The following is a 49,096-nucleotide window of genomic DNA, read 5'->3' on the forward strand; positions in this document are numbered from 1 at the left end:
GGCTGCATGCCGACCATCCCCGGGGCGGTCGGCGCCTTCCGCCGTGCGGCGCTGCGCGACGTCGGGGGCATGAGCGACGACACGCTCGCCGAGGATGTGCAGTTCCAGGACCACCAGCTCGTTGGTGCCGGGACGCAGGACCGGGCCGGGCACGTAGAGGCGCTTCTGCGGGCCGCGGGACCAGTAGCGGCCCAGCGCGAAGCCGTTGACCCAGGCGTTGCCCTTGGTCCAGCCGGTCAGGTCCAGGAAGGTGTCGGCGGGGCCCTCCACCTCGAAGACGCCGCGGTGGAAAGTGGGCCCCACGGGCTGCGGGGCGCCGGTGGCGAAGGCGAGCCCGGACAGGTCGTCCAGGGGCAGCGGCCTGCTGCGCCAGCCGGTCAGCTCGGTGCCGTTGGCGCTGACCGGGCCGATCAGGCCCTTGCGGTCGTGGATGCCCTGGCCGTAGTTGACCCGGCCCTGGTTCTCGACCAGCACCGCCAGGGTCGCGCCCCCCGCGGGGACGGTGAGCGCCAGCGCGCTCTCGTGCTGCTCGCGCTCCAGGACGCCGGCGGGGGCCCCGTCGAGGAAGACCTGGGCCCGGTCCTTGACCTGGGCGAAGTGCAGCAGGGTCGGACCCGGCTCGGTGAGCTCGGTCTCGTACAGGACAAAGCCGAAGTCCTGCCCCAGTTCCTCCATGGTCAGCGGACGGGGACCGGCCACCGCCTCGCCCAGCCGGTCCGCGGAGCCGAGCAGCGACGCGGTCCCGGTGAGGGCGACGCCGAGGAGGTTGAGCTTCTTCGACGGCTCGGGCAGGGGGCCGTCGGGCACGGTGGTGTGCCGGGCGAGGACGTCGCGGAACGCGAGGTACTTCGGGGTGATGTCCCCGGCCTCGTCCAGCGGCGCGTCGTAGTCGTAGGAGGTGATGGTCGGCCGGTACGTGTGCTTGTCGTTGGCGCCGTTGGTGAAGCCGAAGTTGGTGCCGCCGTGGAACATGTACAGGTTCACGCTGGCACCCGCCGACAGCAGCTCGTCGAGGTCGGCGGCGGCGCTGGCGGCGTCGCGCACCACGTGCACCCCGCCCCACCGGTCGAACCAGCCGTTCCAGAACTCGGTGCACATCAGCGGGCCTTCGGGCTGGTGCTCGCGCAGCGCCGCCAGGTTCTGCGCGGGCCGGCTGCCGAAGTTGACCGTGCTCAGGACGCCCGGGATGCTGCCGCGGGCGAGGTCGGTGGGCTGGTCGCAGGTGAACAGCGGCACGTCGACACCGCCCTGGCGCAGCTTGGTCTCCAGGTGCGTGAGGTAGGCCGGGTCCTCGCCGTAGGCGCCGTACTCGTTCTCGACCTGCACGGCCAGGACGGGGCCGCCGTTGGTGGCCAGGTACGGCGTGACGAGCGGCAGCAGCCGGTCGAGGAACGCGTCGACGGCCTCCAGGTAGCGCGGGTCGGCGGTGCGCAGCGCGATGTCGGGCGCGGCGAGCAGCCAGGACGGCAGGCCGCCGCCCTCCCACTCAGCGCAGATGTACGGCCCGGGGCGCAGCAGCACGTGCAGTCCCTCGGCCTGGGCGAGCGCCAGGAACGCGGGCAGGTCCAGCCCGCCGTCCGCGTGGAACTCGTCCGGCCGCGGCTGGTGGAGGTTCCACGGCACGTAGGTGTCGATGGTGTTCAGCCCGAGCAGGCGCGCCTTGCGCAGCCGGTCCTGCCACTGGTCGGGGTGGACGCGGAAGTAGTGCAGGCCACCGGAGATGATGCGGAACGGCTCGCCGTCGAGGCGGAATTCGTTCCCTTCTGTCCGCAGTACGGGCATGGCGGGGGCTCCTCCAGTGGAGTCGGGATCACGTGCGTGCGGTGCTGTCACGGGGTTTCGCGGACGGGCCGGCGAGGGGTGCCCGGGACGGGATGTTTGCGTTGCCATCGCGGGGTGCGACGACGGGGGGCGGGGTGGTGGAGGGGGTCAGCGGTTCACGGGCGGCGGTCTTCCGGGGGAGGCGCGGTACTGCCGCGGACCACGAGCCTGGTGGGCACCAGCGTGGTGCCCTGCTCCGCGACGTCGTCCCTGATCTGCCGCAGCACGCCGTCGACGCAGCGCCTGCCGACCTCGGCGAAGTCCTGGTGGATCGTCGTCAGGGGCGGCATGAAGGAGGCGGCCTCCGGGATGTCGTCGAACCCGACCACGCTCACGTCCTCCGGCACCCGCCGGCCGTGCTCGCTCAGCGCGCGCAGCACACCGAGGGCCATCTGGTCGTTGGCGACGAAGACCGCGGTGCAGTCCGGGTCCGCCGCGATGCGCTGCCCGGCCTCGTAGCCGGACTCCGCCGACCAGTCGCCGCGCAGCAGCTCCGGGACCTCGCGGCCCGCGGACTCCAGGGCCTCCCGCCAGGCGCCGACCCGGCGTTCGGAGGCGAAGGACTCCTTGGGGCCCGCGATGTGCCGGACCGTGGTGTGACCGAGGCCCAGCAGGTGCTCGACGGCCGCCCGGGCGCCGCTGGCCTGGTCGGTGTCGACCACGCAGTACTGGTCACCGGCGTCGGAGTCGACGACGACCAGGGGGGCCGCCGGGGGCAGCGCCACCGTCATGGCGTCCAGCAGATGGACTTCCATGATCATGACGATGCCGTCCACCGCGAGTTCGCCGAGCCGCGAGAAGGCGCCGCGCACCCCGTCCCGCGTGGGCGCGGTGACCGGCAGCAGGGTCGTCGCGTAGCCCTCGCGCGCCGCGGAGGACGAGACCGCCTCCAGGGTGCGCATGTTGCCGGTGCTGGACAGGCTGAAGAGGATGACGCCTATCGTGCGGAACTCACCGCTCTTCAGCGCGCGCGCCGCGCTGTTGGGGCGGTAGCCGAGCTGCTTCATCGCGGCGAGGACCTGCTGCCGGGTGTCGTCGAGCACGCCGGGGAAGCCGTTGGAGACCCGGGAGACGGTCTGCGCCGAGACGCCCGCCAGCTTGGCGACGTCGGCCATCGACGCGCCGCGCCGCCGTCGCTGCGCGGCGGCCACCGAGTTCTGTCCGGTCCCGTCCACGTCCGCCGTACCCTTCGTCACGCACATCAGCCGCTGAATGTCAGAAGTCTATGGGGGGCCGAACGCCGCGGATCAGCGGTCCGCGAGGCCCCGGGTGGCCGGCGCCGGCGGTTCCCCGCCGGGGAAGCGCCGGGCCGGCCACGGGTGGTGCCGGTACGTCAGTTGACCGTGAAGCCCTGGTCCTTGCCGTACTTCACCGAGGCGTCCTGCCAGTTGGAGAGTGCGTCGGGCAGCGGGGTGGAGGAGACGTAGGCCTTGCCGACGGTGTCGTTGAAGATCGAGTTCGCGTACACCTGGTACGGCAGGTAGGACCAGCCGGGCACCACGTTCTTCGCCGAGTCGGCGAAGATCTGGTTCGCCTTCTGACCGCCGAAGTAGGGGAACTCGGTGTTCAGGAACGCGTCGGAGTTCAGGTCCGCGGTCGTCGCCGGGAAGGCGCCGCCCTTGATGCGCGCCTGCACACCGGCGTCCTTGTCCGCGTACTTCACGAACGCGTAGGCGAGGGCCTTGTCCTTGCTGGCCTCCATCACCGCCAGCGAGCTGCCGCCGTTCTCCGCGCTGGCGGTCTTGCCCGCCTCCCACTGCGGCAGCGCGGCGGCGCGCCAGTCACCCGAGGCCGAGGGGACGCCGGAGACGAAGTTGGCGGGCATCCACGCGCCGGTGTTGAGCGTGGCGATGGTGCCGTCGGCCAGTCCCTTGTACCACTGGTCGCTCCACGAGCTGATCGGGGCGAGCAGCTTCTCGGAGATGAGCTTCTGCCAGACGGCGGTGAACTCCTTGGTGCCGGGGTCGGAGAAGTCGACCTTCACCTTGGTGCCGTCCACCGTGTACGGGTGGCCGCCGGCCTGCCAGATCAAGCTGGTGACGAAGCCGGCGTCGCCGGTGTCGTTGGTGATGTACGCCTTGGGGTTCGCCTTGTGCAGGGCGCGGGCCGCGTCGAGGTACTCGTCCCAGGTGGTGGGCACCTTGATCTTGTACTGGTCGAGGACCTTCTTGTTGTAGAACATCGCCATCGGACCGGAGTCCATGGGCAGCGCGTACACGCCGTTGTTGAGGGAGACGGCGTTCCACGGGCCGGGCGAGTAGGCCTTGGACAGGTCCTTGGCGCCGTACGGGCTGAGGTCGGTCACGGACTTGCCCAGCGCGAACTGGCTGAGCGCGTAGTACTCGATCTGCGCCACGTCGGGGGCGCCCGAGCCGGCCTGGACCGCGTTCTGCAGTGCGGTGTACTGGTCGTTGCCCGTACCGGCGTTGACCAGCTTCACCTTGACCTTCGGGTACTTGGCCTCGAAGTCGGTGACCACCTGCTTCAGGGTCGGCTCCCACGCCCACACCGTCAGGTTGCCGCCCTTGTTCAGCGCCGCCTCGACGCTGCCCGCGTCCGCGGCCTTGGCCCCGGAGCCGGAGTCGTCCGAGGAACCGCAGGCGGTCAGGGCCAGGGCCCCCGCGCAGAGCACCGCGAACGCCTGCGCCGAACGGCGAAGTGGCTTGTTCGTCATCGCATCTCACTTCGTTGTGGTGATGAACTGCGGCGCCGCCCGACGGCCACCGCATGGGTGTGCCGGGGAGGGGCCTGCAGGGGTGGACACGGCGCCCGCCGGGCGCCGGTGATCATTCCTTGACGCTGCCGGCGCTGAGTCCGGTCTGCCAGAAACGCTGGAGGAAGAGGAAGGCCGCGATCAGCGGGACGATGGTCAGCAGCGACCCGGTGATCACGAGGTTGAAGACGGGCTGCCCGCCGGCTGTGGCGGCCTGGGCGTTCCAGGCGTTGAGCCCCAGCGTGAGGGGATACCAGTCGGGATCCTTGATCATGATCAGCGGCAGGAAGTAGTTGTTCCAGGTCGCGACCACGGTGAAGAGCAGGACGGTGACGATGCCCGGCCCCAGCAGCGGCAGGCTGATCCGGAAGAAGGTGCGGATCTCGCCCGAACCGTCCACCCGGGCCGCTTCCAGCAGCTCGTCCGGGATCGCCTCGGAGGCGAAGACCCACATCAGGTAGAGGCCGAAGGGCGAGATGAGCGAGGGGACGATGACCGCCCACGGCGTGTTCGTCAGGCCCATCTTGCTGAACATCAGGAACGTGGGCACGGCCAGCGCGGCACCCGGCACGGCGACCGCGCCGATCACCACCGCGAACACTCCCCGCTTGCCCGGGAAGTTGAACTTCGCCAGGCCGTAGCCGCCCAGGACGGCGAGGAAGGTCGCGCCGCCCGCGCCGACCGCCACGTACAGCAGGGTGTTCAGCAGCCACCGCACGAAGATGTGGTCGTTGTAGGTGAGGGTCTGCTGGATGTTGTCCCACAGCGCGAAGTCGCCGCTGAACCAGAGCCCGAAGGAGTCGAGCAGGTTCTTCTGCGTCTTGGTGGCGCTGATCAGCAGCCACGCCAGCGGGATCAGGGCGTACACCGCGACGAGCGCGGTCAGCACGGTGAGCAGGATGTTGCGCCTGGGCCGGTCGGAGGAGCGGCGCCGGCTCGCGGACCGCCCGGACAACGCGGAGCCGGAGCGCTGGCGCTTGGGCGCGAGGGTGCTGGTGCTGGACTGGGCCATCGTCACGCCTCCTTCCGCATGCCGCGCAGCTGCACGACGTAGGCGACGATCATCGTGACCACTCCCATGACGATCGCGACCGTCGCGGCGTAGTTGTGCTGCTGGCCGGAGAAGGACAGCGAGTAGGTGTAGAGGTTCGGCGTGAAGTACGTCGTGATGGCGTTGGGCGCCAGCGGCTTGAGGATGCTCGGCTCGTTGAACAGCTGGAAGCTGCCGATGACCGAGAAGATCGTCGCGATCACCAGCGCCCCGCGGATCGCGGGGATCTTGATGGACCTGACGATCCGCAGCTGGCTCGCCCCGTCGATCTCGGCCGCCTCGTAGAGGGAGTGCGGGATCACATGCAGCGCCGAGTAGAAGATCAGCATGTTGTAGCCGACGAACTCCCAGGTCACGATGTTGCCGATGCTCGCCAGCACGAGGCTGGGGGAGAGCGGGTTCGGCAGTGACGTCCCGAAGGTGTCGTTGAGGTTGGCGACCAGGCCGAAGCGGTCGCCGTACATGAAGCCCCACATCAAGGTCGCCACGACGGCCGGGACCGCGTACGGCAGGAAGATCGTGATGCGGAAGAAGTTCCGGCCGTGGAGGCGTCCGCTGTCCAGCGCGAGGGCGATGAACAGGGCGATGCCCAGCATGATCGGCACCTGGACGGCGAGGAACAGCGCGACGCGGCCGAGTCCGGACCAGAACTGGCTGTCCTGGAAGGCCTGGGTGTAGTTGTCCAGGCCGACGAACGAGGTGCCGCCGATGAGCTGGTCGCGGAAGAGGCTCAGGTAGATCGAGTAGCCGATCGGCGCCAGGAAGACCAGCGCGAAGAAGATCATGAATGGCGCCACGAAGCCCCATCCCAACCAGCGCCGGCCCCTGCGTCCGGGCGGTGGTGCCGCCCTGCCGGTACTGGACGGCGGCGATATGGCTGCCATGATCCCATCCCTCACGTCGTCGTGCGGGGCCCCGTCGATGGGACGGAGCCCCGGATGGTTGCGTAAACATCGGCGACCGTCCGATCGCACGTTTGCGCAAACATTTTGGATGACGTGATGTTGGCACCGCTGTTCGGGAAGCGTCAAGGGGCGTTCAGGGTTTCTTCGCCGGCGGGCGGTGCGGATGGTGTCGGCGCGGGCCGGGGCGCCCCGGCCGCGCGGGCGCCGGTGGCGGGGCGGGTGCGTGTGCGTCTTTCCGGCGACGGACGGGCGCCGGGTGCCGCCGGGCCCGGGGGAGCGGTCACCGGCGGGTGGTTGCCGGGCGGGGGGCTCCTCGCCTCGGGCGGGGTGATGCGCTCCCCGGCGGGTCGCCCGTCGTGGTGGCGCGGATCACACCTTCGCGGGCGGGATCCGGCTCGTCCACCCCGGCAACGACCCCGTCGAGGCGCGGTTGTTATGGGAGGTTATGTCCGCAATGCCTAAAAGGTCCGCCACTCGTGCGGCGGTACGACCCCTCGGTGCGCCCGCTCAGTACCAGTGGTTGGTCTGCCAGAAGGACCAGGCACCGCAGGGGCTGCCGTAGCGGCTGTCCATGTAGTTGAGGCCCCACTTGATCTGCGTGCGCGGGTTGGTGCGCCAGTCCGCGCCCGCCGAGGCCATCTTGGAGCCGGGCAGGGCCTGCACCAGCCCGTACGCGCCGGAGGAGGCATTGGTCGCGGTGAAGTTCCAGCCGCTCTCGCGGCTGACGATGTTGGAGAAGCACTGGAACTGGGTGGAGTCGCCGATGATCGCCCGTGCCATGTCCTGGACCACGCCGGTCGAGGAAGCGGCATTCGCTATCAGCGCGTCGGCCTTGCGCTTCTCCTCGGCCTGCCGCTGGGCCTCCTTGCGGGCGGAGGCGTCCCGGGCGGCCTGCTTGCGGGCGGACTCCTCGGCGGTCTTGCGCGCGGTGGCGTCGGCGGCGTCCGTCTGCGCCAGGACCTGCTGCGTCAGCGACGCCTGCTGCACCTGCTGACCGGCGGGAATGTCCGGGAGGACGGTGATCGCGTCGGTGGCGGCGACGGGCTGCAGGCCCGGCTGCTCGCTGCCGGAGGCGACACCGACGACAGCGCCCACGGTGGTGACCGCAGTGGCCGAGGCCACCGCGAATCCCCGGACCGAGATCCGGCTCACACGGTTTCCTTCCCGCGTCGCCCGCTTGGTGACCTCGCGGACGTGAATGTGCCCTTTGGCGCCGGCCTGATCGTGCACGGGTCCCGGAAACCACGGAACAGCGCGTCAATTCCGTGCTCCCGTAAGCCTGATGAGCACGGACAAGCCATGGGCAGGGCCTTACAGAACCGACAGCCTGCCCTAGTCGAACACGGCAGCGCAACGGATTCGCGCCTTTCCGTGTCACGCCGTTGGGCCGGACGTCATGCCCGGCGGTTCGTAGTGGCTGTCGACGAGGGACACGGAGCCGGGGGCATCGGCCGGGACCATGCGTGCGTGCCCGGCCGGGTGAGTCCGGCCGACCCGCAAGTCACCTGGGACATAAGGCGATTGAATCAACCGGAAGGCTATGTGCCGGCGCTGAGAGGGCCCCCGTGCGGGCTTCGAGCGGTGCGGCCGGGGCGGGACGGCGGTCCCGCCCCGGCCTTGTGTCTGTCCGGCCTCTCAGCGCAGCGTGTACGCCGAGGGGAGGGTCTGCCGGACGGTGTTGCCCTGGCTGTCGGTCGCGCTGATTCTCAGTCCGACGCCGTGGGCGGCCTGGTCCCGCCGGGGGTTCCTGACCGTCGTGGTGAAGGTGTTCTTCCCGGTGGCCCGGGTGGTCGCCGGGCGCCAGGTCCTGCCCCCGTCGAAGGTGGTCTCCGCCTTCAGGGAGGTCACCTTGGGGAGCGCGGTGAGGCGTTCCTGGTAGTAGCCGACGACGGTGATGTCGTGGCTCTCCCCGGCCTTGACGGTGTTGTCCAGCGCCAGACCGAAGTCGTAGCGCAGGAAGATCAGCGGCTCCGGACGGCACGCCGCCGTGTCGCCGCCGACCACCTCGCCCATGCACGGGCTCAGCTGAGGGGCGTCGTCCTTGGCCGGCTCGGCGGAGGTGTACTGCCACACCGTGCTGACGTCGTCGGTCTTCGCCTCGAACGTGTACCGGCCCGACTTCGCCGGCAGGTCGTACGAGACGAGGTCACCTCCGTCGCAGCCGGTCAGCGCCAGCATCACCGCGGCCGCGAGCACCATGAGGGCCCCTCTGCGGCGTCGTGCCGACGGCACCGTGTTCTTCATCGCGTTGGTCTCCTTCGCGGTCTCTCGTGCCGTCACTGGGTCAGGTAGTCGACGTCGGGGAGCGGCTGTGTGCGCCGCGCGATCTCGTCACCGGACGCGTTCCGCAGCGTGAAGTCGCAGGTGAAGTCGAGGTTCGGCAACGTGGTCGACGGGGTCGGCCCGCACGCGGGGACCTCGGTGAAGTCGTGCGTGATCAGCTCGTCGTTGACGATGCCCATCAGCGCCTGGCGGCCGCCGCCGCTGCCCGTCACGAAGACACTCGGGTAGAACGTGTCGCCCTGCCGGCACCCCGAGCACGGTCCGGCCGAGACGGTGAAGCCGGACGCGGTCCGCGCCTGCGACGCGGCTCCGGGCACGGAGGGGCCGGCGTTCCAGTGGATCGCGTTCCTGCCGGTCAGGACCAGGTCGTTCACTTCGGTCCGGTTGTGCGTCATGAAGGAGTCCGCCCCGTCCTCGGCCCAGGAGGCGGTGAACCGGCTGATCGCGTCGGGCTGCCGCGCGACGAAAACGGTCATCGCCTTCTGCGTGGCCGGGTGCGGCAGGGACACCTGCGACGTGACGGGCGTGGCCCGCAGGTGCTGCATCCAGCTCAGCTGGTGGACCCAACCGGGCCGTGCCCCGTGGAAGGACAGGTCGACCCGGTCCAGATCGCCCTTGCCGACCCGGTAGGCGCCCGTCCCGATCTGCCCCTCGTCGTGGTACCTGGCGACGTACGCCGCCGGCACGGCACTGCCGCCGAGAGTGATCCGGACGTGCGACCGGTCGGCCTTGATGCGCTTGATCAGGCCTTCGGCCTGCGCGTAGGGCACGGTCACGACGGGCAGCGCGGTGTACGCCTGGAGCGCCGGGCAGCTCTGCGGCCCGAACCCGCACTGGTCGAGCGTGCCGGGGCTTCCCAGCGAGGTCAGGTCCGGTGCCGCGACCAGCACACCGACGGCGCCCGCTGCCGCGGCGGCGGCCACCCGCTCGTCCCGCAGCCTGGCGAAGTCGCACGTGCCCTGGCAGATGTCGGCCGGGGTCAGGAGGACGAGCTTGCCCCGGACGCCGGCGGCCGCGATGTCGGCGGCGGTTCCGTTGCCCGCGTGGACCACCGGCAGGTGCCCCTCGACCGGCAAACGGGGAACGGGGATCGCGGCTTCGCGGAAGCCCGGGTCGCCGTCGTCGTTCAGCCACATCTGCGTCTCGCTCACCGTGGCGTCCGGCGTCGCGTAGCGGGCGGACAGGCCCGCGGGGGCGCCGCCGCCGGAGGCGCGCAGGGTGACGGCGGGGGTCACCCGCGAGCTGTAGAAGTCATGGGTGAAGGTGCCCATGCGCACCTTGCCGGTGGTGGGCAGCACCCACCAGTGCGGTTCGACGGCCTTGTAGTCGGCCGAGAACACCGTGCCCGTCGTCCACGCCCCGGTCGCCGAGACCCGGTTGACGGTGTCGGAGGCCGAGTAGGTCTCGGTGGACTCCGGGTACCGCACGCTCAGCGGCTTGGCCTTGCGCAGGTCGAACGTGACGGTGGTGGCCTTGGTGAGGCCCACCTCCGGGGCGATCGGCTGGGCCTGCTGCCACTCGCCGGACGCGTCCCGCCAGCTGACCGGCATCTGCACCGCCCAGGTGCCGCGGAAGAGCTCCTCGGTCATCGTGGCCCGGTCGATGTCGAGCACCGGGCCCGTGTGCAGGTGGATCTGGTCGTCGACCGGCAGGAAGGTGGCGGTGCCGTAGCTGACGTCGGTCGCGCCCGCCGGGGGGACGACGTTCAGGGTCAGCGGGAACTTCTCGGCCTCGAGGAAGGTGTGGATGCCCGAACTCAGCTTCACCGAGCCGGAGTCGTCGCGGGCGGTCAGCAGCCCGTTGTAGCCGCCGAAGGGCCCGTTGTCGCCGAGCACCCTGCCGTCGACGGTCACCGATACCTCGGCGGAGCCGCCGGCGGGCACGACGACTGTGTCCGTGCTCAGGGTGAACAGGCCCGCCTTGGTGGGCTTGCCGTCGGCGAACGAGACCGGCATCGCCAGGTGCAACGTGGTCGCGTCGTCACCGCGGTTGGTGTACGTGATCGTCTTGGTCACCGGCGCGTGCGGGAAGGCCAGGCGGCCGAAGTTCAGGGTCCCCTTCGGGACGATCCGCGGATTGGTCGCGGTCGCCAGGTCCACCCGGCCCCTGCCCTGGGCGTACATGTCGTGACCGAGGTCGGTGGCGGTGTCCATCAGCAGCGCCTTGATCTGCTGCCCCGTCAGTTCCGGGTGCTGCTCGGCGACGATGGCCGCGGCGCCCGCCACGTGCGGGGTCGCCATCGAGGTGCCGTCGGCCGCGGTGTAGTACTGGTCCACCGGCGTGCCCATGGACGTGCCGGCGGCGCGTGCGGCGACGATGCCGACGCCGGGAGCCGCGATGTCGGGCTTGGCCGCGCCGTCCCCGATCCGCGGACCGCGGTTGGAGAAACTGGCCATCTCGTCGTTCTTGTCGACGGCCGCCACGGTGAGGGCGTCGTCGGCGGAGCCCGGGGAGACGACCTTCTGCGGGACGAAACCGGAGTTGCCGGCCGCGACCACGAACAGCGTGCCGGTGGACCGGCTGAGCTCGTTGAGCGCCTGGCTCATCGGGTCGGTGCCGTCGGTGGGGTCGCCGCCCAGGCTCATGTTGACGACCTTGGCCCCCGAGTGGGCGGCCCAGTCCATCGCCGCGATGATGCCGTCGTCGGGGCACTGGCCGCTGTCGTCGCAGACCTTGCCGACCAGCAGCTTGGCGCCGGGCGCGACGCCCTTGCGCAGCCCCTTGGAGGCGGCCCCGCTGCCCAGCACCGTGGACGCCACATGGGTGCCGTGCCCGTGGCCGTCCTTGGTGCCGGTGGGGCTGCCGGTGAAGTCGACCTGACCGACGATGCTGCCGGCGACGTCCGGGTGGGTGGCGTCGATACCGGTGTCGAGCACCGCCACCGTCACCCCGGTGCCGTCGTAACCGCGCTCCCAGGCGACGGGTGCGCCGATCTGCGGCACCGACTGCTCGAGGTCGACATGGGCCATGCCGTTGAGCCAGACCTTCTTGACCCCGGCCAGGGAACCGGCGGACCGGGCGGCGGCGGACGTGGCGTCCGTCTTGCCCCGCACCTGCTGCCACCAGCGGCCGTCCTCGGCGACGTTCATCGAACGGCCGTTGATGCTCGGCAGGGCCCTGCCGCCGGAGGCGCCGGCCACCTTGCGCGTCATGTCGGCCTTGGCGGTGCCGGTGTAGGTGACGAGCACCGGCACCGTGCCGCCCTTGCCCGCCGCGGTCAGCGCCACCAGCCGGCTCAGGTCGAACAGCCCCCAGTCCAGCAGCCCCTTGGCGACCAGCGCGAGGGCGTCGTCCGGAACGACGTACGTCCTGCCCTCACGGGTGATGGTGTGGAACACCACCGGGGGAGCGTCGGGCCGCGCCGCGCTCTCGATGTCGCGGACGACCGGCTTGCCGGAGGCGTCGACGCCGACGTGCAGCCTGTCACCGGTGATCAGCGTCACCGGCACCGAACCGCCGGACGCGGCGACGACCCGCGCCAGGTCGGTGTCGGCGATCGCCGTGGGGCTGCCGGTCCGTACGGCACCGGGTCGCGGCGTCTGCCGCGCCGGCTCGGCGGCGTGGGTCGCCGTGGTCGACACGACCATCCCGAGGACCGTCAGACCGACGGTCGCCGCGCCCAGGCGTCTGCCGAGCCGCTTCCTTGTGCTTCGCCTCATCTATGGGTCTCCTGTGGGATGAAGGACGGGACATACCGGGGGACATGCGGCGCGACGGCGCGCGGGACTCCGCACCGTGGGCGATCCCGGTGCGGCGGCGGCCCTGGGCCCTCGCGCTAGAGCGGTTCGTACTCGTCGGCGCCGCCTGCGCCGTTGGTGCCCCGGGGGGCCGGAGTGCCTGACGGGCCGTCCGGTGTCGCTGCCGGCGCGGGTTCGTCCTCGGCACGGGGCGCCGGCTCGAACGGGGTGTCCGCCGGCTCCGTCGCCGGCGGTTCTGCGGTTGACATGAGCACGAGTGTGCAACCGGGCCCGGACCGGGCTCGATTGGTCAGATGCGGGATTTAACTCGTCGTTCGCGCGTGCGTCTTTTTTTCGTCCGGGACGGCGGCGCCGAATTCACTCGTCGTGCGGCAGGGTGTGCCCCTGCTCGCCGATGAGCCCCAACTCCACGACCCTCAGCGCGAGTCCGGTTCGCGACGTCGCCCGCAGCTTGCGCATCGCCGACTTCACCTGGCTGGCCACCGTCTGCGTGGACACCACCAGCCGGTCGGCGATCTGGCGGTTGGTCAGGCCGTCGAGCAGCAGGCGGGCGACCTCCAGCTCGCGCGGGGAGAGCTGGTCGCCGTAACCGGGCCGTCCCCGGCCGCGTCCCTCCCGGGTGCCCGCGCCCTGTTCGTTCAGCGAACGTGTCACCCGGTCGGCGTCGTTGCGGGCGCCCAGTCCGGACATCGCCCGGCGGACGTCCGACAGCACCGGCACAGCGGCCTCGTGACGGCCCGCGGCGATCAGGCAGCGGGCATGGTGCTCCCGGGCGAGCAGGGCGTCGTACGGCCTCGGCAGCGCCTGCCAGGCATCGGCCGCCCGGGCGAACAGCGCCGCCGCGTCGTCCGGCCGGCCGTCCGCCTCGGCCAGCATCGCCCGGCACAGCACCAGGGACGCCTGCGGCGCCGGGGCGTCCTTGCCGCCCAGGGCCCGCTCGAAAGCGCCCACCAGGTCGGCGGCGTCGCCCGGCCGGCCCGCGGCGACCAGCGCCGCGACCCGCACCGGCGCGAACTCGGCGGCCCTGGTCCAGATCCCGCTGCCGACGGCGGTCTCCGCCACCTCGTCGGTCAGCCGCAGCGCCTCGCCCGCGTCGCCGTCGCGCAGATACAGCCGCGCCAGCGCGGTCGTCGCCTCGATCCGCTGCTGGTCGTCACGGCCGGCGAAGCGCAGCCGCTCCTCGGCCGCCGCGCGGTCCCCGGCGGCGATCTGGATCAGGCCCGCCACGAGGGAGGCCTCGCACCGGTCCTTCAACCGCACGCCGTCGTCGTCGTCCACCAGCCGGGCCGCCCTGTCGGCGAGTCCCTCCCAGGCACCGGTGAACCAGTCGAGGTGGGCGCGGGACGAGGCGATGCTGGCGAGGTACTCCAGGAACTCGTGGCGTTCGGCGATCGCGGAGGCCCTGGCCAGCCGCGAGCGGGCCTCGTCGTACCGCCCCCACCGCATCGCCTCCTCGCCGACGTTGGTGTGGCCGACCGCGACCATCGCCGCCTCGCGGGAGTTGGCGACGTCGTCCGGGATGCGCCGCGCCTCGTCCCAGCCGCTCTCCTCACCGAGCATGAGCAGGGCGAAGGCACGCTCCACCGACAGGCGCATGCGCTCGTGCGGCGCGATCGACACCGTCATCGCGGGTGCCTCGCGCAGCCAGCGCAGATGCTCCGACACCGGCCGTGCGTTGCCGAGGGGGAGGGCGAGGAGGATGCGGGCCCGCGCCGCTTCCAGCGAGTCCGGCGGCAGCTGCGGCACGGCTTTCAGGATCTCGTTCCGGCCCGCCTCGATCTCGCCCGCCACCATCAGCACCCGGCCGATCTGGAAGCGGACCAGGGACTCCTGTCCCGGAGTCAGGGCCTGGGTCCCCAGCGCCGACCGCAGCGAGTCGATGATCCTCGAATGGGGGTCGGAGCCCGGCAGCGACTGGAACTGGATCTTCGCCACGAGGCCCACCAACTGCTCCACCGGCAGGGTCACGCTCGTGACCAGGCTGTGCAGCAGCCGCGCCGACGTGGCCACGTCACCGGACTGCGTGGACAGGTCGGCCGCCCGCTCGGTGTAGCGGCACGCCGCCCCGACATCGCCCGCCAGCCGGAAGTGCCGGGCCAACTGCGCCACCGGCGGCAGCGGCCAGCGCTCCATCGCGCGGCCGGCACGCAGATGCATGGCACGCCGCTCCTCGGCAGGGATGGCCTCGTACACCGCGTCGCACGCCAGGGCATGGTGGAACGACCACTGCCCGGGCCCCGCCTCGCGCAGCAGACCGCAGCCCAGGGCGTCGGCCGCCAGCGCGCCGAACCGGTCCTCGGGCAGGCCCGTCACCGCGCGCACGGTCGCGTGGTCGGCCGGACCGGAGAGCACCGACACCGCGTAGAGCACCGTCCGGGTGTCGGGCCGCAGCCGCCCCACGCGCTCCAGCATGGCGTCGCGAATGGTGGGCGGCACGTCGATACGGTCCAGCCGGCGCCGCGCCCAGCCGCCGTCCTGGCGGATCAGGTCGGCCCGGTCGTGCATCAGCCGCACCGACTCCTCCACCGCCAGCGGTACGCCCTCCGTCCGCGCGTGCAGGAAGGCCGCGAACTCGGCCGAAACATGCTCACCGGCCAGCATCGACGAGACGACCGCGGCGGTGTCGTCGATCCCCAGCGGTGCCAGCACCATCCTGACCAGGTGCGCGTCGGCGGGCAGCCGGGAGGACAGCCGCAACAGCAGCGAATCGGGCGGGACATCGTCCCGCCGGTACGTCACCACCACGCTCACCGGCTGCGGGCGGCGCGACACCAGGAAGAGCAGGAACTCCAGCGTCGCCTCGTCCGCCCAGTGCACGTCCTCCACGACGAGCACGGCCACGTCGAGCCGGCCGAGCACCTCGACGAAGGCGCGGAACAACCGGTGCCGGGCCGCGGTCGCGTCCTCCAGCGGCTCCGGCGCGGGAGGCAGTTCGTCGGCCCACTCGGGGAACAACGGCCGCAGCGCGCCGCCCAGGCCGCTGAGTTGCAGACTGGCAACGTTGTCGACACCGTCGCGCACGGCGTCCACGACCGCGCCGAGCGTGTACGGTACGCGCAACTCCGGGCAGGCACCGACCAGGGCGCGGCGTCCCCGTTGGGCCTCGGACGCCAGCAACTCCCGCAGCAGGCGGGTCTTTCCGATCCCCGCCTCGCCGTCGATCAGCACCACGGCGGGGGGTTGCCCGAGCGCCGCCCCGAGCGCGCCGACCTCGCGGTCGCGCCCGACGAACCGCGGCACGGAAAGCGTCGGGAGCCGACCGGCATCGGTGGTGGGCCGTCTCTCCAACGCCTGCCCCTTCGGTCGGTCGCCTGCGTGAGCTGACTTTAGCCGTGAACGATCACGAGGCAAGGGGTTCGGGCCAGATGTTTGACCCGGCAAGCGATCCCTTCCCCGAACCCTGCCGGTGTGTTGATGCGCGGCACGGGAGGCATCGCGATGCCTCGGCGGTGTGGGCGGCACCCTGTGGCGCAGTCGAGCCGGACACAGGCCGGGGGCGGGGGGGGGGGGGGGGGGGGGCCGGCGGGCCCCCCCCCCACCCCGCCCCCGTCGCGGGTCAGGCCGTGGCCACCGCGAACACGTGGATGACGCCGCCGTCGGTCGCGCCCGGCAGGGTCACGCTCGCCAGCCGCTTGCCCGCCTGCAAGGCGATCGGCGTCGTGGCGAAGACGTCCGTACCCACCCGGTCCACCCCGCCGCCCGACACGTCGCGGTACGGCGTGTGGAGCGCCACGACGTTGCCGAAGGACGGCTGCTGGGTGCCGCCGCCCAGCGTCCAGTCACTGAACCCGATCGAGGCCTCCTGGGTCGTGCCGTCGGTGTACGTGAGCGTCACCGTGCCCGTCGTCGTGCCGTTGATGGCGCTGCCCAGCAGGCTCAGCTTCGTCGCGTCCGGGGAGCCGGCCGACAGGTCGAGGACCTGCGGCGCGCCACCGCCCACCACCTCGATGTTGTCCGGGTCGCCCGGGTTCACCGCGGGCCACGTGAAGTCGAAGCCACCCGCGGAGACCGTGCCACCGGGCTTCGCACCCGCATCCGCGAGCGCCTTCGCCGAGTAACTCCAGCCCTGACCGTCGAAGTTGGCCTGCGGGTTGGAGTCGTCGGCCGAGATGCCGGTGTTGTTGAGGTTCCACATGACACTGTCCCGCGCGGCGACGGTCACCGCGAGCGACGTGCCGGGCACGGCCGTGCCGGACGCCGAGGTCAGGGTCACCGGCACCGTGTAGAAGCCGGGCCGGGTGTCGGTCGCGGCCGTGACGGTGAACTTCTCACTGCCCGCACTCCCGCCGGGCACCTGGAAGGTACCCTCCGACGGCGTCACGGTGATTCCCTTCGGCGGTGTCGCCTTCCAGTGCACGGTGGCGGCCGCGTCCTCGATCGTCTGCACCTTGACCTGGGAACCGGTCCCCGTGGTTCCCGGCTCGACCTTCACCTGGCCGGGCGCGGTCCCGGTGAAGAACGGCACCCCGCCCTCGCGGAAGGACGGCGGGGCGTCGGCCGGGGCACTGCCCCAGGACGTGTTCGGCGTGCTGCCCAGCGTGAAGTCCAGGGTGCCGCCGCGCGTGACGAAGGAGGCGGGCACCCACGGCTTGTCGGACTTCTTGCCGTCGGTCCGCAGCCCCCGTATGTACCGGTTCTCCGCCGAGGCGCCCGGTGCGTTGACCGTGATCTTCTTGCCGTGCCCGGTACGGATCACCGCGCGCGGGAACAGCGGCGCGGAGAGCACCAGGTCGGCCCGGCTGGGCACCTGCGGGTACATGCCGAGCGCGGAGAAGACGTACCAGGACGACATCGTGCCCGCGTCGTCGTTACCGGGAATGCCGCCGGGCTGGTCGGTCCACAGCTGGTCCAGCGCCGCGCGCACGGTCTCCTGGGTCTTCCAGGGCGCCCCCAAGTAGTCGTACAGGTAAGGGGCGTTGATGTCGGGCTCGTTGGTGGGGTCGAAGCGCGTCGGGTCCTGCGCCGAGAAGTCGAAAGCGCCGGCCGGGGTACGGAAGAACGCGTCCAGCCGCTTCACCGCGGCCTCGTTGCCGCCCATCGCGCGGGCGAGGCCCGCCACGTCCGAGTAGACCATCCAGGTGTACCGGGCGCTGGTGCCCTCGACGAAGCCGCTCTCGGTGCTCGGCGAGAACGAACCGCCGACCCAGGTCCCGTCCGCCTTCCTGTCCCGCATGTAGCCGCCCTGCGGGGTCGCGTTCGCGTCGAAGACGTACCTCCAGGCGCCCGAACGCTCCAGGAACTTCTTCTGGTTCGCGCGGTCACCGACGGCGCCGGCCAGTTCCGACAGCCCGTGGTCGGCCGCCGCGTCCTCCAGCGTCTCGGCCGCGCCGCCCCAGCAGTGGCAGCCGTCCGCCGGCACGTAACCGAGCTTCAGGTACTTGTCGAGCGCCGGGCGCTGCCCGACGCACTCCACGTTGCAGCCCGCGCTGTCCGAGTCGTTCGCCGTCGGCACGGTCGCCGCGGTGATCAGGGAGCGCAGCGCGCCCTTGACGTCGAAGTCGCGTCCTCCGAAGGCGTGGATCCCGGCGAGCGCGGCGGCCGACGGGTCGCCGGACATCACACTGGTCTTGCCGTTCTCCAGCAGCCAGCGGTCCCACTCGCCGTCGCGCTGGCCCGCGTAGTTGAAGAGGGACTGGGCGTAGTCGCTGCCCGCCCTCGGGTTGAGGAGAGTCATCAACTGCACCTGCGCGCGGTACTGGTCCCAGCCCGAGAAGGTGCCGTACTGCGCCTTCTGGCCCTTCGCCAGCTTGTGCGGCTTGAGGTCCGCGCCGAGGTAGCGCCCGTCGACGTCGCTGGTCAGCGTCGGTTCCAGCATCGAGTGGTACAACGCGGTGTAGAAGGTGGTGCGCTGGGCGTCGGAGCCGCCGCTCACCTTCACCTTGTCCAGCTCGTGCCGCCAGGCCGACTCCGCCTGCGACCGCACCTTGTCGAACGTCTTGCGGGGCGGGTTCTCGGCCTTGAGGTTGGCCTCGGCGCCAGCCGCGCTGACGTACGAGATCGCCACCTTCGCCTGGACCTGCGTCGTGCCCTGAGCGAACGTCACGTACGCGCCCGAGCCCTTGCCCGCCGCAGGGATGCCGTTCGTACCGTAACCGGTGCCACCGGAGGCCGAGGTCGACCCCGGGGTCAGCGTGGTGTCGGTCCAGGTGCCGACCTTCGCGAACGGCTGGTCGAAGTGTGCGGTGAAGTAGAGGGTGTAGAGGTCGTGGCGGTTGTTCGCGTTCATCGGGCCGCAGAAGTTGCCGGCGGTGACCGAGCCGGTCACGGTCCGCGCCGCCTCGTCCACCCGCACGGTCGCGTCGCCGCTGCCCGTCTCGGAGTTGGACGTACGGAACAGCATGCTCGCGGGCTTGTCGGCGGGGAAGCCGAAGCGTCCCGAGCCGGTGCGGGGGGTCGTGGTCAGCTCCGCGGACGCGCCGCTGGCCAGCCCCACCTTGTAGTAGCCCGCCTCCGCGGTCTCGTCCTCGTGGGAGAACGAGCTGGCGTACTTGGCGTCGGTGGAGTCGGCCGAGGGGGAGGAGTCGACGTCGCCGACGTACGGCATCACGGGGATGTCGCCGTTGGCCCCGTAACAGCCGACGCCGTTGAGGTGGGTGAGGCTGAAACCGCGGATCTTCTTCGCGTTGTACTCGTACCCGCCGGGGGCGGGGGTCGAGATCTGGCCCCGGGTGTTCTGCGGACTCCAGGCGAGCATGCCGAAGGGCTGCACGGCGCCGGGGTAGGTGTTGCCCGCGTTGGTCGAGCCGATCAGCGGGTCGACGTACGCCGTGGTGTCCCGCACCTCGCCCCGGTCCGAGGCGGCCGTCGCGGCCGTCGCGGGGACGGCGGCGGCCAGGGAGAGGACGGTACCGAGCGCCGCCATGAGCGCGACGGCCGCGCCACCGGGCGTCCGGCGCCGTAGGGAGCGCGGTATCGGCCGGAGCCGCCCCGCGCCAGAACGAACTGATGGTGTGTCTGACATCGTTGTCTACCCTTCAATTCAGTTCGGACAACGCCTCGTTAGACAACGTTGTCAGGGTGCGGACAGATGCTCCTCCGGTTGATCGCCAGGTGTCAAGGGTGCGCGTGCGGCGAGATGCACCCGGCGCCGCACGTGTTTGTCCGGCCGAACGCGCTGTACGAAAGGGCGCGTTGAGCCGATCGTTGTCAGAGGCATGGGTTTGACTGGCGCCGTGTCCATCAGCGAACTCATCCGCCAACTGCCCGCGATTCCAGTCGTCCGCGACTGCTCCCGGGCCATGGCCGTCCTCGATGCCGTCATGAGCCCGGAGTGGGAGTTCAGGCACTACTCGTTCGATGCCCGGTGGTCGCCGACCGAGGAGATGGCCTCCATGCGCGACGGTTCCGGCGGCGACTACTCGATCGTCTTCTCGTCCGCGGGGGCGTACGCCCGTGGCTTCGACCACGAGTCGCCCATGAGCCCGCACAGGGTCACGCCGCCGGTCCCGTGGCCGGGGCTGTTCGACGGGTTGCCGAAGGTGTTCGCCCACAACGTCTCGGAACCGGCGTTCACCGGGCACGACGGGACACCCCGCGTGACCGTGTGCTTCTGGCGTGAACAGGCGGACGCCCGGTGGACGGCCGGGAACGTCGAGGCCCTGCCCGGCGGTGCGGAGCACGATGGCGGCGCGGAGTGGTTGTTCGACGTCCTGGCGGACGGCCGTCCCGAGGCCTATCGGCGGTTCGCCGAGGACTACTACGAGGTCACGGTGGACATCGAGGCCGTCCGCCACGTCTATGCGCTGCGGCCCCTCACCCAGGGCGTCGTATCGGCGCTCAACCCGGACGCGCGCCTTGCCGACCTTGCCGAGGACCTGAGGCGAATCGGGTATCCGGGTCCGGAAGCCGGCTGCGGGGCCGCGTGATCATTCGCTCAGCGCGCCCGCCGGGACCGGGGCCGGGGCGGCGGCCGGGCGCCGCTCGGTGTCGGGGCGGAGGAAACGCGTGGCGAGGTGGGTGAGGAGCGCGAGCGCGAGGGCCGCGGCGCCGATGAGGAAGAGCACGTGGTGGTTCTGGCCCGTGAGGTCGAAGACGTACGAGTAGAGGTACGCCGACACCGCCAGCGAGAGGGCGCCGGCGATCGTGGCTCTGCCCCAGGCGGCCGACTGGGCCTCGGTGTTGGCCGGGACGAGTTCGTGGACGCGCCCGAGGACGACGGGTACGACGCCGGGCGGGAGAGTGCCGATGACGACGCTGAGCACCGCGATCTCGGGGAGGGCGTGAGTGAAGGCGAGCGCGGTGAGCGCCGCCGCCTGTACGACGGTGATGAGCAGCAGGGCTCTGGCGAATCCGAGGCGGTCGCCGAGAAGTCCGTAGAGCGTGGGGCCGAGGAGGGCGCCGAGTCCGTAGACGATCCATATCAGGGAGCCGCCGCCGGAACCCCTGCCGAGCCCGCGGCTGACGAAGTCGGCCAGGAAGGACATGGCGGGGACGATGCCCATGGAGATCAGGGCGTACTCCACGAGCAGCAGCGCCAGCCGTGGCGAGCGGGCCGGCCGCTCGGCCCGGGGCGTGGGTGCGGACGCCGCCGCGGGCGAGGGGGCCGTGGGCGCGGGCCAGCCGTTCCAGCTCGGGGCGGTGAGCAGCGCGCACAGCGCGGCCAGGCCGATCCATGTGCTGCTGAGGCCCGCGGTCAGCAGGAGCGGCACCAGCGTTCCCGAGGCGGCGATGCCGAGGCCGAGGCCGGCGAAGATCGCGCCGCTCGCCAGCCCGCGGCGCTGACCGTGCAGGTGGGGCAGCACGGCGCCCGCGACCCGCACCATGATCACGCCGCCGGCCACTCCTGAGACCAGGCGCCAGGCGAAGAACCACCCCACGGAGACCGGGACGCTGCACGCGAGGAGACCCACCGTGGCGAGCGCCATCATCCAGCGCAGCGCCCGCCGGTCGCCGAGCCGCCGGGCGACGCGGCGGGCGGCGAGTGCGCCCAGCAGGTAGCCGGCGAGGTTGGCCGAGCCGAGGTAGGCGACGGCCGACGGCGAGAACCAGTGGGCGTTGACGATCTCCGGCAGCAGGGGCGTGTAGGCGAAACGGGCCAGGCCGATGCCGACGAAGCTCGCGCTCGCCCCCGCCGCGATGGCGCGCCAGGGGGCGGGTCCGGGAGGTGTGGTGCTCATGTGCGTGTGTCCGCTTTCCGGCTGGGCGCGGCGGGCCCGGGCATGGCCCGGCCCGTCTGCCCGAGCCATCTTTGACAAGCTCGTCATGTTTGACAGCGTTGCAAACTTTGACGGTGGCGTCAAAAATGAATTACGGTGGCGGCATGGCTGGACGGCGGCAGTTCGACGAGCAGCACACCCTGGGCCGGATCCTGGACGTCTTCTGGCACCAGGGCTACGGGGCGACCTCCATGCAGGACCTGGCGAACGCCACCGGTGTGCAGCGCGGCTCGCTCTACAACGCGTACCAGGACAAGGAGTCGCTGTTCCTGCGCGTCTTCGCGGACTACGCGGACGCCTTCTTCGCCGACGCCCGCACCGCCTTGGACCAGCCGGACGCGCGGCGGGCGCTGGAGGACTTCTTCGACTTCACCATCGCGTCGATGACGCGCGGCACCCCTGCCCGCGGCTGCCTGTCCACCAAGACCGCGACCGACACCCAGGCCGACGCGGAGCCCATCCGCGCGGCGATCCGCGGCCTGCTCGACCGCCTGGAGGGTGTCATGACCGAGCGGCTGTCCCGGCCGGACGCGGCCGGCCGGCTCACGGTCCCGCCCGCGGAGGCGTCCCGCGTCCTGATCACCATGACCCGCGGCACCGTCGTGATGGAACGCGTCTACCAGGACCCCGAACGGCTCCGGGCCACCGCCCGCTCGATGATCGCCATGCTCTTCGCCGGAGGCCGGGAACCGGCGACTGTCTGACGTTGCGTCAGGTCGTCGTGACTTCGGGTCGGGCCGCCCGGCCGGCAGGAGTGCTGACGGAATGCATGCTTAAAGTTCGGCAAAACCGTGAAGAATGGAACATTCGCCGCAGTACGGTGGGAATCTGCCGTCCAATGCAGGCTCCGCGACCGGTTCAGGAGGAAGCCCGCATGGCAGATCGACTTGACGTGGCGTCTCTGGCTCCCGGTGATCGAGCGAATGCGATCCGTGAACTCTCCGGGTCCGTCGTCAACGGCCGCGCAGAGGTGGACCTTCCGTCGGATCCGAATCGCCAGCAGGCTCACGCGACCACCAGCGCGCTCGGGTCGGTGAAAGTCTCGGAGATCGGCTGGAACGTGACCCGTATCCGGCGCACTGATGCCCCGGTGGACGGGGACATGGTGCCGCAGATTCTCGTCTCCATCCGGCAAGCGGGGGTCTCCCGGTTTCACCAGTCGGGCAGGCACGGACTGATAAAGGCCGGGGATCTCATGGTGCTCGACAATGCGAAGCCCTACGAGGTTTTGTTCCACGGCCCTGTGCGTGGAGTTCTGGTGAGCGTTCCCACGCACATTCTGGGGCTGCGGCCGTCCCTGCTCGATCGGATCACGGCTGGTCCACTCAGTTCGGAGCGACCGGCCGTGGGCGCCACGGCAGCGTTCTTCACCCGACTGGCCCGTCATCGGGGCGCTGCCGGTAAAGCCGATACCGCCCTGTTCGCGGAGCCCAGTGTCGACCTGATCAGGGCTGTGGTCACCATGGTCCTGTACGGGGACGACCCGACCGGAAGGCTCCTGAACAGCACGCTTCTTGAGAGTGTTCAGGAATACGTGCGTCTCCATTTGGCGGACCCCGACCTGACTGCCGAGCGTATCGCCGCCGAGCACGACGTCTCCGTTCGGTGGCTCTACCTGACCCTGTCCCGGGCGGGAATCACCCTCGGTGAATGGATCAGGTCGCAGCGCCTCGAAGAATGCAGGAGGGAACTGGCGTCGCCAGTGCATCAGTTCATGACGATCGAGGCCATCGCCCGCCGGTGGGGTTTCGTCAGCCCGGCTCACTTCAGTCGCGTCTTCAAGGCGGCGTACGGCGTGGGCCCCCGCGACTTCCGGTGGGGTCACAGTGGGCTTTCACCGGAAACGAGACGTCCCCCGGCCGGGGTCCGGCGCGTCACCAGCCGGTGATGCGGGGCCAGCGTGCATGGATGACCGGGGCGGGCTCCGTGCCCTTGCTGCTGTCGATGACGTGGTAGCCGTGGTGCTGGGCGGCGGTGGCGCAGGCGTGGTTGGGCAGGATGCGCAACCGGGTGCCGACCGGCAGTTCGGGCAGGTCGGTGTCGTCGCGGGCGGTAAGGGTGCCGTGCTCCTGGCTCGCGGCCGTCATGACCAGGTTCGGGATGAGGTGTCCGGCCACATCGGTGACCAGACCGTAGCCCTGGTCCTGGGCCTGGGCGGCGGTGCCGCGGTCGCGGGACATGGCCATCCAGCCGCCGTCGGTGACGATCCACCCGTACTCGGGGCGGTGGCCGATGACGGTGACGACCACCGACAGGGCGAGGTCCTGCACCTGGCAGACGTCGAGGCCGGCCATCACCAGGTCGAAGAACATGTAGTTGCCGGCCCGCAGTTCGGTGACGCCGGTGAGGTCCTCGGCCGCGTGCGCGGTGGGGGTGGAGCCGACGCTGACGCAGGCCACGGGCAGACCGGCCGCACGGAGACGTTCGGCCGCGGCAACCGCGGTGTCACGTTCGTTCCGTGCGGCCAGGCGCTGTTCTTCGGCGCTGTAGGCGAAGTACGACTCGCCTGCGTGGGTGAGTACGCCGTCGAGGCAGCCCGCGTCGTGCAGGATGCGGCCGATCTCGGTGAGGGCGGGGTCGTCGGGCTTCAGACCACCGCGGTGGCCGTCGCAGTCGATCTCGATCTGGGCCGGGATGGGCAGGCCGGCCTGGCCGGAGGCCTCGGCGACGAAGACGGCCTGCTCGGTGCTGTCCAGCAGGACCCGCACGCTCACGCCGCGGCGCAAAAGAGCGATGACGCGGGGGAGCTTGTGCGGATCGATGCCGACGGCGTAGGTGATGTCGGTGTAGCCGCCGTCGGCGAACGCCTCGGCCTCGGCGAGGGTGGAGACGGTGATGGGACACGTGTTGCCGTCGTTCAGGAGCGCGGCGACGTCGAGGCTCTTGGCTGTCTTCATGTGCGGGCGCAGGGTGACCCCGAGCCGGCCGGCCCTGGCCCGCAGGCGCTCGATGTTGCGCAGGCTCTTGTGCACGTCGACAACGGCGAACGGGGTGTCCGGATCCATCAGGGTCCGTGCGGCGGGGGCGGGGGTGGTGGTCACAGGGAGATGTCCATCTTCTTCAGGAGGGCCAGAGCGAGGTACAGGTCCTGCAGTCCGATCCCGGAACTGTCGAAGACTGTGATGTCACGGTTGTCGGTGCGTCCTTGGGCGCGCTGGGTGAGGACCTCGCCGAGGGGGACGAGGACGGTGTCCTCGGGTGCGTGCTGGCTTTCGCCCATGCGGCGTGCCTGCTCGGGCAGGTCGCAGAAGACCCGTGCGCGGGCGAACAGGGCGGGGGGCAGCTCCCGCTTTCCGGGGGCGTCGGCCCCCATGCAGGACAGGTGCGTGCCGGGGCGGACCCACTCGGCCTCGAACAGGGGCGGGTCTTCGGCCCGTGCCGTGGTGGCGGTGACGATCACGTCGGCCCTCGCGCACGCTTCCTCGGCACCGGCCGTACGTGCTGTGTGTCCCGCTGCGGTGAGTGCGGCAGCCACGGGCGCGGCACGGGCCTTGTCGCGTCCCACGATCAGGATCTCGCCGATCGGCCGGACCCGGGCGACGGCCCGCGCCTCATAGGCGGCCTGATGGCCGGTGCCGAAGACGGCAAGGGTGGCGGCTCCGGTGGGGGCGAGCAGGTCGACGGCGAGCGCGTCGGCCGCGGCGGTCCGGTAGGCGTTCGCGGCACCGAGCTCCAGGACGGCGGCGATCCGTCCGATCCTCTGGTCGAGCAGCAGCACAGTGGAGTGGTGACGCGGCAGCCCACGTTCCGGGTTGTCCGGCCAGTAGGTGCCGATCTTCACCCCGGCATGCGTCGCGGACGCGGAGGGCTTGAGCGTGAACCGATTGCGCGGATCGGAGCCGTGCACAGCCAGAGAAGGGAAGACCGCGCCCTGCACCGTCGCGGCGAAGGCAGCGCGTGCCGCTTCGAGGGCCAGCTCCTCGTCCACGAGCACAGCCGTCTGCTCCTCGGGGATGAACAGCAGGCCACGGCCTGCGTCCGACTGCGGGCCGGAACCGCGCGGAGAAGCAGATGCGGAGTGTGCGGCCGGTCCGGTGCCGGTCATGTACTGCCCCTTTCCTTGGCGTAGTTGTAGACCGTGGCCCGGGACACGCCCAGCAGGTCCGCGATCGTCTGCGTGGCGTCGCGCCCCTCGAAGTAGCCCTCGCCCTGCAACTGCCGCACGAGCGCCTTCTTGTCGTCCCGACTCAGCGACCGGGGGGTCGCACCGCGCTCCGCGGCCAGCGCCTCCACGGTTCGGCGCAGCTCGCGCACGGTGCGGTCCCGCAAGTTCTCCAGCGGGTGCTCGCGGTGCTCGACATCGGTGGCCACGAGGTTCGACAACGCCAGCGTCACCGGCGACAGGACGGACACGTCAAGGTTCAGGCACAGCGCCGCGATGTACTGGCCCGCGGCGTTCTTGATGCCGATCGACGTGCTCTTCACCGGCCGGCCGTCGGGAAACTGGTTGGGGTAGTTCTGGATCACGCTTGGATACTGCGGATCCGCGATGCGGGCCAGGCCCAGCTCCGTGGCCGAGTCCCCGACCTTCCGGCCGGAAAGGTTGTTCTCGATCACCCGAATCGCCTGCCGCGGGTCCCGCAGGTCGTGCAGCACCACTTCGCACAGCCCGGGAAACATGCGGCCCAGCGCCACAGCGATCTTCTCCGCCTCGCGCACAAGGTGCTCATCGCTCTCGGCCGCGGCAACGGCCACGGGACCCTTGCGGACGCCCTCCGGCCCCTCGGCCACGGGATGCGCCATGGTCCGCCCTCCTCCATGCTGGACTCATATTCCATCTTTAGACAATCATGCTAAATCATTCTGCGGGCCGTGTTCAACCAAGCCGCCTCGCCCGCACGTGACCGCCTGCGGGCGCAGATCATGCTGAGCGCAGCACGGGTGTCAGGGTTTCTGGACGCCCGGCCCCGCGTGAGGACCCTGCAGCGGTTCGCGTCAGGCGGCTTGCCTGGTGTCTTCGCGCTCAGCAGCGCGCCGCCGCAGCAGCACTCGCCGTCCGGCTCCGCACATGATCGGCCGGACCGCCCCAGCGCCCGGCCCAACGGCTCTACCCTGGAGCGGTGTTCTCACCCGAAGGGCCCTCGCTGCGCGAGCTGGCCGTGCAGGCCCTGTCCTCCGTCGAGCACGGTTACGACCTGCTCGCCCCGAGGTTCGACCACACGCCGTTCCGCACCCCGGACCGCATCCTCGACGCGACCGCCAAGGCCCTGCGCCCGTACGGTCCTTTCGGTGACGGGCTGGACGTCTGCTGCGGCACGGGAGCGGGCCTGCGCGTCCTCCGGCCGCTGTGCCGGGGCCGGGTCGCGGGAGTGGACTTCAGCGCCGGCATGCTCGCCGAGGCGCGCCGCGCCCACCCTGACGCGGAATGGATCCGTGCCGACGCGCGGAGGCCGCACTTCGCCGCGGAGTTCGACCTCGCCGTCAGCTTCGGCGCCTTCGGCCACTTCCTGGCCAAGGAGCGCCCCCGCCTCTTCGCGGGAGTCCACCGCGCCCTGCGGCCCGGCGGGCTCTTCGCGTTCCCGGTCTTCGCCCCGCCGCGCATCGCCTCGCGCGGCTACTGGGTGCCCGCCGGGTTCGACGCGGCGATGCGGATACGGAACGCCATATGGCGGCCGCCCTTCGTCATGTACTACCGCACGTTCCCGCTCCGCGCGGTGCGCGCCGAGCTGACCGCGGCGGGCTTCACCGTCCGTACCGCCGTGCTGCCCGACTTCGGTCGCCGCCCGGACGGCGCCCCCAACTCCCGCCTGGTCATGGCCCGCAAGCCGTGACGGCTGTGCGCCTCAGCGGTCCTCAGTGGTGCGGTTCCCGCGGGCGCACCACGCCCGCCTCGTAGGCGAGGACCACGGCCTGCACGCGGTCCCGTACGCGCAGCTTGGCGAAGATGCGGTTGACGTGCGTCTTCACGGTCGCCTCGCCGAGGAAGAGCTCGCCGGCGATCTCCGGGTTGGACAGGCCGCGGGCCATGAGCCGCAGCACCTCGGACTCCCGTCCGGTGAGGTCGGCCAGGCCCGGGACGGCGACCGGCGGCAGCGTGGCGGTGTAGTGGTCGATCAGCCGTCGCGTGATGCCGGGGGACAGCAGCGCGTCGCCCTGCGCCGCCGTGTGCAGGGCGTCGGCCAGGGCCTTGGGCGGAGTGGTCTTGAGCAGGAACCCGCAGGCGCCGGCGCGCAGCGAACGGTAGACGTACTCGTCGAGGTCGAACGTGGTCAGCATGACGACGCGGCGCCCGGGGTGCTCGGCCAGGATCCGTTCCGTCGCGGTCACGCCGTCCAGGTGCGGCATGTGGATGTCCATGAGGACGACGTCGGGGTCGTGCTCGGCAGTCAGCCGCACCGCTTCGGCTCCGTCGGCGGCCTCCGCGACCACCTCGATGTCCGGCCGGGCGCCGAGGATCATCCGCAGGCCCCCGCGGACGAGTGCCTCGTCGTCGGCGATCAGGATGCGGGTCACGCCGGCGCCCCCGCCCGGGACGGTGCGGGGACAACTGCCGCGCCGTTCAACGGCAGTTCGACGTCGACCCCGAATCCGCCGCCCTCGCGGGGGCCGGTGTCGGCCGTTCCGCCGAACAACTCGGCGCGTTCCTTGATGCCGGTCAGCCCGTGGCCGCTCCCGGCGGTGTGCCGGCCGCCGCGCGACGTGCCGCGGCCGTCGTCGGACACGCGCACACGCAGCGCGTCGCGCCCGACCTCGACGCGGACCGAGACGGTGGAACCGGGCGCGTGCTTGGCCGCGTTGGTGAGCGCCTCCTGCAGCACCCGGTAGCCGCTGACGTCCACCGCCGCGGGCACCCGGCCGAGGTCACCGTCGACGGCGACCTCCACCCGGCCTCCCGCGGTCCGCACGCCGGTCAGCAGGACGTCGATGTTCCGCAGCGACGGCAGTTGCTCCGGATCGCCCTGAGACGTCCCGCCCGTGCCGCGCAGGACGACGAGCAGCCGGCGCAGCTCGGAGACGACGTCGCGGCCCACATCCTGCACGGCGTCGAGTGCCGTGTGCGCCTGCCCGGTGTCGGAGTCGAGCGTGGCCTGCGCGGCGCCGGCCTGCAGCACCATCACCGTGACCCCGTGCGAGACGATGTCGTGCAGTTCGCGGGCCACCCGCAGCCGTTCGTCGGCGCGCGCCGCCGCCTCCCGTTCGACCGCGGCCGCCACCAGACGTGCCGCCTGCGCGCGCCGCATGCGGACGGCGTACGCGGGGCCCATGACCGCGAGCGCGACGAAGACGATGAACACCCAGTCGTGGTTGCCCAGCCGCACCGCCTGGATCCCGTAGGGGACGAAGTAGCAAGTGGCGGCCACCAAGGGGGCGTTGCGGCCGCCCACCGCGATACAGCCGAAGGCGGCCCCCAGCAGGGCCAGCAGCGGCACGATCGGCCACACCGGCAGGACCGGCGTGAAGATCTGCGCGCCGAAGCAGAGTCCGGTCAGCGCGGCGGCGCCGCGCGGGTACGCGGTGCAGGCCGCGACCCCGAGGCCGTAACCGAGGAACAGCACGGTCAGCGCCGTCAGCCAGGCAGGGGACAGCGTGTGCAGGTCGGGGCCGTCCTCGGTGTACGGCGCGAGCGGGACGTAGAGCTCGGCCAGCCCCAGCGCGAGCAGCGCCGCACCCGCCGCGACAGCGGTGACATCGCCTCTGCGGACACGGATCCCCCGGACTGCTGCCATGGCCCGGAGCGTATCCGAGCGGTCCGCGGCGGGGAGTCCACCCGTGGGTGGACCCGGCGGCCACCCGGGCCCACCCGCCGGTCAACGCACGGGCCGACGCCCGGCTCCGGACCGCGCTCGTAGCGTCGGGGACGTCGTCAACGGACCGACACCACACCGTCCCAGACCACCACGGGAGACCTGCGATGACCGACAACCGACCCTATGGCGTCAGATTCGCCGCGGCCGCCATGGCCTGCGCCGGCGTCGTGTACGGCGCGGCGAACGCCCTGTACTGGGTGACGTTCCCCGACGAGGTGAAGGAGGCCGCCGAGAACGTCACCGCCGCCGCCTCCAACCTCGCGGCGTGGCGCGCCGAGACCGTCCTGTTCGCCCTCGCCCACCTGCTGCTCCTGCCCGCGCTGGCCGGCCTGATCGTGGCGGTCGGCCGGCGCAAGCGTCTCGTCGCGACCATAGGAGGCGCCTTCGCCGTCCCGGCCCTCTATTTCTCCACCGTCCACCTGTGGCAGTACAACGCCTTCTACGGGCCGCTCGCCGCGGACGGCGTGTCCCTGGACACCGTGCGGCCCGTCGCCCATGCCCTGGAGAGCGATCCGTTCGTGGCGGCGTCCTTCGCGATCTGGATCCTCGGCTTCATGATCGGCCTCCTCGTCCTCGCCTACGGTGCCTGGCGGGCCCGCCTGGTGCCGCTGTGGGTGCCGCTCGCCCTGACCGGCGGCCAGGTCCTCGACTTCGTCACCAGCGACGTGGCGCCCAAGATCGTGGTGAGCCTGCTCATGGCCGCCGGACTCATCGGTCTGGCCCTGGGAACCGGCCTGCGCGGTGCGCGGCCCGGAGCCCCGGAGAGCCCGGCGGAGACGCCTGCGGCCGCGGCGGCCTGACAGGGCATCAGAACAAGAGGGCGTGCGGAGATGTCCCCCCGGAACCTTCCGGGGGGACATCTCCGCACGGGGTCGTCCGGGACGGTGCTTGATCGGTGGCGGCTCTGAAAGGCCTCCTGCACGCGGCCCATGGGTGCGGGGCACCGGGGGGTGCGGGGAGTGGTTGTCGGCGGTGTCGGGCCGAGGGCGGCATGGGCGCCGAAGCTTGTGCGAACGCCGCGGAGGCGCTGCCGGCTTGCCCGCGTCGGTCTCGGCCTGCCGCACCCAATTGCGCAGCGCGGTCTCGCCCAGGGCGGCGATCACGGGTCCGTCCAAGCGGATCAAGCCCGCGGTGACCTGCGCCGATATTTCCGCACCGAGATCGATGGCATGGGTGGTGCGCCGTCCGTGGCCCGCTGCCGTCGGCCACTACCGGGCTTCCTGCTCCGGGTTCGTCATGTCCGCTGGGCGCCCGCGCCCGCGTGTCCTGTTGCGGGCGGCGTTGCCGAACCGGGGCGACCAGGGCTTTCGACGTGGATACGGGAAGCCGACCGGGCGCTGGTGGCGGGTCATTGACCGGCGCAAGGCGCTGGATCGTCGGCAACTGGCAACCACTTGGATCCCGTTCCACCCCCTTGCCCGGTCGGACGATCGATGTAATGCTGCGTATCGCGAACAGCCTGTTCGCATAATGAACCGCTCTGGTGCTGTCCATCAACGGAGATCGTGATCATGTTCCAGCAGCTGTTGAAGTCGGCCGGGCCGCCTGTGGTCGGCACGTTCGTGAAGATTCCCTCTTTGGAGATCGCCGAGATCATCGCGGCGGCGGGCTTCGATTTCGTCGTGATCGACACCGAGCACGCCCTGCTCTCGGTGCGCGACGTGTACTCCCTGGTCGTGCTCTACTCCCGGATGAACGTCGCGCCGCTGGTAAGGATCACTGACCACGGCTACGGCGATGCACAGCGATACCTCGACGCGGGAGCTGCCGGGATTCTCGTGCCGCATGTCTCCAACGCCGCGCAGGCCGAGTCGACCATGAAGCAGTTCCTGTTCCCTCCGGCCGGCACGCGCGGGATGGGACTGGCCGCGCGGGCGGGGTTGTGGGGCAGCATCAGCGGCGGGTCGGCCGAGTACGTTCGCGCCGGCCAGGAGGACATCGCGCGCATCGCGATGATCGAGGAGCGGGAGTCGGTCGAGGACATCGAGGCGATCCTCGCCGTGCCTGGTGTGGATGCCGTGTTCATCGGGCCCGGGGACCTCTCGCTCAGCCTGGGGGTGCCTGGCGGCTCACCGGACGTCCACGAGGCCGTGACGACATCGATCCGGGCCGCGGTCCGTGCCGGTGTCCCGGTCGGCACGGTGGTTCAGGGCGAGGAGCAGATCCACCTGCGCGCCGAGCAGGGCTGCCGGTTCATCCTGGTCGGCAACGATACCGGGATGATCTCCGAAGCGGCCCGGCGGACGCTGTCGCAGGCTCGCGAGGCCCTGCCGGCGGCCGTCCGATGATCGACAAGATCCGGCCGGGTGCCGCGGACTCCCTGGCCGGAGTTCGCAGCGGAATGTCCATCGCCATCGGCGGGTTCGGCCAGACCGGGGTGCCGGTCGATCTGATCGACGGGCTGTGCGACAGCGACGTGCGCGAGTTGCACATCATCGCCAACAACGGCGGCCGTGGCCTGCCGGGCGAGCGCGGGATCGGCAGGCTGCTGAAGGAGAACCGGGTCCGCAGGTTCTCCTGCTCCTTCCCCGTCAACCCCGACTTCTTCCAGCGTTACTTCGCGGGCGACGTCGAGATCGAACTCGTGCCGCAGGGCACGTTGGCCGAACGGCTGCGCGCCGGAGGTTCGGGCCTCGGCGGGTTCTACACCCCGACCGCTGCCGGGACGATGCTCGCCAACGGAGGATTCGTGGTCCGTTACGGCGACGGCGGCGTGGCTCACGAGACCATGGCGGAGAAGGAAGTCCGCGTGATCGACGGCCGCCCGTATGTGTTCGAGTCGCCGCTGCGACCGGATCTCGCCTTGGTGAAGGCGCATCGGGCCGACCGGTACGGCAACCTCCGGTTCCGGCTCGGCGCCCGAAACTTCAATCCGCTGGCCGCGATGGCCGCCCGCACCACGATCGTGCAGGCCGACCGCGTCGAACGCGACGGATCCCTTCCGCCCGATGACATCCACTTGCCGGGTCCGTTCGTGGACCACGTCGTGGAAACCTCACGGGAGGCGGTCCGATGACCACCGCACAGCTGAGCTTGACCAGGGCGCAAATGGCCCGCCGGGTGGCGGACGACCTCGTGGACGGCTGGTGCGTGAACGTGGGCATCGGTGTGCCGCTGCTCCTGCCGGAACAGGCAACACCCGGCAAGGAGATCCTCTACCACTGCGAGCACGGCCTGCTGGGCGTCGGCCCGGCCCCGCTGAGTGAGCCGGACCCGGATGTCACCGACGCGGGCAAGAACCCTGTCACCCTGCTCGAGGGCGCCGCCTCCTTCGACTCGTCGCTCTCCTTCGCCCTTGCCAGGGGCGGCCGACTGGACCTGTGCGTGCTGGGCGCGCTCCAGGTCGGTGAGGCCGGGGACCTGGCGAACTGGCTTGTCCCCGGCGGCAATCCCGGGGTGGGCGGTGCGATGGATCTGGTTGCGGGCGCCCGCCGCGTCTGGGTGATGATGACCCACGTCGACAAGCAGGGAAACCCCAAGCTGCTCAAGCGCTGCAGCTTCCCTCTCACGGGGCCCGGTGTGGTGGATCGCGTCTACACCGACCTGGCCGTGTTCGAGTTCGTCGATGGCGTGCTGACGTTGCGCGAGTGCGCCCCCGGCGTCACCCCGGATCACGTCGCCGCGCTGACCGAGGCGGCCTACACCGTCGATCTGCGAGGAGAATCCTCATGACCAGGCAGGTGTCCGCGCGCATCGCCGGTGCCTTCGAGCATCCCTTGCGCAGGATTCCCGACCGCACCGTGCCCCAAGTGACGGCTGAGGTCGCCTACGGCGCGCTCGCCGACGCCGGGCTCGGCCCGGCGGATGTCGACGGGTTCTTCTGCTCGGAAGTACCCGGGCTCGGCTCGATCGCGATGGCCGACTACCTCGGCCTGACCGATCTGTCCTATGTGGACGTCACGGAAGGCGGCGGGGCGTCCTATCCCATGCATGTGGGACATGCTGCTGCCGCCGTGGCGGCCGGCAAGTGCCGTGTGGCGCTGGTCGCGATGGCCGGGCTTCCGCTGAACGGAGGAGGAACCACCGGCGGTGCCCGCGGCCCCGAGCACCCGTACGAGGCCGGCTACGGCGTCACGGTGCCCGCGGGATACGCCCTGGCGGCACGGCGGCACATGCATGAATACGGCACCACCTCCGAACAGCTCGCGGAGATCAAGGTCGCTGCCGCGCACCACGCGCAGTACAACCCCAACGCGCTGTTGCGCAACCCGGTCACGATCGAGGATGTCGTCAACTCGCCGATGATCTCGGACCCGTTGCACCGGCTGGACAGCTGCGTCACCACCGACGGCGGCGGGGCACTGGTCATCGTGTCGGAGGAGATCGCCCGCACGCTCCCGCGGCGCACGGTCAAGGTGCTGGGGCACGGGGAGACGGTGAAGCACAGTGCCACCGGCCGGATCGACCTCACCCGCACGGGCGCCGCGGTCTCCGGGCCACGCGCGTTCGCCGAGGCAGGACTGACGCCACGGGACGTCGACTATGTGTCGATCTACGACTCCTTCACCATCACCGTGCTGATGAGCCTGGAGGACCTCGGCTTCTGCGAGAAGGGCAAGGGCGGGGCCTTCGTCACCGGCGGCACCCTGCGCGCGGACGGCCGGCTGCCGTTCAACACCGACGGCGGCGGCCTGTGCAACAACCACCCCGATTCCCGCGGCGGCATGATCCGCACCATCGAGGCCGTCCGCCAGTTGCGCGGTGAGGCGACGCCGGAGGTTCAAGTCCCGGACTGCCGGATCGGGCTGGTCCAGGGGCACGGCGGCAACCTCGGCTTCCGTACCGCCGCCGCCACCCTGCTACTCGGAGCGGAGGACGCATGATCCCGTACGACCAGGTGCTCACCCGCCTGGAGGAAGGTCTGGCCGACGACCGGCTGGAACTTCCCCGCTGCACCGACTGCGGCACGCTGGTCTGGTACCCGCGTCCCCGCTGCCCGCACTGCATGTCGGACAGCCTCATCTGGGAGGCGCTTTCCGGTACCGGCACCGTCCACTCCTACACCGTCAATCACCGCGGTCAGGGCGAGTACGCGGGGAGAGCTCCCTTCGTCATCGCCTACGTCGAACTGGCGGAAGGCCCTCGCGTCCTGTCGCACGTGGACGCCGAGCCCGACTCGTTGCGCGTCGGCATGCCCGTGCGGCTGAGCCGTGGGCTGGACCTTGAAGGACGCCTGCACCTGCGTTTCGAACGTGCCGAGGAGAACTCGTGACCTACACCAAGGACGACCTTCGCGCCGCGCTGTCCGCGAAGACACCCAAGCAGTCGGGCGACGCCATTGCCGCTCCGCAGTTCCTCGACTTCTCCGTCACCGCGCCCAGCGCCGTCACCGGGGCGGGCAGTCGGCAGTGGATCGTCAGGGGGCAGAATTTCGTGCTGATCCACACTCAGCCGGCGTCCGGCGACACCATCTTCTCGGCCGAGCTGACATCCGAACAGGTCGTGCTGCTGATCGACGAGAACAGCGCCATCCGCGGAACCGGATCCGGCGAGCAGCACACGGTCACCGGCCCCGCGCTGGTCGTCGTCCCGCCCGGCTCCAGCGAGATCGTCAGCACGGGCGCCGGCCCGATCGTGCAACTCATCCAGTCCGACGAGGCGGAGTGGGCGAAACGGGCGGCCAACGCGGATCGGTACGCCGAGCCGCACCCACGAGTCGCACCGCTGGAGCCCTGGCCGGAGCCGGTCAGGGGCTACCGCTGGCGGACCTACCTCATGGCCGACGTTCCGGAGGACCCCAAGCGTTTCGGCCGGCTCTTCCGGACCCGCGCTTTCATGGTCGGGTTCTTCAAGCCGGGCAACGGTCCCCGTGATCCGCACCGGCTCTCGCCGCACACGCACGACGACTTCGAACAATGCAGCCTGGTCGTCGCGGGTACCTACATCCACCACATCCAGACGCCGTGGGGCCCCGACGCCACCTCCTGGCGGCCGGAGGACCATGCCCGCGTCGGCAGCCCTTCAGTGGCCATCATCCCGCCGCCCACGGTGCACACCTCGCAGGCCATCGGATCCGGTGTGAACCACCTGATCGACATCTTCTCGGGCCCGCGCCACGACTTCTCCGCCCAGCCCGGCTGGGTGCTCAACGCCGACGAGTACCCGGCCCCGGGCAACTGACCCACTTCGCCATACGCCGTGCCTTCAGCGCCGAAGGGACCTCAGCCATGTCCTCCATCACCGAAGTCAGTGCCAGACCCAGCGACTCCGACCTACGGGCCCGCAGACGGCGGGCGATCACCAGTGCCTGGGCGGGTTTCGCCGTCGACTCCTACTCCATCTACGTGGCGTCGACGTCCCTGCTGCCCGCGATGGTCTACTTCCAGTCCAGCCTCTCGCCCAGCCAACTGTCGGTGTTCGTCGGCATGACCTTTGCCGCGACCCTGATCGGCCGCCCGGTCGGCGCCCTGCTGTTCGGCCACTTCGCCGACCGGATCGGCCGGCGAAGAGTCGGGTCGGTCACCATCTACGGGTTCGGCACGATCTCCCTGCTCATCGCACTCCTGCCGGGCGCCGAACAGGTCGGCGCCACACTGGCCACGACGCTGCTGATCGGGCTGCGGTTCATCGAAGGCATCTTCCTGGGCGGGGAGTACACCGCTGCCACGCCGATGGCCCTGGAGTACGCACCCCAGGGGCGCCGCGGATTCACCGGCGCGCTGGTCCAGTGCTCGGCGAGCGGCGGCCCGTTCTTCGTGGCCGGTCTCACGACCATCGTCCTGCTGTTCGCGCCGAACGCCGGGCTGCACTCGCCGTACGTCCAGTGGGGATGGCGGATCCCGTTCCTCATCGGCGCCCTGCTGTCCTATGCGGTCGCCTGGTTCCTGCGGCGCAGGGTCGAGGACTCGGACGTCTACAAGGAGACGTCGCACTCCAAGTCCCCCTTGCGCGACATGCTCAAGGGGTCGTCCGGCCGGGCGTTCCTGCAGTCGTACGCCATCATGACCGGCGTCTTCTTCGCGGTGAACATGCTCGGCAGCGTCATGCCGCAGTTGCTTCTGTCCAACGAGGGCTACACCGCCTCCGACCTCGCCCACACCCAGCTCGTCAACGCGTGGCCGGGCATGGCGACCTACCTCTTCTACGGCTGGCTGAGCGACCGGATCGGCCGCAAACGGGCGCTCTACATCGCCGCGACCACCACCGTCCTGCTGACCCCGGTCACGTTCACCCTGATGGGCAGTGGGAACGTGCACGGCTGGGTCCAACTGACCATCCTGGCCGCGCTGACCAACGTGTTCACCGTCGGCTCGCTCGGCGTGCTCCCCGCCTACATCAACGAACGCTTCGCCACCGCGGTCCGGTCGTCGGGCTGGGGTGTCGCCTACAGCACCGCGGTCGTCATCCCTGCGTTCTTCTCCTACTACCAGCTGTGGCTGGCTCATCTCGTGCCCTTCCACTACACCGCAGGAATCCTCTCGGCGTTCGGCGGGGTGATCATCGTGCTGGCTGTCACAGCCGGACCGGAGACACGCGGGGTCGACCTGAACACGGTGGGCGAACGGGCCGGCGCCAAGGCATGACGCTCCCCACGAAGGCCAGGTATGCGCCCGGACAGGAAAGCCACGCCCGTCGCCGTCGCTGTCTTCGTCCTGCAGACCGCCGGCAGCGGTGTCGCGGTCTACGGCATCCCGATCTACATCGCGGCGTTCCTCCGCTCGGGCACAGTGAGCGCGGCGGAGCTGTCCATAGGGAGCACCGGCTTCTTCGTGGTGGGTGCACTCACGGGGCCGCTGTTCGCCCGCCTGGGACAGCGCAGCCCGAACCTGGTGATGTTGGGCGCGGTACTGGGCGGGACGACGGCCATCACAGCGATGGCCGTCCGTCCCACCGGAATCGTCGTCATCGCGGCGTTCATGATACTGGGCGCGATCTTCAGCGGCGGAATCGTGGTGGTGGGGACCATCGTGCTGGTACGGGTCTTCAACGGCAGACCCACGGCCGGAATGGCACTGGCGACCTCCGGCTCCTCGGCCGGCGGCATCCTGGTCTCACCAGTGCTGGCCCTCCTGCTGACCACCCAGGCGGCAGCCACCCGATCGTTCCTGCTGATCGCAGCGGGCTTCCTTGTGGTCAGCTGCGGCGCACTGGCGCTCAGCACCTGGGCGACAGCGGCACGGCCGACACCGACGCGTATGCCCGTCCTGCCCGCCAGGCCGGTTCCGCTGCTCCGTCACTGGCCATTGGTTGTGGCGTTCAGCCTGATCAGCGCCTCGCAGCTGGGCGCGACCACCTACATCGTGGCGACCGGGCTGTCCCGGGACTTCACCGGCGCGCGCCTGGCGGTCGCCGTCGCGACGGGGGCAGCGGTCGCGTCACGGTGGGTCGGCAGCGCCGGTATCCGCCGGCTGGGCCTGCACCTATGGACGATGACCAGCTTCTGCGCACAAGCCGTCGGGGTCGCCCTGGTCGGGTTGGCACCGTACGGCTGGGTCCTGTTCCTCGGAGCCGCACTGATCGGACAGAGCCTGGGCAACACCATCCTGATCCGATCACAGGTGATCGTGGAGCTGTTCGGGATCGACGACTTCCCCAGGAAGTTCGCCCAGTTCCAGACGTGGACCAGCCTGGGATCCGCGGCCGGACCGCTGGTCCTCGGCCAGATCTACTCGACCACGCAGGACTACGTCCTCGCCTACCTCACCTTGTCCGTGCTCAACGCGGTCGCCGTGCCGTTCCTGCTGCCGTGGATACGCACCTCACGCCCCCGACCCGGGAGAACCAATGAACTCCACCCCCGCGACCGTTCCACGGTATGACGAGTTGCTGCGCCGCACCGACGCCCCACCGGGTTCCTCGTGGAACGTGTTCGGCCCGGGCGACCAGCTCGGCACGCTGAACTTCCTCACACCGCGGACCGCCCTCGACGGCGCCGGACTCGTCGAGCGGGGCCGGGTGTTCAACCTGGACTACCCACTGAACGCGTTCGTGCCCAGCCTGACCGGCACGCGGCCGCCGACCGCTCACTACATCTTCTCCAACAACCCGCACCACCGGGACGACTGGCTGGACTCGTTCTACCTCCAGTCCACCTCCCAAGTGGACGGCCTCCGGCACATCCGCCACCCCCGCTACGGCTTCTACGGCGGCGTCGAGGAGTCCGACATCGACGTGGGCACACCCTCCTTGGGTATCCAGCTCCTCGCCGAGAAGGGCATCGTGGGCCGGGGCGTCCTGCTCGACGCCGTGCGCTGGTTCGACAGCATCGGCGAACCCCTGGCGCCCGACGCGCCGCGGGGCATCACACCGTCCGACCTCGACGCGATGGCCCGGCACTTCGGGGTCGGGTTCCGCCCGGGCGACATCCTGCTGCTCCACACCGGATGGGCCCGGCACTGGCTGAACTCCACACCGGAGCAGCGCGCGGCCCGCACCGGCAGCCCGGGCCTGCACCAGTCGGAGGAGATGCTCGCGTGGCTGTGGGACCACCAGATCTCCCTTGCCGCGTCGGACAACGGCGGCCTGGAGTCCTTTCCGGTCGATGCCGGTTCCGGCTGGGTCGACCCGGACGAACCGCCGCCCCCGCGCGGCCCTTCCCACAACGGCATGATGCACCGCCCGCTCATCGCGCTGCTCGGACTGATCATCGGCGAACTGTGGAAGCTCGACGAGCTGGCCGAGGACTGCGCCGAGGACGGCGTGTACGAGTTCCTGCTGACGGCCAAGCCGCTCAATCTGCGGGGCGGGGTCGGCTCACCGCCCAACGCGATGGCCGTCAAGTAGCGCGGACGGACCGCAAGCCCGACCACAAGCCCGACCACGAGACGAGGACGCACCCATGACGCAGACCGTGAACGCACTGTGGGACCCGACGCTGGATGCCGACCGGCTGCACGCCGACACCGAGGTGGACGCGTTGCTCACCGGCGCCGTCGACCTGCACACCCACCCCGCCCCCAGCCCGTTCCCCCGTCGGATGTCCATCATGGACGCAGCGGCCGACGCCGCATCCCTCGGATTCCGCGCCCTGGTGGCCAAATCCCACCACCACAGCATGCAGACCGACATCCTCGCGTTGGAACAGGCCGGGTTGCAGGACATTCCCGTCAAGGTCTACGGGGGTATCGCGCTCAACAACACCGTCGGCGGGCTCAATCCGTACGCCGTCGAACTGGCCCTGCGCATGGGCGGCAAGGTCGTGTGGTTCCCGACCATCGCCTCGCGGGCACACCTGGACTTCCATGCGCACAACCACAGTGGATTCCCGGTCGCGGGCGTGCCGCTGCGGGAGAACGAGCCGATCAGCGTGCTCGACGAGTCCGGCAAGCTCAACGCCGCCACCCGCGACATCCTCGACGTGATCGCCGCCGAGTCCGCCATCCTCAACTGCGGGCACCTGCCGGCCGCCGAGATCGACGTGCTGATCCCGGGCGCGCTCGAAGCCGGCGTCACACGGATCGTGATCAGCCACCCCGACTTCGTCCTCGGCGCCTCCCCCTCGAGCATTGCCGACTGGTGCCGCGCCGGTGCTTTTGTCGAGCACTGCCTGGCGATGCTGGTCGGCCGGGAACCGAAGGACAAGCCGTTCGACCGGATCACGGAGTTCTACCGGGCAGCCGGCCCCGGCCGGACGATCCTCTCCTCCGACCTCGGGCAGAAAGGCAACCCCTTGCCGGTCACCGCGTACCGCAGGATGGTCCGGGTGCTCTTGGACGAGGGTGTGGCAGCGGCCGACATCACGTTGATGACCGGGGAGAACGCAGCCGGACTCCTGTCCATTTGAACCCCGTGCCGGGCGCTCGGTAGAGTCCGTTGCACGTGAAAGCAACGTGAGGAGCGGGCTTGACCAGCGGGGGCAGCACCGGCGACATCCAGGCGGTGCACCGCGTCGCGGAAATCCTGCGGTTGTTCACGCTCAACAAGCCGAAGGTGACCGTGGCCGAGGCTGCCGCACGGATCGGACTCAACCGGACCACCGTGCACCGCTACTTCACCTCGATGGTCCTCGACGAGATTCTTGAACGTGCGCCGGACGACCCGACGGCGTACGTCCCCGGGCGGCTGCTTCTGCAGCTCGGCGCCGTCGCCCAGGGCCAGCGACGTGTGCTGGACATCGCACCTCGCCATATGGACGCCTTGTCGCTCGACACGGGCCGCTCCGTGGTGCTGTCCGTGTGGGGCGCGTCCGGTCCGGTGGTCTCACTGGTGTCGGAAGCCGGCACCCACCCGATTCTGATCACCGTCCGGATCGGGTCGACGCTGGGACCCGACTCGGCGCAGACCAGGCTCTTCGTCGCGCTGTCCGGGGATCAGGAGAGGACCAAGAGGTACCTCTCCCGCATCCCGGACGAAGAACGGGCGAAGCTCCAAAACCAATTGGAGCCGTGCCGGTCCCGCGGTCTCAGCCGGATCCGGGTGCCGTCGATCGATGGTGTGGTCCTGGCCGCGGCCGTCTTCGACGAACATGACGTCGCGGCCACGGTGGCCCTGGTGGGCACCACCTCCTCGCTACCGGAGGACGCCATCGGGACCGAGTCCGCGCTCCTGCGGACAGCGCTGGCGATCACCGAGGAACTGGGCGGAACGGACACCCGCGATACTGCCCTGACCGATCCGGCCACCTGAGCCGCGGACCGTTTACGGCACTTCAGGGACGCGGCAGGCCTTGAAACCGCGACACCCGCCGCTCGATGTGCAGCGGCGCTGCCCGCCGGTCAGGCCCAGACCGCCTGGGCGAGCGCGCCCCCGATGAACGCGGCCCCGAGGCCGGCGACGACACTTGCGACGACATTGGCCGCCGCGAAGAACCTCGCTCCGGTCTCGGCCAGGCGCAGCGTCTCGTAGGAGAACGTCGAGTAGGTGGTCAGCGCCCCGCAGAATCCGGTGCCGACGAGCAGTTGCACGGACCGGGAGGCGGCGCCGTAGGTGACCGCGCCGGCGAGCGTGCCCAGGATCAGGCAGCCGACGACGTTGACGGTGAAGGTGCCCCAGGGGAAGACGGTGTCGTGCCGCGCCTGGACGGCCCGGTCGGTGAGGTACCTCAGGGGCGCGCCGACGATGGCCCCCGCGATGACCAGTGCCCAGTTCACGAGTGGTGTCCCCGTCCTACGTATCGGATGACCTCGACCTCGTCGAGGGTCACCAGGCCTTCGGTGACGAGTTCGTCGAGTTGCGGCAGGAACGCGCGGATGCGCTCCTCGTGGTCGACGACGGTGACGGCCACCGGCAGGTTCTCGTTCATGGAGAGCAGCCGGGCGGTGTGGATGAGCGACGAGGCCCCGAAGCCCTCGACGCCGTGGAAGACACTGGCGCCTGCCAGGCCGGCCTTGTGGGCCCGGTGGACGATCTCCGTGCAGAGCGGCTTGTGGTGCCAGGTGTCGTTGTCGCCGATCAAGATCGTCAAGCGCATGGCATTGCCGTGCAGCCGTGTCATGTCTGCCTCCTCGCGATCAGGTGGCGTGTGCCGGTCGCGGCGCCCCACACCGCGGCGAGGGCGACGACCGGGGTCGCGGCCAGGTAGGCCAGCGCGGTCCGGGCGTGACCGTCCTGGATGAGGGTGTGGATGTCGACGGTGTAGGTCGAGAAGGTGGTGAAGCCCCCCAGGACGCCGGTGCCGAAGAAGGGGCGCACCAGTCGGTGCGCGGACCACAGTTCGGTGATGACCACCATGAAGATCCCGATCACGGCGCAGCCGACCGCGTTGACCGCGAACGTGGTCCACGGGAAGGCGCCGGGCGCGGTGGGCCACAGCAGGCCCGCGCCGTAGCGGGCGCACGCCCCCAGGACTCCTCCGATCGCGACGACACCCACGACAGGCCCCTGCCCCCGGACCTGCGAAGTCCGCGGCGGCGCAGGAGCCGGCTGTGGGATGTCGGGGTCGATCGGCTCGGTCATCGGCGCGAAGGGCTCTTGCGAGGTCATACGTCTCCTACTCGTGCGGCGCCGTGTCGCGGGCGCGGATCGTCACAAGTAGGGACCGTTGGCGGCATCCTCACCGCGGTTCGGGTACGGCGGGCCCCACCGCCGCGCGGCAGTCGCGAGGACCACCGCTGGGAACAGCTTACTGCCGCGGGGCCCCGGCCGCGCCACGCGCCGATCAGGACCTGGCCACCCGGCGGGCCCTGCCGCGGCGCAGGAGCAGGAAGGCGGCCTTGGCCAGGACCACGGCCAGGAGGGCGCCGAGGGCCCAGTGCTTCCACGGGCCGGACGTGAGGAGCAGACCGCCCAGGCCCAGGTGGGCGGCGACGACCGCGGTGACGACAAGGGCGAGACCCAGCTTCCTGCCCCGTCGCGAGGAGCGGGGCGCGGCGGGTGCGGCCGGTCGCCAGGTGACCTGGGCGGCCTCGTCCGCGCCGATGTCCCGCAGGCGGTCGGCGACCAGCTTCTGGACGTGCCGCAGGCTCTCCCCGTCGGCGGCTTCGACGCGGATCGTGAGCGAGTCGGGCCCGGTCTCCAGCGCGCACCGGCCCCACGGGGTGTCGAGGGTGCCCTGCGTGCCGGACCGTTCGGCGTCCGTGCGCAGTCCCGCCAGAAACCGGGCCGGCCGGTCGGTGTGCAGGTGGCCTTCGGCTCGCCGTGACGGCTCGACGCCCATGCTGTGGAACCTCCGCTGCGCGACTGGCGTGCTCTTCGACCATGACGACAGGGTGGCGGGGCCGGATGTGACACCGTCCGCGTGACGACTTCGCGAAAACCCGTTGGCGGACCGCGGCGGCGGTTGCTACTCTCCGCGAGGCCGTGCGAGAGAACGAGGAGGTGGTACCCGTGAACGCAGTATCGACATGGGTGCTCCCCTCCGGGGCCACGGTCGGGCGATAGGTCGTCCGGGAGCGCCGTTTCACGAGCTCTCCCGAAAGGCACGACCGTGCACTTCACTTCCGAACAGCGCCTCGACGACGGCGTCGTCGAGCGCGAATTCACCCTCGGCGACATCCCCGGCACCTTGTGGACGCCGGGCTCCGCACCGGCTCCGCTGGTCCTGATGTCCCACAACAACGGCCTGCCCAAGGCCGATCCCCGGCTGGTGGCCCGCGCCCGCTACACCGCGGCGCGCGGCTACGCGGTCGCCACCATCGACGCCGCCGGATGCGGTGACCGTCCCCGTTCCGCCGCCGACGAGCAGGCCCGCGCCGACCTGCGGCGGGCAATGCAGGCCGGCGAGCCGGTCGACGAGATCTTCGAGTTCTTCATCGGCCCGCTCGTCGAGAACGCGGTCCCGGAATGGCGGACCACGCTGGACGCCCTCCTCGAACTGCCCGGGATCACCGGCCCCGTCGGGTACTCCGGGGGATGGGCCGCCCTCGGCATCCGGCTCGCGGTGGCCGAGCCGCGCATCGTGGCCGCCGGCTTCTTCGCCGGCGGGTACGTACCCCGTGCGCAGCGCGAGGAGGCCCGGCAGGTCACCGTCCCGCTGCTGTTCCTGCTGCAGTGGGACGACCAGGGCAACCCCCGGCAACGGGCCCTGGACCTGTTCGACGCCTTCGGCAGCAAGGAGAAGACGCTGCACGCCAATCTCGGCGGGCACACCGGGACCCCGTGGTTCGAACTCGAGGACGGCTGCCGGTTCCTGGACCGGCATCTGAAGGGAGCCGGGTCGTCCGCCGGGCTGTAGCCGGTAGTTCATAGCCACGGCCGCCCGGAATGCCGTCATCGGGGAAAGGCTCCGGCCCTTCCCCGATGACGGTGACCGGCGGTTGCCGCGTGCGGTCGCGGTTTTTCCCGGAATTCATACGGGGCCTTGACGCGGCCTTGATTTCGCCGCCCGTTATGGGTGGCGCGGCGGTGCTAACGTTCACATCCGTTTGAGAACAAGTCGAGTCGGAGAATTGCGGCGGTGCTGCGCCGCGGCATGCTCGATGCGCACGGTGGACAGTGAGCCCAATGAGAACTGATCGTCATGTGAATGCGTCCTGCGTGCACGAGGCATTCGAGCAGCAAGCGCGGAGAACTCCGGACCGTACCGCCGTGGTGGTGGGCGACATCCGGCTCGGATACGCCGAAACGGATCGCCTGGCGAATGGAATTGCCCGGCGACTGCACGCCGCCGGGGTGCGCCGCGGCGACCGTGTCGGTCTGTGTATCCAGCGGGACCAGTGGCTGATCCCCGCTCTCCTGGGCGTGCTGAAGGCCGGTGCCGCGTATGTGCCGCTGGATCCGGCGTACCCCGAGGAGCGCATCAGGTTCATCGCCGAGGACGCCTCGCTCTCGACGGTGCTGACCTCCCGCGGCACGGAGCACATCGTGCCGTCGTCCGCCGTGTCCGTCCCCGTCGAGGACACGAAGCCGGCGGACACGCTGGGTGTGCGGCCCGATCCGCACGGCGCGGCGTACGTCATCTACACCTCGGGCTCCACCGGTACGCCGAAGGGCGTGGTCGTGGAGCACCGCAACCTGTACAACCTGATCCGCTGGTTCACGGAATTCCTCTCCGCGGACGAACTGGGCGGCATGCTGGCCGCGACGTCGGTGTGCTTCGACCCGTCGACCGTGGAGATCTGCGCCCCGCTGGCGGCCGGGGGCACCGTCATCCTGGCGGAGAACCTGTTCGCCGTGCCGACGCTCCCGGCCCGGTCCGAGGTGACCGTGCTCATCGCCGCTGCGTCCGCCCTGTCGGCGCTGCTGCGCGACACTCTGCCGCCGAACGTACGGACCGTCATCACCGGCGGCGAATTGGTCACCCGGGCCTTGTGCGACCGGGTCTACGCCCACCCCCAGGTCCGGCGGGTGGTCAACGGCTACGGCCCCACCGAGTGCACGGTGTGCTGCACCATGACCGAGGTGGACCGGCACGGCACCGGCAACCCCTCGATCGGGAGCCCCATCGCCGGCGCGGAACTGTCCGTGCGGTCCCCGGACGGCGAGGTCCTGCCGGACGGCGAGACCGGGGAGTTGTGGATCGCCGGGCCGGTCGTCGCCCGCGGCTACCTCGACCGCCCCGAACTGACCGCCGAGCGCTTCGGTGCCTTCGGCTACCGCACCGGCGACCTGGTGCGACGCCAGGGGGACACCTACCACTTCGTCGGACGCGCCGACGAGCAGGTGAAGGTCGGCGGTGTCCGCCTGGAACCCGGTGAGGTGGAGGCCGTGCTCGCCGACCACCCCGGCGTCCGGCACGCCGTGGTCCTGGCCGCCGACGACCGGCTCGTCGGATACGCCGAGTCGGACACGGCCGGCGAGGCGGAACTGCGCGCCTGGCTGACCGCGCGGCTGCCCCGGCACGCCGTGCCGTGGCGCATCGCGGTGCTGCCCCGGCTCCCTGTCCACCCCACCGGCAAGGTCGACCGCGGGGCACTGCCCGTCATCACCGCCGGACGGCGGCCGGACGCCCCGTACACGGCTCCCCGCAACGACACCGAGCGGCTCGTCGCGGACGTGGTCGCCGAGGTCCTGGGCATCGACCAGGTCGGTGCCGAGGACCGCTTCGCCGACCTCGGTGGCCACTCGCTGGCGGCCGCCCGCGTCGTCAGTGAGCTCGGACGGCGGCGCGGGACGCCGGTGCCGCTCGCGACCTTCCTGAACCATCCCACCCCGGCATCCCTGGCGCTCGCCATGGACACCACGGACGCCATGGCCGCCGAACCGCCACTGCGCCGTACGCCCGGCCTGAGCCGCTACCCGCTCACGGCCATGCAGCGGGAGTTCTGGCTGCTGCGTCAACTGGCCCCGGACGCGCCCGTCACCACCCTGACGATGCGCATCGGCGTGGTGGGCCCGGTGAGCGGACGGGTCGTGCGCGAGGCGCTGGACGCCGTGGTGCGCCGCCACGAAGTGCTGCGCAGCACCGTCCGGTTCGACACCGAGCCGTACCTCGTGGTGGGTCCCGCGGTGCCCGTCCCGGTCGTCGAGGCCGATCTGCGCGCCCTGACCGCCGACGAGCGGCAGGGGCGTCTCGACGCGCTGCACCGGGACACGGCGGGGTACGCCTTCGACCTCGGGGGCGAAACCCCGCTGCTGCGGGCCGCGTTCGCGCGCACCGCCGACGACGCCGGCGAACTCGTTGTCGCCGTGGACCACATGGCCTTCGACGGCGCCTCTGTCGCCGTCCTCCTGCGTGAACTCGCCGCGGAGCTGGCCGGGGACCCGGTGGACGACCTCCCCTTGCAGGTGAGCGACCTCGCCCTCCACGAGCGGGAACTCGATGGCGACCGTCCGCGCCACGACAGGCTGGACGCGTACTGGCGGACCGCGCTGGAAGGCGCCGTCATCCCCGACGACCTGCCGGGGGCCGATGCGGCACCCGGCTGGGCGACGGACCGTGTGACCGTCACCCTGGAGCAGTCCCTGCCGGCCCGCCTGGCCCGCTTCGCCGCCGAGACCGGGACGACCCCGTTCGCCTGCTACCTCGCAGCCCTGGCACTCGTCACCGGCGGGCTGGCCGGACACGACGACGTGGTGATCGGCGCGGCCGCCGCCCGCCGCCACCGGACCGGGACCGAACGCCTGCTGGGCCCCCTGGTCGACACCCTGCCGCTGCGGCTGCGCATCGACGGCGCACAGACCTTCCGGGACCTGGTCCGGCACTGCGCCACGACCACCGTCGACGCCCTCGCCCACCAGGAACTGCCCGCCCGCGAGCTGATCGACCGTCTGCCCGCCCACCGGAGCGCCGGCGCGTCGCGCACCCCGGTCGTCATCACCATGCTGCCGCTCGACGAGCCGGCGACGGTGTCCCGCGGTGCCTTCCGTCTCGACCTGCGCTCGGACCGGGGGAGCGGAGCCGCGGCCAACGAGTTGTCGGTCTTCGTCACGCGGACGGCCACCGCGGCCGAGCTCCAGATCGAGTACGCCACCGGGCGATTCACGCAGACCGACGCCGAGGCCTTCGCCGAGCGCATGCTCAGGACCCTGCGGAGCGGGCTGGCACAGCCCGGTCTGCCGCTCGCCGGACTCGAACTGGTCAGCCCCCCGGAGCGCGACTCCCTGCTGGCTGCCGCCGCCGGACCCGCGCTGCCGGTGTCGATGCCGGCGACCGTACTGGACGCCGTCCTGGACGCCGCCCGCAGCCGGCCCGGGTCGGTCGCCGTGACCGGCCCCGGCGGATCCCTCACCTACGCCGAACTGGCCGTCCTGTCCGCCCGTGCCGCCTCGGGACTGCTCGCCGCCGGGACGGGCGCCGGGGACGTCGTGGGCGTGAGCGTGCCCCGCGACCATCTGCTGCCCGCCGTCCTGCTTGCGGTGTGGCGGGCCGGTGCGGCCTATCTGCCGCTCGACCCGGACCAGCCGGCCGAACGGCTGGCCGCGCTCGCCGCGGACGGCGGCGTCAAGGCCGTGATCGTGCGCGGGCCGGCGGCACCCGGCCTGCCCGGCGCGCTCGACGGCGACGCGCTGTTCGCGTGCGACGCCGTGCGCGCGCTGCCCGGGGCGTGCCCCGACGAGCTCGCCTACGTCCTGTACACCTCGGGGTCGAGCGGCCGCCCGAAGGGCGTCGAGGTCACCCACGCCAACCTGGCCGCCTGCGTCGAGGGATTCCGTGTGACGCCCGGGGTCGGACCGGAGGACGCGATGGCGGCCGTCGCGCCGCTGTCCTTCGACATCTCGGCCCAGGAGATCTGGACGCCGCTGGCGGCCGGGGGCCGCTGCGTCGTCGTCGAACGGGCCTGCGCCAACGACGGGTACGCGCTGGCCGAGCGGATCACGAGCAGTGGCGTCACCCTCGTGGACCTCACCCCCACGACGATGCGCATGCTGCTCGCCGCGGACTGGCCGGGAGGCCCGGGGATGCGAGCGGTCACCGGCGGCGAGGCGCTGGACGCGACGCTCGCCCGTGAACTGCGGTCCCGAGTCGGTGAGCTGTGGAACGCCTACGGACCCACCGAGGCGACCGTCACCACCACCGTGCACCAGGTGACCGGGTCGACCGGCGGGACCGTCCCGATCGGCCGTCCCGTGGCGGGCGCCCGCTGCTACGTGGTGGATCCGCTGGGCCGCCTGGTGCCGCCGGGGGTGACCGGCGAGCTGTGGGTGGCCGGTCGCGGCGTGGCCCGCGGCTACCGGAATCTGCCGTCGACGGCGTTCACGGACGATCCCTTCGTGCCCGGTGAACGGTGCTACCGCACCGGCGACATGGTCCGCCGGTCGAGTGACGGGACGCTGGAGTACCGGGGCCGCCGCGACAGCCAGGTGAAGGTGCGCGGATACCGGATCGAACTGGGAGAGGTGGAGGCCGTGCTGCGCGCCGACGCCGAGATTGCCGACGCGGCGGTGACGGTGTCGGGCGAGGGCGGCTCCGCCCATGTGGTCGGCCACCTCGTCCCCGCCGGCATCGACACCGCGGCCGTCGAGGCCCGGCTTCGCCGCCTGCTGCCCGACCACATGGTGCCCCGCCGATGGCTGACGTCGGCGGCGCTGCCGACCCTGCCGAGCGGCAAGGTCGACCGCGCCGCGCTTCCGCAGCCCCCGGAGAGTTCGGGGCGCGCCCGGGTGCCGCTGCGCGGGGAGGCCGAGCACTTCGTCGCCGACGTCTGGACGTCGGTGCTGGACGTTCCCCGCGTCTGGTCGGACGACCACTTCTTCGCGCTCGGCGGCCACTCCCTCGCCGCCACCCGCGTCGTCGGCCGGCTGCGGGAGGCCTTGCGGGTCCCGGTGGCGGTGCAGTCGCTCTTCGACCACCCCGTCCTCTCCGATTTTGCGACCGCCGTCGAGGCGCTGCTGATCGAGGACGTGACCGGTGAGGACCGGGGCGCGAAGGCCTGAGCGCCCGCGTCGACCGCGCGGCCCGGACAGCCGAACGGCCCGTCCCGGGGGGGGGGCCCCCGTGGGGGGGGCCCCCCACCCGGCCGGGGC

Annotated in this window: 39 protein-coding genes; 18 read left to right on the forward strand and 21 right to left on the reverse strand. The window is 71.1% G+C overall.

Annotation, left to right across the window (positions count from 1 at the left end; genetic code table 11):
• From ABZ883_RS39125 to ABZ883_RS39175, 11 genes are all read right to left on the reverse strand, one after another.
• Positions 1-1,782, reverse strand: a 1,782-nt coding sequence (locus ABZ883_RS39125) for a beta-galactosidase family protein (protein ID WP_360915639.1), incomplete at its 3' end; no start/stop codon positions are given.
• A 155-nt stretch (positions 1,783-1,937) separates the two neighbouring features.
• Positions 1,938-2,936 carry a LacI family DNA-binding transcriptional regulator gene (locus ABZ883_RS39130; RefSeq protein WP_360915751.1) on the reverse strand — a complete coding sequence of 333 codons (999 nt, stop codon included), beginning with the start codon at positions 2,934-2,936 and terminating at the stop codon, positions 1,938-1,940.
• A gap of 218 nt (positions 2,937-3,154) precedes the next feature.
• Positions 3,155-4,495, reverse strand: coding sequence for a sugar ABC transporter substrate-binding protein (locus tag ABZ883_RS39135; RefSeq protein ID WP_360915642.1), 1,341 nt, complete (start codon positions 4,493-4,495; stop codon positions 3,155-3,157).
• Positions 4,496-4,607: 112 nt separating this feature from the next.
• Entirely contained in the window at positions 4,608-5,546 is a 939-nt protein-coding gene (locus ABZ883_RS39140) for a carbohydrate ABC transporter permease (protein ID WP_360915645.1), read from the reverse strand.
• Positions 5,547-5,548: 2 nt separating this feature from the next.
• A complete protein-coding gene (locus ABZ883_RS39145) occupies positions 5,549-6,469 on the reverse strand; it encodes a sugar ABC transporter permease (RefSeq protein WP_360915648.1) in 921 nt (306 codons plus the stop codon).
• Between the two features lie 528 nt (positions 6,470-6,997).
• Positions 6,998-7,642, reverse strand: a complete 645-nt coding sequence (locus tag ABZ883_RS39150; protein WP_360915651.1) for a transglycosylase SLT domain-containing protein — start codon at positions 7,640-7,642, stop codon at positions 6,998-7,000.
• Positions 7,643-8,125: 483 nt separating this feature from the next.
• Positions 8,126-8,734: a hypothetical protein gene (locus ABZ883_RS39155; RefSeq protein ID WP_360915654.1), complete on the reverse strand. Its 609-nt coding sequence runs from the start codon at positions 8,732-8,734 to the stop codon at positions 8,126-8,128.
• A 32-nt stretch (positions 8,735-8,766) separates the two neighbouring features.
• The gene (locus ABZ883_RS39160) at positions 8,767-12,432 is read right to left on the reverse strand and encodes a S8 family serine peptidase (protein ID WP_360915657.1); all 3,666 of its coding nucleotides are present in this window, start codon (positions 12,430-12,432) and stop codon (positions 8,767-8,769) included.
• A gap of 116 nt (positions 12,433-12,548) precedes the next feature.
• Positions 12,549-12,719, reverse strand: a complete 171-nt coding sequence (locus ABZ883_RS39165; protein WP_360915660.1) for a hypothetical protein — start codon at positions 12,717-12,719, stop codon at positions 12,549-12,551.
• 109 nt (positions 12,720-12,828) lie between these two features.
• A complete protein-coding gene (locus ABZ883_RS39170; RefSeq protein ID WP_360915663.1) occupies positions 12,829-15,711 on the reverse strand; it encodes an AAA family ATPase in 2,883 nt (960 codons plus the stop codon).
• Positions 15,712-16,027: 316 nt separating this feature from the next.
• A complete protein-coding gene (locus ABZ883_RS39175; RefSeq protein ID WP_360915666.1) occupies positions 16,028-19,333 on the reverse strand; it encodes a GH92 family glycosyl hydrolase in 3,306 nt (1,101 codons plus the stop codon).
• Positions 19,334-19,643: 310 nt separating this feature from the next.
• Here ABZ883_RS39175 and ABZ883_RS39180 point away from each other — a divergent pair, with 310 nt between their 5' ends.
• Positions 19,644-20,336 carry a hypothetical protein gene (locus tag ABZ883_RS39180; protein WP_360915669.1) on the forward strand — a complete coding sequence of 231 codons (693 nt, stop codon included), beginning with the start codon at positions 19,644-19,646 and terminating at the stop codon, positions 20,334-20,336.
• Here ABZ883_RS39180 and ABZ883_RS39185 read toward each other — a convergent pair whose 3' ends face one another.
• Positions 20,337-21,587 carry a YbfB/YjiJ family MFS transporter gene (locus tag ABZ883_RS39185; RefSeq protein ID WP_360915672.1) on the reverse strand — a complete coding sequence of 417 codons (1,251 nt, stop codon included), beginning with the start codon at positions 21,585-21,587 and terminating at the stop codon, positions 20,337-20,339.
• Between the two features lie 143 nt (positions 21,588-21,730).
• Here ABZ883_RS39185 and ABZ883_RS39190 point away from each other — a divergent pair, with 143 nt between their 5' ends.
• Together ABZ883_RS39190 and ABZ883_RS39195 are read left to right on the forward strand one after the other, a co-directional pair.
• Entirely contained in the window at positions 21,731-22,330 is a 600-nt protein-coding gene (locus ABZ883_RS39190; RefSeq protein WP_360915675.1) for a helix-turn-helix domain-containing protein, read from the forward strand.
• A gap of 170 nt (positions 22,331-22,500) precedes the next feature.
• Positions 22,501-23,514 carry a helix-turn-helix domain-containing protein gene (locus ABZ883_RS39195; RefSeq protein WP_360915678.1) on the forward strand — a complete coding sequence of 338 codons (1,014 nt, stop codon included), beginning with the start codon at positions 22,501-22,503 and terminating at the stop codon, positions 23,512-23,514.
• Here ABZ883_RS39195 and ABZ883_RS39200 read toward each other — a convergent pair.
• Genes ABZ883_RS39200 through ABZ883_RS39210 form a run of 3 tightly spaced genes read right to left on the reverse strand, consistent with a single transcriptional unit; the run spans position 23,501 to position 26,369 of the window.
• Positions 23,501-24,631, reverse strand: coding sequence for a DSD1 family PLP-dependent enzyme (locus tag ABZ883_RS39200; protein ID WP_360915754.1), 1,131 nt, complete (start codon positions 24,629-24,631; stop codon positions 23,501-23,503). The genes ABZ883_RS39195 and ABZ883_RS39200 overlap by 14 nt on opposite strands.
• A 32-nt stretch (positions 24,632-24,663) precedes the next feature.
• Positions 24,664-25,671, reverse strand: coding sequence for an ornithine cyclodeaminase family protein (locus ABZ883_RS39205; RefSeq protein WP_360915681.1), 1,008 nt, complete (start codon positions 25,669-25,671; stop codon positions 24,664-24,666).
• Positions 25,668-26,369, reverse strand: coding sequence for a PAS domain-containing protein (locus ABZ883_RS39210; protein WP_360915683.1), 702 nt, complete (start codon positions 26,367-26,369; stop codon positions 25,668-25,670). Before ABZ883_RS39210 ends, ABZ883_RS39205 begins: the two co-directional genes overlap by 4 nt.
• A gap of 317 nt (positions 26,370-26,686) precedes the next feature.
• On the opposite strand from ABZ883_RS39210, the gene ABZ883_RS39215 reads away from it, so the two are divergent.
• The gene (locus tag ABZ883_RS39215; protein WP_360915687.1) at positions 26,687-27,397 is read left to right on the forward strand and encodes a class I SAM-dependent methyltransferase; all 711 of its coding nucleotides are present in this window, start codon (positions 26,687-26,689) and stop codon (positions 27,395-27,397) included.
• 22 nt (positions 27,398-27,419) lie between these two features.
• Here the strand turns inward: ABZ883_RS39215 and ABZ883_RS39220 are convergent, their stop codons facing one another.
• Both ABZ883_RS39220 and ABZ883_RS39225 read right to left on the reverse strand, forming a co-directional pair.
• The gene (locus ABZ883_RS39220) at positions 27,420-28,079 is read right to left on the reverse strand and encodes a response regulator transcription factor (protein ID WP_360915690.1); all 660 of its coding nucleotides are present in this window, start codon (positions 28,077-28,079) and stop codon (positions 27,420-27,422) included.
• Positions 28,076-29,293, reverse strand: coding sequence for a sensor histidine kinase (locus ABZ883_RS39225; protein WP_360915693.1), 1,218 nt, complete (start codon positions 29,291-29,293; stop codon positions 28,076-28,078). The genes ABZ883_RS39220 and ABZ883_RS39225 overlap by 4 nt, the downstream gene beginning before the upstream one ends.
• Positions 29,294-29,478: 185 nt before the next feature.
• On the opposite strand from ABZ883_RS39225, the gene ABZ883_RS39230 reads away from it, so the two are divergent.
• The 12 genes from ABZ883_RS39230 (at position 29,479) to ABZ883_RS39285 (ending at position 40,939) form a co-directional block, all read left to right on the forward strand.
• Positions 29,479-30,174 carry a hypothetical protein gene (locus ABZ883_RS39230; RefSeq protein ID WP_360915696.1) on the forward strand — a complete coding sequence of 232 codons (696 nt, stop codon included), beginning with the start codon at positions 29,479-29,481 and terminating at the stop codon, positions 30,172-30,174.
• 711 nt (positions 30,175-30,885) lie between these two features.
• On the forward strand, positions 30,886-31,662 hold the full coding sequence (locus tag ABZ883_RS39235) for an aldolase/citrate lyase family protein (protein ID WP_360915699.1): 777 nt from the start codon (positions 30,886-30,888) through the stop codon (positions 31,660-31,662).
• A complete protein-coding gene (locus ABZ883_RS39240; RefSeq protein ID WP_360915702.1) occupies positions 31,659-32,390 on the forward strand; it encodes a 3-oxoacid CoA-transferase subunit A in 732 nt (243 codons plus the stop codon). Before ABZ883_RS39235 ends, ABZ883_RS39240 begins: the two co-directional genes overlap by 4 nt.
• A complete protein-coding gene (locus ABZ883_RS39245) occupies positions 32,387-33,046 on the forward strand; it encodes a 3-oxoacid CoA-transferase subunit B (protein WP_360915705.1) in 660 nt (219 codons plus the stop codon). The genes ABZ883_RS39240 and ABZ883_RS39245 overlap by 4 nt, the downstream gene beginning before the upstream one ends.
• Positions 33,043-34,197: a thiolase domain-containing protein gene (locus ABZ883_RS39250; protein WP_360915708.1), complete on the forward strand. Its 1,155-nt coding sequence runs from the start codon at positions 33,043-33,045 to the stop codon at positions 34,195-34,197. Before ABZ883_RS39245 ends, ABZ883_RS39250 begins: the two co-directional genes overlap by 4 nt.
• Positions 34,194-34,586, forward strand: coding sequence for a Zn-ribbon domain-containing OB-fold protein (locus ABZ883_RS39255; RefSeq protein ID WP_360915712.1), 393 nt, complete (start codon positions 34,194-34,196; stop codon positions 34,584-34,586). Before ABZ883_RS39250 ends, ABZ883_RS39255 begins: the two co-directional genes overlap by 4 nt.
• Positions 34,583-35,494: a hypothetical protein gene (locus tag ABZ883_RS39260; protein WP_360915715.1), complete on the forward strand. Its 912-nt coding sequence runs from the start codon at positions 34,583-34,585 to the stop codon at positions 35,492-35,494. Before ABZ883_RS39255 ends, ABZ883_RS39260 begins: the two co-directional genes overlap by 4 nt.
• Positions 35,495-35,541: 47 nt before the next feature.
• The gene (locus ABZ883_RS39265) at positions 35,542-36,897 is read left to right on the forward strand and encodes an MFS transporter (protein WP_360915718.1); all 1,356 of its coding nucleotides are present in this window, start codon (positions 35,542-35,544) and stop codon (positions 36,895-36,897) included.
• 21 nt (positions 36,898-36,918) lie between these two features.
• On the forward strand, positions 36,919-38,133 hold the full coding sequence (locus ABZ883_RS39270; RefSeq protein ID WP_360915721.1) for an MFS transporter: 1,215 nt from the start codon (positions 36,919-36,921) through the stop codon (positions 38,131-38,133).
• On the forward strand, positions 38,099-39,097 hold the full coding sequence (locus ABZ883_RS39275) for a cyclase family protein (protein ID WP_360915724.1): 999 nt from the start codon (positions 38,099-38,101) through the stop codon (positions 39,095-39,097). Before ABZ883_RS39270 ends, ABZ883_RS39275 begins: the two co-directional genes overlap by 35 nt.
• 55 nt (positions 39,098-39,152) lie before the next feature.
• Entirely contained in the window at positions 39,153-40,097 is a 945-nt protein-coding gene (locus ABZ883_RS39280) for a DUF6282 family protein (RefSeq protein WP_360915727.1), read from the forward strand.
• Positions 40,098-40,156: 59 nt separating this feature from the next.
• On the forward strand, positions 40,157-40,939 hold the full coding sequence (locus tag ABZ883_RS39285; RefSeq protein ID WP_360915730.1) for a helix-turn-helix domain-containing protein: 783 nt from the start codon (positions 40,157-40,159) through the stop codon (positions 40,937-40,939).
• Positions 40,940-41,028: 89 nt separating this feature from the next.
• On the opposite strand, the gene crcB (ABZ883_RS39290) is transcribed toward ABZ883_RS39285, so the two are convergent.
• From crcB (ABZ883_RS39290) to ABZ883_RS39305, 4 genes are all read right to left on the reverse strand, one after another.
• Positions 41,029-41,403 carry a fluoride efflux transporter CrcB gene (crcB, locus tag ABZ883_RS39290; protein WP_360915733.1) on the reverse strand — a complete coding sequence of 125 codons (375 nt, stop codon included), beginning with the start codon at positions 41,401-41,403 and terminating at the stop codon, positions 41,029-41,031.
• Complete coding sequence (locus ABZ883_RS39295; RefSeq protein ID WP_360915736.1) at positions 41,400-41,747, reverse strand: DUF190 domain-containing protein; 348 nt, start codon at positions 41,745-41,747, stop codon at positions 41,400-41,402. Before ABZ883_RS39295 ends, crcB (ABZ883_RS39290) begins: the two co-directional genes overlap by 4 nt.
• A complete protein-coding gene (gene crcB / locus ABZ883_RS39300) occupies positions 41,744-42,235 on the reverse strand; it encodes a fluoride efflux transporter CrcB (RefSeq protein WP_360915739.1) in 492 nt (163 codons plus the stop codon). The genes ABZ883_RS39295 and crcB (ABZ883_RS39300) overlap by 4 nt, the downstream gene beginning before the upstream one ends.
• 175 nt (positions 42,236-42,410) lie before the next feature.
• Positions 42,411-42,908, reverse strand: a complete 498-nt coding sequence (locus ABZ883_RS39305; protein ID WP_360915742.1) for a DUF2218 domain-containing protein — start codon at positions 42,906-42,908, stop codon at positions 42,411-42,413.
• Positions 42,909-43,178: 270 nt separating this feature from the next.
• Between ABZ883_RS39305 and ABZ883_RS39310 the strand changes: the two genes are divergently transcribed.
• Both ABZ883_RS39310 and ABZ883_RS39315 read left to right on the forward strand, forming a co-directional pair.
• On the forward strand, positions 43,179-43,925 hold the full coding sequence (locus ABZ883_RS39310; protein ID WP_360915745.1) for an alpha/beta hydrolase: 747 nt from the start codon (positions 43,179-43,181) through the stop codon (positions 43,923-43,925).
• 269 nt (positions 43,926-44,194) lie between these two features.
• Entirely contained in the window at positions 44,195-49,006 is a 4,812-nt protein-coding gene (locus ABZ883_RS39315; RefSeq protein ID WP_360915748.1) for an amino acid adenylation domain-containing protein, read from the forward strand.
• Positions 49,007-49,096: the final 90 nt, after the last annotated feature.

Origin of the sequence: Streptomyces sp. NPDC046977 (assembly GCF_040644455.1) — a bacterium.
Lineage (GTDB): Bacteria > Actinomycetota > Actinomycetes > Streptomycetales > Streptomycetaceae > Actinacidiphila.

Excerpts from the sequence above, each read along its gene's own strand:
- ABZ883_RS39130 (WP_360915751.1), bottom strand. The coding sequence starts at position 2,936 with ATGGCCGACGTCGCCAAGCTGGCGGGCGTCTCGGCGCAGACCGTCTCC.
- ABZ883_RS39135 (WP_360915642.1), bottom strand. The coding sequence starts at position 4,495 with ATGACGAACAAGCCACTTCGCCGTTCGGCGCAGGCGTTCGCGGTGCTC.
- ABZ883_RS39140 (WP_360915645.1), bottom strand. The coding sequence starts at position 5,546 with ATGGCCCAGTCCAGCACCAGCACCCTCGCGCCCAAGCGCCAGCGCTCC.
- ABZ883_RS39145 (WP_360915648.1), bottom strand. The coding sequence starts at position 6,469 with ATGGCAGCCATATCGCCGCCGTCCAGTACCGGCAGGGCGGCACCACCG.
- ABZ883_RS39155 (WP_360915654.1), bottom strand. The coding sequence starts at position 8,734 with ATGAAGAACACGGTGCCGTCGGCACGACGCCGCAGAGGGGCCCTCATG.
- ABZ883_RS39160 (WP_360915657.1), bottom strand. The coding sequence starts at position 12,432 with ATGAGGCGAAGCACAAGGAAGCGGCTCGGCAGACGCCTGGGCGCGGCG.
- ABZ883_RS39165 (WP_360915660.1), bottom strand. The coding sequence starts at position 12,719 with ATGTCAACCGCAGAACCGCCGGCGACGGAGCCGGCGGACACCCCGTTC.
- ABZ883_RS39175 (WP_360915666.1), bottom strand. The coding sequence starts at position 19,333 with ATGGCGGCGCTCGGTACCGTCCTCTCCCTGGCCGCCGCCGTCCCCGCG.
- ABZ883_RS39185 (WP_360915672.1), bottom strand. The coding sequence starts at position 21,587 with ATGAGCACCACACCTCCCGGACCCGCCCCCTGGCGCGCCATCGCGGCG.
- ABZ883_RS39190 (WP_360915675.1), top strand. The coding sequence starts at position 21,731 with ATGGCTGGACGGCGGCAGTTCGACGAGCAGCACACCCTGGGCCGGATC.
- ABZ883_RS39195 (WP_360915678.1), top strand. The coding sequence starts at position 22,501 with ATGGCAGATCGACTTGACGTGGCGTCTCTGGCTCCCGGTGATCGAGCG.
- ABZ883_RS39200 (WP_360915754.1), bottom strand. The coding sequence starts at position 24,631 with ATGGATCCGGACACCCCGTTCGCCGTTGTCGACGTGCACAAGAGCCTG.
- ABZ883_RS39205 (WP_360915681.1), bottom strand. The coding sequence starts at position 25,671 with ATGACCGGCACCGGACCGGCCGCACACTCCGCATCTGCTTCTCCGCGC.
- ABZ883_RS39210 (WP_360915683.1), bottom strand. The coding sequence starts at position 26,369 with ATGGCGCATCCCGTGGCCGAGGGGCCGGAGGGCGTCCGCAAGGGTCCC.
- ABZ883_RS39225 (WP_360915693.1), bottom strand. The coding sequence starts at position 29,293 with ATGGCAGCAGTCCGGGGGATCCGTGTCCGCAGAGGCGATGTCACCGCT.
- ABZ883_RS39230 (WP_360915696.1), top strand. The coding sequence starts at position 29,479 with ATGACCGACAACCGACCCTATGGCGTCAGATTCGCCGCGGCCGCCATG.
- ABZ883_RS39235 (WP_360915699.1), top strand. The coding sequence starts at position 30,886 with ATGTTCCAGCAGCTGTTGAAGTCGGCCGGGCCGCCTGTGGTCGGCACG.
- ABZ883_RS39240 (WP_360915702.1), top strand. The coding sequence starts at position 31,659 with ATGATCGACAAGATCCGGCCGGGTGCCGCGGACTCCCTGGCCGGAGTT.
- ABZ883_RS39245 (WP_360915705.1), top strand. The coding sequence starts at position 32,387 with ATGACCACCGCACAGCTGAGCTTGACCAGGGCGCAAATGGCCCGCCGG.
- ABZ883_RS39250 (WP_360915708.1), top strand. The coding sequence starts at position 33,043 with ATGACCAGGCAGGTGTCCGCGCGCATCGCCGGTGCCTTCGAGCATCCC.
- ABZ883_RS39255 (WP_360915712.1), top strand. The coding sequence starts at position 34,194 with ATGATCCCGTACGACCAGGTGCTCACCCGCCTGGAGGAAGGTCTGGCC.
- ABZ883_RS39265 (WP_360915718.1), top strand. The coding sequence starts at position 35,542 with ATGTCCTCCATCACCGAAGTCAGTGCCAGACCCAGCGACTCCGACCTA.
- ABZ883_RS39270 (WP_360915721.1), top strand. The coding sequence starts at position 36,919 with ATGCGCCCGGACAGGAAAGCCACGCCCGTCGCCGTCGCTGTCTTCGTC.
- ABZ883_RS39275 (WP_360915724.1), top strand. The coding sequence starts at position 38,099 with ATGAACTCCACCCCCGCGACCGTTCCACGGTATGACGAGTTGCTGCGC.
- ABZ883_RS39280 (WP_360915727.1), top strand. The coding sequence starts at position 39,153 with ATGACGCAGACCGTGAACGCACTGTGGGACCCGACGCTGGATGCCGAC.
- ABZ883_RS39295 (WP_360915736.1), bottom strand. The coding sequence starts at position 41,747 with ATGACACGGCTGCACGGCAATGCCATGCGCTTGACGATCTTGATCGGC.
- crcB (WP_360915739.1), bottom strand. The coding sequence starts at position 42,235 with ATGACCTCGCAAGAGCCCTTCGCGCCGATGACCGAGCCGATCGACCCC.
- ABZ883_RS39305 (WP_360915742.1), bottom strand. The coding sequence starts at position 42,908 with ATGGGCGTCGAGCCGTCACGGCGAGCCGAAGGCCACCTGCACACCGAC.
- ABZ883_RS39315 (WP_360915748.1), top strand. The coding sequence starts at position 44,195 with ATGAGAACTGATCGTCATGTGAATGCGTCCTGCGTGCACGAGGCATTC.